This window comes from Ruegeria sp. CI1, from assembly GCF_056536925.1.
This window is the reverse complement of record NZ_JBQFQP010000001.1, coordinates 339042-395925: the sequence shown is the minus strand read 5'-3', so window position 1 is coordinate 395925 and position 56884 is coordinate 339042. Positions and strand designations below refer to the sequence as shown.

Here is a 56884-nt window from a genome sequence, read left to right as displayed (position 1 = left end):
TCTTCGGCGACCGCCGATTCGACCGCAGCGGCAATCTGGGCTTGTACGGCTTCCTGCTGCGCCTTCTTGGCGGCGTTTGCTGCTTCGGCCTCGGCGGCTTCCTTGGCTTCGATTCGTGCGAGGCTTGCCAAGTATTCTTCCGGAATCTCACGGATGAAATCCGGATTCGGCGTTTCGAGTTTTTCCAGATACTCTTCATCCGCGCGCTCGCGGGCGTCCGAGTGAGCGATACCCTTGTGACAGTCGATGCAGGTCTGACCCACTTTCATCGCGTTCAGGTGTTGTTGACGTGCGCGGGGACGCTGGAATTCGGGCATCATCGATTCGAAATCGTGACAGTTCCGGCATTCGCGCGAATCGCTGGACTTCATCCGCTCCCACTCGTTCATGGCCAGATGCACGCGCTTGGCCTCGAACTTCTCTCGGGTGTTGATGGTGCCGACCATCTTTCCGTAAAGCTCTTTTGAGGCCTTGATCTTGCGGATGATCTTGTGGGTCCAATCCTTGGGAACGTGGCAATCGGAGCAGACCGCGCCCACGCCCGAGCGGTTCACGTCATGGATCGTGCCCTGATATTCCTGATAGACGAAATTCTCCATCTCGTGGCACGAGATGCAAAAATCCTTGGTGTTTGTGGCTTCCATTGCGGTGTTGAAACCGCCCCAGAAGACGATACCGGCGACAAATGCACCGGCGATACCGGCCAAGGGCATTCCCCAAAGGAAATACCGGCGCCAGATCGGTTTTTTCTTTTCCGTGTCCGTGGGCTGGTTCATGTCCAGACTCCGTATTGGCTTTGTTGTCTGGCCTTGGGTGAGAGGCCGGTTGCTTTGGCTGTTTGGTCGCGGGCCTGTGTGACAGTTGGGTCACGCGTGCCCGGGAACGAGGAAGGGGCGGGCGATCTGCCCGCCCCTTCCATGGCAGTTCCTGTCACATCAGGTGACGTGGTTCGAACGGTTGTAGACGTTGAACTTGCCGGTCGGGGCAAACAGTCCATCGATCCGCCCGATCTCTTCCAGCGTTTCCGCGTCGAAGATCACGATCTGACCGTTCGGTTCTTTCGAGTCGGCCAGGTTCCATTTGGAGACCCAAACTTCGGTGCCGTCTTTGTTGAACTCGAAGTGAACCGCGGCGTTGCCTTCGTCCTCGGTGATCTGGATCGTTTTCACGATCTCACCGGTTGCCTTGTCAATGACCTGCACCGACTGCTGGATTTCAGGCTCGGGGTGTTTGGTCTGGTCAGCCCACACGTACTTGGAGTTAGGGTGGGTCCGGACAAACAGGCCGGGGCCGTCTGTTTCCACTTCGTAGCAGATCTTCCAAGCGTTGTCGGCATGGCCTTCCGGGTCGTTGCCCCAGACGGTCACGGTGCCGACGCCCAGGTGGGTCGTACCGGCCACCGGGCCGCAGTTCGGGTCTTCCCAGTTGGCGCCCGGGCCGGGGTGCGGCAGGGCTGCGGTGTCGATCATTGCTTCGAGCTTGTGCGTCTGGGTGTCAACGACAACCATTTTGTTCGACGCGTTCGCGGCGATCTGGAAGTACCGGCCTGTCGGGTCAAAGAACCCGTCGTGCAGGAATTTGGCCGAGTTGATCTTGTCGATCCGCAGGTTGTCGAGGTCGGAATAGTCCACTTGCCACAGTTGGCCCAGCTCTTTCACCGCGACGATCCAGGTCGGTTCGTTCGGGGTGGTGTAGATGGCAGCCACACGGCTTTCTTCGACGTATTCGCCATCGACGTTGGTGCCGCGGGTCGAGACGACTTTCAGCGGTTCCATGGTTTGAGCATCGACAATCGCGAAGTGCGGCGGCCAGTAGCCCCCACCGATGACGTACTTGCCGTCGCCGGACACGGCCACGTCACGTGCGTCGTAGGCAATCTTGACTTCCGAAACCAGCATCTTGTCCGGCGTCTGCCAGAGGTCGATCTTGGTCATCTTGCCGTCGCGGCCCATGGTGTACCAGAAGCGGCCAGGGTTTTCCGACTCTTCCAGCTTGTGGTGCTCGGAGGCCTTGAGCACGTGCACGGCATAGCCGGTCGGGATGTGCGCCAGTACTTCCTTGGTGTCGCCGTCAATCACGGCCACCTTGCCTACGTCACGTTCGATGACGACAAAGAAGTTTTCCCAATTGCGGCCATGCAAAGGCTCGGTCGGGTAGTCGGCTTCTTCGACATAGACCTTGCGGGTCTGTTTCATTTGCTCGAGGGACATCTCGGGCGGTTTCGGCGCGTCCATCATGATGTACGTCGCCATGTCCTTGATTTCCTGCTCGGTCATGATGTCCGAGAAGTTGTTCATCCCGCCTTCGGTACCCCAGGCGATGATTTTCTCAAGGCGTTCCTGCCCCAGCTTCAGGGTGCCACCTTCGGTGACAGTGCCGTCTGCGGCGGTCTTTTTCCAATGGGGTTCAAGGTTTTTACCGGTGGCACCTTTGCGCAGAACGCCGTGGCAGCCCGCGCATTGTTCGAAGTAAAGCTGCTTCGAGCTTTCGAAGGCTTCTTCGCTCAGGGTTGGCTCTTGTGCGAATGCTGGCGCGGCGACAGTGCCAAGCAGCATTGCCAGACCAGCCCCCAGGGCGCGTCCGGTTTTGTTGTAGCTGATTCCAAGTGACATGATCACTCTCCATATGCGTGGTGAGGCAGGTCGGAATGTGCGGCAAACGGGGGCGGTGCCGCCTTGACAAAAGTCAACGGAGTTCGCGGAAACGTGAATCCGTACGGGCGTCATCCCGCCGCAGGTCGACCTGAAATCCCGAATTCAATTGATTTTGGTTAAGTGTGACGCCTCATCTGCCCGCTAGTTGTTTTGCTGCGGGCATTTTGGACCCAAGTGTCGCAGATGGCCGTTTAAGAAAACAAATGAATTTGCGCCCAGCCCATTGCCAGGGCCGAAGGAGAACAGGAATGTCGTCGATCGTTGGTCGCGTCTTGGGTGAAGGGTTTCGCATCTTTTTTCTGGCAGCCGGTATCTATGGTGTTTTTACCGGGATAATCTGGACAATGTATCTGGCCGGCATAGCTGAAGGGCCGCTGCGGGATGGTGTGCCGGTCCTGTGGCATGCCCACGAGATGATCTTTGGCTATGCTACTGCAGCGATTGGCGGATTTTTCCTCACGGCGGTGCCGAACTGGACCAACACACCGGGCGCCCGGCGCGGGTTCATCACTCTGGCCGCTGGCCTGTGGCTGGGTGGGCGGCTGGCAGTCTGGTATTCGGGGATGATGCCCCCGGTTTGGGTGGCGGTTCTCGACCTGGCTTTTATCCCGGTTCTGGCGATAAAGATCCTGTCCCAGTTGGTGAAACGCCCAAAACCGCAGAACATCATGTTTCTGCTTTTTCTAACCTATCTCTGGATCGCTGATCTTTTGGTGCATCTTGAGTGGCTGGGAATTACACAGGACAGCGCACAGGCCGGGCTACGGGGTGGCTTGACCTCGATTTGCGCCCTGATCTCGGTTCTTGGGGGTCGCGTCACCCCCGCGTTCACCCGCAATGCGATGAAGCGTTCGGGTGTTGCTGAAAGCCACTGGCCCCGGAGCTTTCCGCTGGTCGAGCGCACGGCTCTGATCCTGGCGCTGGCCTTGCCGCCGCTGGTTATGTTGGGGACCCCGGCCTGGGGGCTGGGTCCGGTCGCCATCCTGTTCGGGCTGGTTCAGGCCCTGCGGCTGTCTCGCTGGGGTGGCATCTGGTGCCTGGGACAACCGATTCTGTGGTCCCTGCACCTGGGGCTGGCGATGCTGGCACTGGGCATGGTGCTTTGGGGGCTGTCAGCGCTGGGCATCGGACGCGAAATCGCCGGGTTGCATGTTCTGGGAATTGGTTGCGTGGGCGGCATGACACTGGCAGTCATGAGCCGTGCGTCGCTGGGGCATTCCGGGCGTGAACTGGTCGCGCCCTTCCCAATGATTCTGGCCTATGCGCTTATGGCCGTTGCGGCCTTGCTCAGGTGGGTCGGAGCGGAACTGGACGGTGCGTACCTTGTTGCCATGCTGGTGACCGGAGGGCTGTGGGTCACGGCTTTTGCGCTTTACATTGCGTCCATGTGGGCCGCATTGACCGGGCCGCGCTTTACAGCCACTTGAGCAGCCGGAACAGCAGGAAAATGGTGATGCCAAGAGCGATTGAGCCTCCGGCTAGCAGCCAGAATGCGGTCGGCGAGGCGGTGCCTGGCATCCCGGCAATGTTGACGCCGAAGAGACCCGTCAGAAAGCCGAGCGGCAGGAAAACCGCCGCGATGATCGACAGGGTATAACTGTTCCGTCCCAGCAGGCGTACCTGTTCCGAGGCAATCTGATCTTGGACCGCCGCCAATCTGTCGCGGGTTGCGTCCAGTTCTTCCAGAGTGCGCCGGGTGCGGTTGACTGCCTCGCGCAGGTTGATGATTTCGGAAGGGTCAAGCAGCCGCGCTTCGTTGCGCAAGAGCGCATCCAGCGCCTCGCGTTGCGGGTGCAGGAACCTGCGCATCTTGATGACGGTCAGGCGCAGGGCGCTGAGGCGGTCATGCAGATCCACGGTTCCTTCCAGGGCTTCTTCTTCCAATCCGTCGGTCTGGTCATCCAGTTCCAGGGAAACGATTTCGATTCGGTGGGACAGTCCGTGCAGAAGTTCGACCAGAAACGCACCAACCGAAGCCGGGCCCGTGCCAGCCGTGGCCTTGCGATGTATTTCGTCGGCCGCCCAGATCTTTCGGGTGCGTGCCGAGATCACGGCGTTGGGCGTGATCCACATCCGCAGTGACACCATGTCCTCGCGGCTGGAACCGGGGTTCAGGTTTACGCCGCGCAGGTTGAGGATCAGCCCATCTTGCAAAGCATCGCATCGTGGGCGCGTTTCGGATTGGGTTAATGCGGACGCAACCACCGCCGGAAGGTTTTCTTTGACCCACTGGCCTGTCGCCTCGTCAGCGAGATTGAGATGAAGCCACCGGTACGTTTTTTCACTGGGTGGCATGGGTAAGGGCCAGTCATCGACGACGACCTGTGCGCGTTCACCCGAAAAATCGAAGGCGCAGACTGGTTGCAGACGTTTATTTGGCATTCTCGCACCGAATTAAATTAGGCGAAGATTGGAACGAATGTGTCGGTCGGGTCCAGAAAAAACCGAATCCTCAGGCTGTCAGGTGCTCCAGCAGAATCGCAAGACCGAGACCGATCAGGATCAAGCCGCCAAAAACCTCGATGCTGCGCCCAAAGCGCTGACCCAGCAACCGGCCGGTCAGAGCGCCAGTGGTGCTCATCGTCATTGTTGCCAGACCGATGGCCAGAGCGATGATCACGATGTCCACGTCTATAAAGGCAAGCGACACACCGACAGCCATGGCGTCCACAGATGTGCCGATGGCCGTTGCAAGCAAGGCAAGTGGGGAGTGCAGCCTGGGTGCGCCGCCGTCGCCATCGCGCTGGCCCGCATGAATGATTGTTCGCATTCCGACCAGGCCGAGTAGCGCGAATGCAATCCAGTGATCGAACGCCTGCACGTACTGGCTGGCAACGACTCCGAGGGCCCAGCCGAGCAGCGGTGTGACCGTTTCAACAAGGCCAAACACCGCGCCTGTCCTCAGGGCGCTCGCAAGCGGCGCGCCCTGTCGCACCGCGCCGCGGCCGATGGAGGCGACGAAGGCGTCTATTGACATGGTCAAGGCCAGCAGGCCGATTGTGATCGGGGTCATGCGCGCATCCTCGTGGGCCGAACCGGGTGCCATTTGGAATCCGCCCGCAGAGTCCAATCACCACGGTCTTGCTGAGCCTGGGACAGTCCCGAGACCGGGCGTGCCACGCGGATATCCCGCGGGTGTGTTGACACGCCCCCGCACGCTTGCGGTTGCTACTCCCCGATGCCGTCGAGATAGGGATGCTTCGTGTTTTTGTCAATGATAACAGTATGATGTGATTTTGCGACGCAATTGCAGAAGTTGGGGCCCGCCGCCGGGGAGTGTCGACAATTTCGGAAATTCGCCAATACAGGCCGAAACATGCCTGGAAGTCTTGACTTTGGTTAAGGCGTCCCTATGCGCCAGCGGCCATTTTCCTTGCACCAGCAATGCGGCGCAAAGGAGAGCGCAATGCGCGAAGTCATGACAAAGAGCATGGCCCGCAATATCTTTTATGGCGGGTCCCTGTTCTTCATACTAATCTTTCTGGCCTTATCGGCCCACTCACACTTGTACATCATCGGGTCGGAAAACGCGGCCAAACTCGACGACAGTGTGGCCCGGGGCAAGCATGTTTGGGAAAAACATGCCTGCATCAACTGCCACTCGATTCTGGGCGAAGGTGCATATTTCGCCCCGGAAGTCGCCAATGTGATGACCCGTTGGGGCGTACTGGACGACCCCGAGGCGGCTTTTGAAACCCTGAAAGGGTGGATGGAGGCGCAGCCCACGGGCATCGAGGGCCGGCGTCAGATGCCTCAATTCAACCTCAGCGACGAAGATATCCGGGATCTCGCGAACTTCCTGATCTGGACGGACAATATCGACGCTCAGGGCTGGCCCCCGAATGACGCGGGCTAAGGAGGGAACGGAGAAATGAAATACGAATCCCAAAAAATCGCTCTGGTCTACTTTGCCGTAGCCATGGCGCTGTTTGCGATCCAGGTGCTGGGCGGTCTGCTCGCAGGCTGGATCTATGTTGCGCCCAACACGCTTTCCGAGCTGTTGCCGTTCAACATCGTGAGGATGCTGCACACCAACTCATTGATCGTGTGGTTGATCCTTGGCTTCTTCGGCGCCGCCTATTTCCTGATCCCGGAAGAGGCGGAGCGCGAAATACACTCGCCCAAGCTGGCCTATCTGCAGCTTCTGATCCTCGTGGTCGGTACGCTGGGCGTGGTTCTGACCTATGTCTTCAACCTGTTCGAAGGTAACTGGCTGCTGGGTAAAGAAGGCCGCGAGTTCCTTGAACAACCCAAATGGGTCAAGGCTGGTATCGTCGTTGCGGCACTGATCTTCCTCTACAACATCTCGATGACGGTGCTGAAGGGCAAGAAAACCGCAATCACCAACATCCTGCTTCTGGGCCTGTGGGGGCTGGCGCTGCTGTTCCTGTTCAGCTTCTACAACCCCTCGAACCTCAGCCTTGACAAGCAGTACTGGTGGTACGTGGTTCACCTGTGGGTTGAAGGCGTTTGGGAACTGATCATGGCCTCGATCCTGGCCTACCTGATGCTCAAGCTGACGGGCGTTGACCGTGAGATCGTCGAAAAATGGCTTTATGTCATCGTTGCTGCTGCCCTCTTCTCGGGCATCCTGGGCACCGGCCACCACTACTATTGGATCGGTACTCCCGGTTACTGGCAGTGGATCGGTTCGATCTTCTCGAGCCTTGAGGTGATCCCCTTCTTCGGCATGATGGCATTCGCCTTTGTCATGGTCTGGAAAGGCCGTCGTGACCACCCTAACAAGGCCGCGCTGTTGTGGTCGCTGGGCTGTGCCACGCTTGCCTTCTTTGGGGCCGGCATCTGGGGCTTCCTGCACACGCTGCACGGGGTGAACTATTACACCCACGGGACACAGATCACCGCAGCCCATGGTCACCTGGCCTTTTACGGTGCCTATGTGGCCTTGAACTGCGCGATCTTCAGCTATGCGATGCCGATCCTTCTGAACCGCGATCCGTATAACCAGGTACTGAACATGGCGTCGTTCTGGCTGATGACCAGCGGCATGGTATTCATGACTTTCGTGCTGACCTTTGCGGGAACTGTTCAAACGCACATGCAGCGTGTGGTAGGCGACTACTACATGGATGTGCAGGATCAGGTTGCCATCTTCTACTGGATGCGCTTCGGTGCAGGTCTGGTGGTTGTCATTGGCGCGTTGCTCTTCATCTACTCGATCTGGGTGCCGCGCAAGGAGCTGGTCGAACCTGGTCCGCTTGAGCGTGACCGCCTCGACAAGGACCCTGACCACGTGGCAGCGGAGTAATGAGGATGGACGGCTCCATGAAACTCGGAACGGGGGCGGCTGACGCCCCCTTCTACCTCTCGCAGGGTGATGAATGCGATATCTTCACCGCTGCATATAACAACAGTCTGCCGGTCCTGCTGAAAGGTCCGACAGGATGCGGCAAAACCAGGTTTGTGGCCCACATGGCCGCCAAACTTGGTCGTCCGCTTTATACCGTGGCCTGCCATGACGACCTGGCCGCCGCCGACCTGATCGGGCGCTACCTGTTGAAAGGTGGGGAAACCGTCTGGGTCGATGGGCCGCTTACCCGCGCGGTGCGCGAGGGTGCTATCTGCTATCTTGACGAGGTGGTCGAGGCGCGCAAGGACGTGACCGTGGTGCTGCACCCGCTGACCGACGACCGGCGCATCCTGCCGATCGACCGTACCGGTGAAGAGCTTGAGGCCGCGCCCGGTTTCATGTTGGTGGCATCCTACAACCCGGGCTACCAGAACATCTTGAAAACCCTGAAACCTTCCACCCGCCAACGATTCATTTCGGTTGAGTTCGACTTTCCGTCTCCGGAACTGGAGGCCAAAGTCGTGGCCGAAGAAAGTGGGTTGTCGCTGGAACGCTGCAAGCCGCTGATCCGGTTGGCGAACAAGCTGCGCGGTCTCAAGGGGCAGGACCTTGAGGAGGGGGTTTCCACCCGCCTTGTGGTTTATGCCGCGACGCTGATCGCGCAGGGCATGTCCACCGATCGCGCCATTCTGGCCGCCATGATCGAACCTCTGACCGATGACGAGGATATCAAACGCGGGCTCCTCGATCTTGTCACGGCCGTCTTTGGGTGAGGCCGACCGATGGTCAAGATCGACTTTGAGCCATGGGAACCCGAAGAAACCATCGGGAAACTGTGGCACACCCTCGCCAGCCGCCTTGATGCACCTGAGGTGCACGTTGGAGCCGCGGTCGACCTGTCGCAGGTCGCGGGGCGGCTGGCCGTTCTTTTCCGGGGGCTTGGCGGAAGTCCGGGTGTCGAGCTGCGCCCGGTTTCGCCCGAGCTTTCCCGCCACCGGCTAGGCTGGCGCCGTCGTCTGGCGACCGAGGCCGAGCTGTTGCCGCGCGCCTCGTTCGACGGCGAGGTCTTGCGCCTGCCGGACCGGCTGGCAATCTTTCCCTATCGTGAGGCCAACGGCGCACTTTACGTCTGGCTTGCTGCCGCTGCAGCCCATGCCGGAACCCGCATCGACGAAGAAGACCTGTTGCGTGCAGATTTGCGTGCCTTGCATGCCGCCAGGGATATGGTGACGGAAACTTTCGACAATGCACCGGGTCTGCGTCCGCTTTATGACGAGCTTTGCAAGGGGATGCTGCATCAGCGCGAGGTTCCGGACCTGCCGCCGGTTGAGGCCGCAGTTGAGGAACTGATCCGGAAAATGTTGGGGAATTCAGAGCCCTTGTCCTCCAAGGCTGAGCAGTTGTGGGCCGTCGATGCTGACCTCACCGCCCCGCGCGGGTATCAGCCCTTCCGCCCGGTCGCCTTGTGGCCCGAGTTGCGTGCGGTTGCCTTTTCCGAGCATCACGAGGCGGAAAGCCGCGACACCGATGGTCCTCCGGAAGAGTCGAGCGAGAAAACCCACCGGGCGCGCCGCCGTAAATCCGACCAGGCAGAGCGCAACGACAGCTTCATTCTGCACAAGTTCGAGGCGATTCTAAGCTGGGCCGAGTTCCTGAACCTCAACCGCCGCGTCGATGACGACGACCCGGACAATGCCAAGAAAGCAGCCGACGATCAGGACGAGATCGGTCTGGGGCAGATTTCCAAGGCACCGCCGACACGGTTGAAACTGCACCTCGACCTCGCGCCCGAAGACGTGGATCGCGAGCGATCGTCAGGCCGCATTCTTTATCCGGAGTGGGACGTGCGGTCGGGCCAGTACCTGCCGGATCACGTGAATGTCCTCACCTCGGATGCCGATATCCGCGAAGATGCCGCTGAGTTTGGCAAAGACCCCGCCACCGCCCGCCGCATCCGCGCCGTCAAGCGCCAGTTCGAGGCCCTGCGCCCGGGGCGCGTGATGACCCGTGGTCACCTGGATGGCGATCAACTGGATATCGAGGCCGCCGTACGGGCCCAGGTGGACCGTCTCGCCAATGGCGAAGCAACCGAACGGGTCTGGATGCAGTCGCGACCCGAGGCGCGCGATCTGGCGGTATCGATTGTTCTGGATGTCAGCCGCTCGACCGAAAGTGCAGTCGCGGGCCGTGCCGTCATCGATATCGAACGCGAGGCGCTGGCGGCGCTGGCGTGGGGTTTGAACGCATGCGGTGACGATTTCGCGATCCATGCCTTCAGCTCGCTCAAGCGTCACCGGGTGTATATCCAGCGCTGCAAGGGGTTTGACGAGCCGATGGGACCCGCAGTGGAACAGCGCATCGCCTCGCTGCGGCCCGGCCACTATACCCGTCTGGGTGCGGCGATCCGGCACTGTTCGGCCGATCTGGCCAGTCAGTCCCGCAAACGACGCCTGCTGCTGGTCATCACAGATGGCAAGCCCAACGATCTGGACCACTACGAGGGCCGCCACGGTATCGAAGACACCTGCATGGCGGTTCGAGAGGCACGCCGCGCCGGGCAGTCCGTCTTTGGTGTAACCATCGACAAGACAGGCAAAAGCTGGTTCCCACGCATGTTCGGGCAGGGCGGCTTTGCGGTCATCCCCGACCCGAACCGTCTGACTATGGCGTTGCCGCAGATCTATCGTCAATTGGTCGGCGCATGAGCGACGCCACCCTGATTGATGAGCTTCCTGGCGAGTTGCTCATGTGGGTGCTGATCATCAGCGAGTTGCTGGTCTTTGGCGCTGGACTCATCGCCTTCATGGGGGTGCGCCTGACTGATCCGGCGGGTTTTGCAGAGGCGCAGTCGCATCTTTACCGCACTGGCGCTGCGCTTAACACCGCGGTGCTGGTCACGTCAGGTTACCTGGCGGCAAAGGCGCTTGCGTGGCGCCGCGAGGGGCAACGCAAAGCCCCGCGCCTTGCGTTGATTTCGGCGGCCCTTCTGGGGGTCCTGTTCCTGATCATCAAGGGCGTGGAATATGCCGGAAAGGCGGCTGATGGCATCGGTTTCGACACCCACCCGTTCTTCATGTTCTACTATCTGCTGACGGGATTTCACGCCGCGCACGTTCTGGCCGGAACCGGCATCCTGCTGCTGGTCGCCTGGCGCGACGATCCTGCCAATATCGAGGCGGGATCGCAGTTCTGGCACATGGTCGACCTTGTATGGGTGCTGCTGTTTCCGGTGATCTATCTGTTGGGGTGACGAAAATGGTTTCTTCTCGTTCCGGAAACGGAGACACAGACCGCCTAACGGGCGCGTGGGTTGCTCTTCTGATGCTCAGCTTTGCCTCGGCGCTGCTGACCATTCTGCCCGTTTCGCCCAAGGTTGTCGGCGCGGGTATCTTGGTTCTGGCGCTCGCCAAATCACGCGTTATCCTCGCCCGTTATCTGGCGCTCGAAGAAAGCCCAAGCTGGCTGCGGGGGTTCACCATGGTCCTGACTGGGTTCACTGCCGTTGTCTTTGGCCTCTATCTGGTCTGACCGCCGCCCTTCAGCTTTGGAACGCTGTGGCCAGGTTTTCGGGCAGATCAAATTCGCCGAGGGCTCGAGACCGCGCTGCGACCGACATTTTGCGGGCAGTCTTTTCCACGATGCGTTGGATTTTTTCGGCGGAGTGCTTTTCGGCAAACGGGGAAAAATACCATTTGAGAAATACGAAACAGATCACATCCTCAAGCGCCTGAACTTCTTCGTCGCGCTTGATACCCTCTTTGCGCAGCATACGACCCGCTGTTTCGACTTCTTCGGCGTCATACCCGGCCTCGGCCATAAGCCGCATGACCACATCCGCATGATGCACGCCCTGCGCTTTGCGCCAGGCCAGATAACCGGCGCGACCTTCGGGATATTGTGTCCGAGCCAGCTTCCAGCGTTCCACATGCTGGCCGCGCGCGGCAATCTGCAGGATTTCGGAGGCGTCGGGGAACAACCGGTTCAGTTCCGAGCTCATCCTTTCACCATATAGCAGAGCTTCGGGACGACCCTCTTCCCTGTTTGGATCAGCTTCATTTGCAGCGTCGACCGCCGCAAGCACCTTGTTCATTCGCTCGCTCATCACCGGCTCCAGTTCTCGGCAGGATCGCTTTCGGCGTAATCGCGCAGCATTTCGATGTCAGCGATTTCGGCGTGGTTTCTTTTCACCGTCACTCCGGCGCTTTTCAGGCGGGAAAACGCGCGGCTCAGGCTTTCCGGTTTCATGCCCAGACGTCCGGCAATCAGCATCTTGTCGTACGGCAAGGTTACATCGCATGTGCCATTTGCTGTGTCACACAGGTTCAACAGGAACTCGGCAACCCGCTGCGCCCCGGTTTGCGCCTTGAGCTGTTCCAACTGAGCGACCAGTGAGTGCAGATGAGTGAATGTCGATGCCAGGATCGAGACGCAGATCTCGGGGTCTTCCTTCATCAGCGAGATGAAGACATGGCTGGGGATGTGCATCACTTCGGAGGTCGAAACCGCCTCGGCAGAGACCGGATACGGCATATTGCGCAGCGCCACGGCTTCGCCAAAGCTTTCACCGCGGGTAAAGACGCTTACCACGGCTTCGGCCCCTGTCGGAGCCATGCGAAAGAGCTTGACCCAGCCACTGATCACGACATGGATGGCCTGCGCTTTTTCTTCTTGCAGAAATATCGTCTCGCCCCGGTCATAGCTACGCCAGATGGCGTGGCTCAGCAGGGTGTCCACATGCTGATCCGGCAATGAGCGAACCAGCACGGATTGCCGTGCGATTGCCTTTTGTGCTTCGTGCGCCAAGCGCTTTTCCCCTCTCGTCCGTCGACAGGCTTTATGGGCCATTTTGTCCGTCCCCGACCAAGCTAATGCAAAGAGTCGTGTGGCGCACCTGCATTTTCGCGCGCTGTTAGTCAATGCCGTGCGGCCACTTGACAATTGTCATTTGGCGCGCTGGATCCTCGCCCTAGTCTGCGGGGAACCTCAGAATACCCGGGAGAAGCCAGTCATGGATTACGAGCGTTATTTCACCCAGAGCCTTGATTCGCTGAGGGACGAGGGGAACTATCGTGTCTTCATCGACCTCCAGCGCCGTTGCGGTGCCTTCCCGAATGCGCGGCAGACCGACGGGCCGGTTCAGCGCGATGTGCGGATCTGGTGTTCGAACGACTATCTGGGCATGGGGCAGCATCCGAAAGTGCTGACTGCGATGCACGATGCGCTCGACCGCTGCGGGGCCGGAGCCGGGGGGACGCGCAACATATCCGGCACCACGCATGACCATGTTCTTCTTGAGGACGAACTGGCCGATCTGCATGGAAAAGAGGCGGCGCTGCTATTTACCTCGGGCTATGTCTCGAACTGGGCGGCGCTGGGTACGTTGGCCTCGAAAATTCCCGGTCTGATCGTGTTCTCGGACGCGCTGAACCACGCCTCGATGATTGAGGGCATCCGTCATTCGCGGGCACAAAAGGTAATCTGGAAACATAACGATCTTGCGGATCTTGAGGCAAAGCTGGCCGCCGCCGATCCGGTGGCGCCCAAGATGATTGCCTTTGAATCGGTCTATTCCATGGATGGCGATATCGCGCCTATCAAGGAAATCTGCGACCTGGCAGATAAATATGGTGCCATGACATATCTGGACGAGGTGCACGCCGTAGGTCTCTATGGCCCGCGCGGTGGCGGTATTGCCGAGCGCGAAGGTCTGATGGACCGCCTGACGGTGATCGAAGGAACCCTAGGCAAGGCATTCGGTGTGGTTGGCGGATACATTGCCGCCTCTGCTGCGCTATGCGATTTCGTGCGCAGCTTTGCCAGCGGGTTCATCTTTACCACGGCTTTGCCACCTTCTGTTGCCGCTGGCGCAGCTGCTTCGATACGTCACCTGAAGCAATCGCCGGTTGAACGTGATGCGCAGAAGGCGCGCGTCGAACAGGTGCGAGCTCGTCTGGACGCTGAAGGTATCCCGCATCTGCCCAACCCCAGCCATATCATCCCGGTGATGGTGGGCGATCCGGTCAAATGCAAATTCATCTCGGACACGCTGCTGGAAGAGTTCGGCATCTATATCCAGCCCATCAACTATCCCACGGTTCCCAAGGGAACCGAACGTCTGCGTATCACGCCGTCTCCGGTGCACACGGATGAGGATATCGATCATCTGGTCGGAGCGCTGTCTAAACTCTGGCAACGGTGCCAGATCGCCAGAATGCCGATGGCGGCGCAATAGTACCGAATTTTGTCTCCCTGACACTCCGGCGGCTCTCTGAGCCGCCGTTTTTTAGGGGCGGATAGAATAGTCGGTTATTTGGTGGTGAGGCACCGTCGCGGATCGTCGGCAATGCGCTGTGATCAAGTGGCGTGGCGCGACTTGAATCGCTCGAAATCCGCCTCGCTCGCTTTAACACCCGTGAATACCTCGACATAGTCGGGCATGTTTGTAATCCGGGTTTCCCGGTTCTCTTCAATCCGCATCGAGATATAGCCGACCTGCGTGTACATCACGGTCAAAGCCCGGACTTCGGCCGCCGATTTCGCGTACCCGAATCGCAGGAACATCGCGACCAGCGCATTCTGCCGTGCCTTGTCGGCGGCGTTCAGGCGCGGTTCCAGCGCCGGGTCGTTGCGCGCCCAGTTGCGGATGGCCAGATCAAGCTTGGCGTCGAACAGCGTGTCGTCCAGCCAGCAGTCAAACAGGTTGAACATCGCTTCGACAATACTTTCGGCATAGGCTTCGGTTCGTGCGACCAGATTGCCGGTGTTTTTATCTTCCCAGTGGCGAATCATCGCTTCGAGCAGCGCGTCGCGATCCTTGAAATGCCAATAGAACCCTGAGCGCGCGACACCGAGATGCTTGGCCAACGGCATGACTTTGACGGCCTCGACACCGCTTTCCGTCAGCAACTCATAAGCCGCCGTCAGCCATGCGGCTTCTGTTCCACCATGTTTCAACTCTTCGATCATCTGAGTGCCGTATCAGGTCCGTGAGGGGTGCACAACAATCTTGACACATATGTCAAGATAAGCAACACACATGTCAATAGACGCAACCTTGTGCCAGGAATCGCCTTATGACAGCTGAGCCCGTAACCCGCTCTCGTCGTTCTCGCCGCAATTCAGGAAAACCCTCGCGTTCGGCTGAGCCGGGGCAAAACCTGCATCTGCGAGTGCCCTATATCACCCGTCGTATTCCCACCTATGATCTTGCCAGCGAGGAAAGCCTGGATCGGATCGAGGCGACGGCGGAACGCATCCTGGCCGAGATCGGCATCGAGGTGCGGGAGGATGCCGAAGCCGTGCGACTGTACCAGCAGGCCGGGGCAACTGTGACTGATGTGTCCGCCGAGGCGTGGAACGTGAGATTCGAGCCGGGAATGGTGCGGGAATTGCTGAGGTCGGCGCCTGCGCGTTTTACCCAATGCGCGCGCAACCCGGCCAATAATGTCGAGATCGGCGGCGATGCAATGGTATTCGCGCCGTCTTATGGTTCGCCCTTCGTGATGGATCTGGACAAGGGGCGGCGGTATGGCAGCATCGCCGATTTCGAGAACCTGGTGAAGTTGGCGCAATCCTCGCCCTGGCTGCACCATTCGGGTGGCACCATCTGCGAGCCGACCGATGTTCCGGTGAACAAACGGCACCTCGACATGGTCTATGCTCACATGCGGTATTCAGACCGGGCTTTTCTGGGGTCGATCACCGCGCCTGAACGCGCCGCCGACAGCATCGAGATGTGCCGCATTCTATTCGGGTCTGATTTCGTCGACCAAAATTGCGTGATCATGGGTAACTTCAATACAACCTCGCCGCTGGTTCTGGACGGGGTGACGACTGCGGGAATCCGAACCTATGCCGAGGCGGGGCAGGGTTCGATCCATCTGCCGTTTCTGCTGGGTGGTGCAGTGTCGCCGCTGACCATGGCCGGGGCAGTGGCGCAGTGTCTGGCGGAGTCGATGGCGTCGTGTGCGCTGACCCAGTTGGTGCGGCCGGGTTCGCCTGCCATTCTGGCCGGGTTCCTCTCGTCGATGTCGTTGCGGTCGGGGTCGCCCACATTTGGCACACCGGAACCCGCGCTTGGTTCCCTGATCATGGGACAGTTGGCTCGACGCCTGAACATGCCGCTGCGTTGTGCGGGCAACTTCTCGACCTCCAAGGCGCCTGACGGGCAAGCGATGCAGCAAGCTATGATGTCGATGATGTCGGCGGTACAGGGCGGGGCCAACTACATTCTGCACTCGGCCGGGTTTGTTGATGGCTTGCTGTCAATGTCCTACGAGAAGTTCGTGATGGACACCGATATGTGCGGCGCGCTTCATTCCTATCTGAGGGGTATCGACGTTAACGAGGATACGCTGGGCTTTGAGGCATTGGCGCAGAACGGACCCGGTGAACACCTGTTTGGAACCGATCACACCCTGCGCCACTACGAAACCGCCTATTGGGACAGTGGACTGAACGACGATCAGCCCTTCGAAACATGGGAAGAACAGGGCGGTGTGGATTACGCCCAACGCGCCAACAAGCGTTGGAAAGACCTGCTGAACGCCTATGAGGCGCCCGCCATGGATGAAGCAACCGATGAAGCTTTGAAGGATTTCGTCGCTCGAAAAAAAGCCGCAATGGCCGACGCCTGGTACTGAGGGAAAAGTCATGTCCAAAGACCCGCTGCTGCAGCCCTATCAGCTGAAACACCTGACCCTGCGCAACCGCATCATGACCACCAGTCATGAACCGGCCTATCCCGAGGACGGGATGCCGAAAGCCCGTTACGCCGCCTATCATGCGGAGCGCGCAAAGGCGGGCGTGGCGCTGGCGATGACGGCCGGCTCGGCGGCGGTCTCCAAGGACAGCCCGCCGGTGTTCAACAATATCCTCGCCTACAAGGATGAGGTGGTGCCGTGGATCAGGAATCTGACGGATGCCTGCCACGAACACGGATGCGCGGTAATGATCCAGCTGACCCATCTGGGCCGCCGTACCGGCTGGGCCAAGGGCGACTGGCTGCCGTCGGTCAGTTCGTCGAAACATCGCGAACCTGCGCACAGATCGTTCCCGAAGCTTGCCGAGGACTGGGACATCGAGCGCATTATCTCGGATTTTGCCGATGCCGCCGAACGGATGAAAGAAGGCGGTATGGACGGGATCGAATTGCAGGTCTATGGCCACCTGCTCGACCAGTTTTGGTCGCCGCTCACCAACGATCTGGAAGGTCCTTATGGCGGACAGACACTGGATAGCCGACTGAGGATGCCTCTCGACGTATTGCGCCACATCCGCAAACGGGTAGGCGACGACTTCATTGTCGGCCTGCGTTATACAGCCGACGAGGCAGAGGAGGGCGGCATTTCGCCAGAGGAAGGGCTGGAAATCTCCAAACGCCTTGCCGATAGCGGCATGGTCGATTTTCTCAACGTGATCCGGGGGCGTATTCATACTGACCCGGCGATGACCGATGTGATTCCGGTTCAGGGCATGAAGAATGCGCCGCATCTGGATTTCGCCGGTGAGGTAAGGAAGGCGACCGGCCTGCCAACGTTCCACGCCTCGAAAATCCCCGATGTGGCTACAGCGCGCCATGCCGTTGCCTCGGGCCTGCTGGACATGGTGGGCATGACGCGCGCGCATATGGCGGACCCGCACATCGTCAAAAAGATTGTCGAGGGGCGCGAAGACGATATCCGCCCGTGTGTGGGTGCAACCTATTGCCTTGACCGGATCTATCAGGCCGGTGAGGCGCTGTGCATGCACAATGCCGCCACGGGTCGCGAGCTGACCATGCCGCACGAAATATCACCCGCTGAAACACGCAAGAAAGTGGTGATCGTCGGGGCCGGTCCCGCAGGTTTGGAGGCCGCTCGTGTGGCCGCCGAACGGGGGCATGACGTCACCGTGTTCGAGGCGCAACCCGATCCGGGTGGCCAGGTGCGCCTGACGGCACAGAACCCGCGCCGGCGCGAGATGATCGGCATCATCGATTGGCGCATGGCCCAATGCGCCGCGCGCGACGTTGAATTCCGTTTCAACACCTGGGCCGAGTCCGAGGATATCACCGCGCTGAACCCGGATGTGGTAATCGTGGCGACCGGTGGTATTGCCAACACCGAGTTGTTTGAAAGCAAAAAGGAAAACGACCTTCTGGTCAGTGCCTGGGACATGATTTCGGGTGATGTGAAACCTGGCCAGAACGTGCTTGTCTATGACGAAAGTGGTGATCACCCCGGCCTTATGGCTGCCGAAGTTGCGGCAAGTGCGGGTGCGAAGGTTGAAGTCATGACGCCTGACCGCATGTTTGCGCCCGACATCATGGGGATGAACCTCGTGCCCTATATGCGTGCATTGCAGGACAAGGAAACGACCTTTACTGTCGCGCGCCGACTACTGGACGTTGAGCGTGACGGAAACCAGCTTAGGGCAGTGATTGGTACGGATTACAGCGGCTTCACGTCCGAAAAGACCTATGATCAGGTTGTGGTGAACTATGGCACCATGCCGCTTGCCGACCTTTACTTCGACCTCAAACCGCTGTCGTCGAACGAGGGGGCGGTCGATTACGATGCGCTGATCGCGGGTCTGCCGCAGGAAGTAACACGCAACCCTGAGGGCAACTTCAAACTGTTTCGAATCGGAGATGCCGTCAGTGCCCGCAATACGCATGCGGCAATCTTTGACGCTCTGCGGCTGGTGAAAGACATCTGATACGCATGTTCACAGGTTTGCCATGAGCCTCAAGCACGTCTTCACCCCGGTGCGCTTGCGCCACAAGACCTTGCACAATCGCATCGTCTTTGGCGCACACACGACCAATATGGCGCAGGATGGGGTGCCGGGTGACCAACACCTGGGCTATTATCTGGAGCGCGCCATTGGTGGGGCCGCGATGATCGTGGTAGAGCCGATGCCGGTTCATCCGGCGGCGGTTCTGACCCGCGGCAACTTCCGACATTGCAGCGACGATGTAATCCCGCACTTTGCCCGCCTGACCGAAGCTTGCAAGGCGCAGGGTGCGGTGATGATACAGCAACTGTATCACGTCGGTGCGCATGGGGATTGGGACAACAGTTGGCATGCCAACTGGTCACCTTCGGGCGGTCCCAGCTATCACGATAGTGACGGTAGTCACGAAATGACCGCCGACGAGATCGAGGAGACGATCGAAGGTTTCGTTCAGGCTGCTATCCGATGCCAGAGTGCTGGGTTCGACGGCGTCGAGGTTTGGGCGGCCTATCACTGTCTGCTTGATCAGTTCTGGACGCCATTTTCCAATAAGCGCACGGATGAATGGGGCGGTAGTTTGGAAAACCGAACCCGGTTTTCCCGCGATATCCTGCGCCGCATTCGCGCGGCTTGTGGCGAGGATTTCATTGTAGGCTTGGCGATCAACGACGATGCCGAAGTCGAAGTCTGCCTCAGTCGGGACGAGATGGTCGAGATCATAACTTTGCACGACGCCGAAGGTTTGATGGACTATGTGACTGTTGGTTCAGGAAGCTATTTTGATTTCTACAAGATCTTGCCCAGTTTCCAGTATCCGGAGGGTCTGGGAGTCGACCTGTCGATCCGCCTGAAAAAGGTGGTTCGGAATGCGCTGGTGACGGCTGAGGCCAATATCCGGACGCCTGAGAACGCCAACGCTCTACTAGGGGGTGGGCAGGCCGATCTTGTCTCGATCGTGCGCGGTCAGATCGCGGACCCGCATCTGGTCACCAAGGCCCGAGAGGATCGGATCGAGGATATTCGCGGCTGTCTGTCCTGCAATCAGCAATGCTGGGGACGGCGGGGGCGTGACTATTACATATCGTGCCTGATCAACCCTTCTGCAGGGCATGAGTATCTGTGGGGCGGCGATCGTTTCGCGAAAACCGACGACCCCAAGACCATTCTGGTGGTGGGGGCTGGCCCCGCCGGTCTGGAAACCGCTCGCGTAGCGGCGGAGCGAGGTCATAGGGTTTTACTGGCGGAGGCCTCCTCGGAACTGGGCGGTCAGTTCCGTCTTGCGGGATTGCAACCGCGCAGGGCGCAAATTGCGGATCTTATTGCGTGGTATGGTCGGCAACTGGACAAGTTGGGCGTTGATTTGCGGTTCAACACGGTTCTTGATGCGGATGACATTTCAGGCATCGGTGCGGATCAGGTGGTTCTGGCCACGGGGTCGCTGCCTGCGGAAACCGGGTTTCAAAAGGCGCTGCCGCATGTGGCCGCAATGCCCGGCGCCAGTGGTGCGAATGTCTGGTCGCCCGAGGACGTCATGGGGCGTGCCGCGAGGTTGGGCAAGCGGGTTGTTGTTCTGGATGAGGCCGGAAACTGGCGCGGGATCGGCACGGCTTGGCATTTGGCCGAGGCAGGGCACGACGTAACGATCGTGACACCAAGCCCGATGGTGGCGCGCGACCTGATCCGCTCGGCCACAGATTTGCCGGCGCGCCGGTCACTTGCCGCACTTGGCGTGCGGTTCGTCACTGAAAGCGCGATTTCCGAATGGACCGGTTCCGGTGCCAATGTGTTTTGCCTGCTGTCTGGGCGAGAAAGCAGGATCGAGGCAGACTCACTGGTTCTGGCCACGGGCAACATCGTCGACAGAACCCTGCACGATGACCTGCGTTCCAGGGGCATCCATCCTCGTTTGGTCGGTGACGTGTACGCGCCGCGCCTGGCTGCGGCTGCAATATATGAGGGACGGGTGACCGGATTGGCCCTTTAGCCGGATTGGCTTGTGCCGGCGTGCGGGAGGTGTTTAGGTTTTCCATACATCATCCCGGGTTTCGGAGAGCTTCTCATGGACAGACCTCGTGCCGACCTTGCCGCGTCGAACACGCCGCTTTATCGCCTGCCGCGGCTTTCCGGGCATCTTGGCATCGACCTGTGGATCAAGCGGGATGATCTGGCCGGGGCACCATTTGGTGGCAACAAGTCCCGGCAATTGGAATACTATCTGGGCGCGGCGCAGGCGGCGGATGCCGACACGATACTGATTACCGGTGCGGTCCAGTCGAATTTCGTTCGCACTGCGGCTGCAGCCGCCGCCTCGCTGGGTATGCAGACCGTCGTGCAGCTTGAAGAGCGTGTGAATGGCGTTGACGAGATCTATCGGACCTCTGGCAATGTCCTACTGCTGCGCGTTCTTGGGGCCGAAATCATGCACTACCCTGAAGGCGAGAACGAGGCGGGTGCCGATGCGGCCTTGCGTGCCCGGGCAGAAGAACTGCGCGAGGCGGGGCGTCATCCGTATGTCATTCCTCTCGCGGTGAACAACCCGCCGCTCGGCGCCTTGGGTTATGTCCGGGCCGGACAGGAGATTGTGGCGCAAGCTGGTGATTTCGACACTGTTGTCGTTTCTTCCGGCAGCGGGGCGACCCATACAGGGCTTTTGACCGGATTGCGTGGGGCGGGCGGACAGGCCACCGTCATCGGGAGTTGTGTGCGCCGGTCGCGCGAGTCGCAGAGCCTGCGCATAGCCGAGGTTCTTGACCGGTTGAGCGAGTTGACCGAGCACGCGTCTTCGGTGACGTCGCAGGATATCCGCATCTGGGACGGGGCGCTCGCACCCGGGTATGGGCAATTCGGACCAGCCGCCAAATCTGCAATGGAAATGATGGCGCGGCAGGAAGGTATTCTGCTTGACCCAGTCTATACGGCCAAGGCCTTTGCGGCCATCCCGGCCCTAACGGCGAGTGGAGAAATCGCGCAAGGAAGTCGGGTTCTGTTCGTGCACACGGGCGGTCTGGCTGCGTTGTTCGGTTATCAATCCGGCCTGGAAGCAGCATTCTGAGGGATTTCAGTCTCGTCTTCGATGGCGGAGATATCTGGGTGCGCGCCGATACTGTCCAGGAGTGCGACAACCTCGGCCTGCCAACCCTCCTTGATCTTTTTAGCAAGTTGCGAGAGCGGTCGATAAAGCGGGGTCAGGATCACGTATTCGTACCTGAAAATGTCGGGCATCGGGCGAAAGACGACCTCGCCTCGAGTCGTGTTGGTTTCTTGTTCGTTGACGACCGTCAGGGGGTCGACGATGGACAGGCAGCGCCCTGCGCTGATGAATTGCATCAAGGGGGCGAAAAATTGGCTGTCAAGAAGTATGTTCGGCGTGGCTCCGGCGTCGCGCAGAGCCTTGAGAGTTCGTTGGTGCATCACGTGATAGCTCTGCAATGTGCCCAGCGGAACACTGTCCAGATCCTGACAGGAAATCGTGTCGCGCTCAGCCAGAGGGTGGCAGCGGGGTAGCGCGCAAAAACAGTTTGCGGTGATAAGTTCCTGCTGAAATGTGCGGTCGTCGCCCGGGCCGAACGCAAGATCGGCAAAACCAAAGTCGAAAGCCTGCGTCGCTGCCAATTCGCGGATTTGCATTGAGGTCCGTGATGACAGGGACACGCGAATATCTGGCACATCGCCGATAGCGCGACTGATAAATCGTGGCAACAGGAACGCCGAAGGACCTGGCATCGACGCAATGTTCAAGGTTCCGCGTTCGCCTCTGACCAGACTTTTCATGGTTCCGGCCACTGTGGAAAGACGATCCAGAATATCGCTGGTTTCGGCAAGAAGATAGCGGGCCTCGGGTACCGGAACCAGTTGGCGACCCCGACGTTCGAACAGTTTCAAACCCAGCGAATCTTCCAAAGATCGAATCGCCAGGCTGACCGCAGGTTGGGTCCTGCCCAGTTTCTGTGCTGCCTCAGACAGAGATGACGAGTTCATGACAGCGCGAAACGCAGTGATTTGGGATAGATTCATCGTAAATCCATAAGGAAAACTTTGCCTAACCTAAAGTAATCAAATTTGCATTTATTTAAAAGTTCGATCATCGTTTCAGAATAAGGATCGTGACCTAACGTCCAATCACACCAAAGGGAGACAAAAATGGCATTCATCAGAAATCTTGGCGGAGCTGTTCTGGCAGCCACTCTGGCAACTGGCGCAGCTTATGCTCAAGACCCGACCTTCTTCCGCATTGGCACGGGCAGTGCAGGCGGCACCTATTTCCCCATTGGCGGCACCATCGCAAACGGCATATCGTCCCCTCCCGGCTCGCGCCCTTGTGAGGAAGGTGGCCAGTGCGGCGTGCCGGGCCTGATCGCCATCGCGCAATCGACCACCGCGTCCGTGTTCAACAATACCGCTGTCGAGAACGGCGAGCTTGAAGCTGGTCTGGCGGCTGCGGACGTCACGCGTTCGATGTATCTGGGCGAAGGCAAGTTCGAAGGCAAGCCGCATCCCAAGCTGCGTATCGTCGCGAACCTGTTCCCCGAAGACCTGCACCTGGTTCTGCCCAAGGGTACGTCGATCAGCAACCTTGGCGATCTGGCAGATAAACGCGTCGGCATCGCTCAGGCGGGATCGGGAACCCAAGTTGCAGTCCTGCAGATGCTCGAGGCCTGGGGCGTGACCCGCGACAACATGGAAGAGGCCGAACTGAACAACAGCCAGTCGGCCGAACGTCTGGCCGACGGTCAGCTTGACGGCTATTTCTATGCGGCCGGTTGGCCGGTTTCGGCGATGGTTCAGCTCGCCTCGACCAAAGGTATGGACCTGCACAGCTTCACCGACGAGGATCTGGCCAAGATCAACGAGATCATCCCAGCCTATATCCCGTCAAAGATTCCGGCCGGTGTCTATGAAGGTGTCGATTATGAAGTGAAAACCCCGGCGGTTTCGGCATTGCTGGTGGTTTCGTCCGACCTGTCCGACGAACTGGTCTATGGCATCACCAAGGCAATGTGGAACGACAACACCCGCAATTTGTTGGATAACGGCCACGCCAAGGGCAAGCAAATCACACTGGATACCGCGCTTGACGGGATCGCAAATCTGGGCGTCCCGCTGCACCCGGGTGCCGAGAAGTTCTACAAAGAAGCTGGCGTTCTGGAGTAACCCCTCTCTCCTCGGTTATTCCATGTCCTGGGCGGCGGGCGTAAGCTGCGCCGCCCAATCAATCCCACACCACACTTGATGCGAGAGGGCGGGCCATGAGCAACGCGCCAAACCACGAGTCTCCGGAACTGTCCGCCGAAGAGCTGGCCGCAATCGAAGAGAAATTCGACGAAGGTGCCGCGACACGCGAAGTTTCGGACCGGTTCGGAAAGTTCCTGCGTTATGTGGCCCTGATCTATGCCACGTACCACTATCTGACCGCAGGGTTTGGACTGCCGCCTGATTATTGGCACATGGGTTGGCACCTGTCGGGATTGTTTATCCTGATTTACGCGTTGTTCCCGCATATCAAGACCAAAACTTCGTTCGACCTGAAAACCGGTGCGTTCCATCTGGGCGGCGTGCCCTATCTGGATGTGATGCTGATGGTTTTGGGCGTGGCGGCCTCACTTTATCTGGGGTTCGCCTGGCATGGTATTCCCTTCCTTGGTGTAGAAGAAATGACCTTCAGGATGGGAAATCCGAACACCTATGACATGATATTCGGCTGCATCCTGATCGTTCTGGTTCTCGATATTGCGCGCCGGACGCTGGGTTGGATTCTGCCGCTGATCATCTGCTGTTTTATGGCCTATGCGCTGTTCGGTCCGATCTTTCCGGGCATCCTTCAGCATCCCGGCGTCAAATTTAAAACATTCGTCAGCTCGATGTACTTCCCGCAGGAAGGCATTTTTGGCGTCACGCTCTGGGTCGTCTCGACGATCGTTTTCCACTTTGTCCTGTTCGGTGTGATTGCGCAGCGCACCGGGTTGGGGCAGCTCTTCATTGACAATGCCACCATTCTGGCGGGCCGCTATACCGGTGGCCCGGCCAAGGTGTCGGTAGTGTCGTCCGCCTTTTTCGGTACGATTTCGGGTTCTTCGGTGGCGAACACCGTCTCGACCGGGGCGCTGACCATTCCGAACATGAAACGGCTTGGCTACCCAGGCCATTTCGCAGGCGGGGTCGAGGCGGCGGCGTCGGCGGGTGGGCAGATCACGCCACCGATCATGGGCGCTGCGGCCTTCATCATGGCTGAATTCCTGGAAGTGCCGTATACCACGATTGTCATTGCGGCGATCTTTCCGGCGCTGTTGCACTATACCGGCGTCTTCACAGTGGTGCATCTGATGGCGCGCCGCCTGAACCTGCAGGGTCTGTCCAAGGAAATGCTGCCGAAGCTTGGCGAAGTGTGGCGCGAAGGCTGGGCCAACATCGTTCCGCTGGTCGGGCTTTTGGTGGTTCTGTTCTCGGGATACACCCCCTATATGTCTGCGTTCTGCGGTATATCCCTGGCACTGATCGCTGGTATGGCCCGCTACAAAGAGCCGCTGACCCTGCCAATTCCCGCAGCGTTCATCGCCTTTGTACTGTGGAAATATGCCGGGGATGGTTTTGATCTGACGATGTCACTTATCCTCATTGCGGGATCGGTCATCGCCACATTCAACCCTCAGGGCCGCACGACCATCACGGAAATGGCGGATACGCTTGAAACCGGCGTGAAATACGCGCTGGCCGTGGGCGCGGCCTCGGCAGCTGTCGGCATCGTCATCGGTGTGATCAACACCACTGGCGTCGGGTTCCGGATCGGTTTCATGGTTACGCAGGCCGCAGCGAACCTGGGCGGTGATCTCAACAGCCTTCTGACTTTCGGCAGCTTCGAGTTGTTCGCAGTCGAGGATCTGACGCTTTTCATCAGCCTGATCTTCATCGCTGTTGCCTGTATCCTGATGGGGGCGGGGGTGCCGACCACGGCGCTTTACATCATGCTGGTTTCGGTGGCTCAGCCCGCGTTGGCACAGCTTGGCATCCCACCGATCGCGAGCCATATGTTCGTGTTGTACTATGGCGTAGTGGCTGAGATCACTCCGCCGGTTTGTACCTCGGCTTACGCGGCTGCGGCCATTGCCAACTCCAACCCGTTCCGGACCGGCTTGTCGGCTTTCTCGCTGGGATTGGGAAAGGTGGTGGCTCCAATGGCGTTCGTCTATGCGCCGGTGCTGCTGTTCGTCTCATCGACCGGCTTCAACTTCGTCGAGTTCAGCTATACGGCCACCAGTTGCATTGCGGGTGTCATCGCCCTGTCGACGGCAGTCGTGGGTTACTGGCTGGCACCGATGGGTGTGTTCTATCGGATCCTGATGGCAATCTCGGGTCTTGTTTTCATCGCTCCATCGCTGCAGGCCGATCTGGTGGCGCTTGCAATTGCCAGCCCGGCGATCCTAAGCCAGATCATCGCCCGACGGGCGCAAACTTCCGTGGCGTAACTCGATGGAAAAGGATGTCACCATTCTCGGTGCAGGTGTTGTTGGCATCTGCACCGCCCTCTCCCTCGCTGAGCGCGGCGTCGCGGTGCGACTGATTGACCGGGGCGATCCTGGGCAAGAGACCTCTTTTGGCAATGCCGGCGTCATCTCGCCATGGTCCATCATCCCGCAGGCTCTGCCGGGGACGTGGAAACAGATGCCCCATTTGCTGTTCGGCAAATACAGACCACTGGCCGTACGCACGACATTCTGGCCCAGGATGGCGCGTTGGGGTCTGGCGTTTTTGAGTAACGGAACCGAAGCCCGTGTGCAGCGGGCCGCCGATGCGATGGAGGTGCTGTGCGGCCCTTCGATCGACCTTTATCGTCGGCATCTGCAAGGCACCGGGGCAGAAGGTTTGGTGCGCGACAGTTGTTATATCCACGCCTTTCGCGAGGGCGACAAGGCTTCGCTGCGGTCTCTGGACTATCGCATTCGCCAAGAAAAGGGCGCGCGTCTTGAACTGGTGGGGGTGGATGAATTGCGCCGGATTGAGCCTGCTTTGTCGCACGATTTCAAGGCGGCCGTTCTGATCCACGATCAGGCCCGCGCCCTTTCACCGGGGCGTATTGGCGCGGCCCTGGCCGACAAGGCTCGTTCGCTTGGTGTCGAAATTGTCAAGGAGCAGGTCACCGGCCTGATGCGTACCGATCTGGGGTGGCGCATTTCCTGCAATGCGGGTGTTTATGAAGCCTCCCGAGTGGTGATCGCGATGGGGGCGTGGTCGCCCGAGATCCTGCGGCCTTTGGGTATCAACGTACCGCTGGTGGCCGAGCGTGGATATCACCTGGAGTTTTCTGCTCCGGGGATTGAGGTGAACAATTCGGTCATGGATACCGATGCCAAGATCGTGGCATCCAGCATGGAATGCGGTATGCGTATCGCTGGACAAGCCGAATTCGGCGATGTGAACGACCCACCAGATCCTCGCAAGCAACCCCGAATGCTGGCGCAGGCCAAGGCCGCCTTTCCGGATCTCGCGACCGATCGCCCGAGTTTCTGGATGGGTCGCCGCCCGACCTTTCCTGACAGCCTGCCAATGATCGGCGAATTTGATGATCAACCGGGCCTGTTTGCGGGCTTTGGTCATTCTCACTGGGGATTGATGATGGCACCGAAAACCGGGGAACTGCTGGCGGACATACTGTCGGGGCGCAGTAACAACATTGATTGCTCGGCCTATTCCACGGGCCGCTTTTCCCGCGGACTGATCCCAACAACGGACCTTTGACCATGACAGTCACAAACACCCCGATCGGCATACTTTGTCTCGATACACATTTCGCCAAACCACCCGGCCATATCCGGTGCAGTGAAAGCTTGCCATTCCCGACGGTCAAACGGATCGTGCGAGGCACAACCATCCGCGAGTTGCTGGAACGACCCAGTATCGAGTTCTTCTCACCCTTTCTGGACGCGGCAAGGGAACTGGAGGCTCAGGGATGCGCCGCCATCACCGGCAGCTGTGGATTCATGGCGTTGTTTCACCGCGAGTTGGCAGCACAGGTTTCGATACCCGTGTTTTCTTCCAGCCTGATCCAGATCCCGTTGATGCACCAGATGGCAGGGCAGCGTGGCAAGGTCGGTGTGATCACTGCCCGCAAATCGGCGCTGACACAGGCGCATATGGATGCAGTCGGGGCGGGAACGACGCCCGTCGCCATTGCGGGGATGGAAGAACAGCCGGAATTCCGGGACGTGATCCTTGATGACAATCGGCCGGAAATCGACCAAGAGGTACTGGCTCAGGAACTCGCCACTGTTGGCCGTCAACTGGTAGCAGACAATCCGGATGTCAATTCGATCGTTCTGGAATGTACCGACCTTCCGCCGTATGCGCACCGCCTGCAAGAAGTGTTGGGATTGCCTATAGCCGACCTGACGACATTGGCGACAATGGTCCACAACATCGTGACGCGCAGCCCATATGCGGGCCAGATCAGGTACGACTGAAAAGGGTTCGGCTTGAGCTGAATATGTTGATCTGGATGAAATTCTTCTGATTACTGTGCTCAGGTCGGGCCGGAAAACAGGAATTCATCATGCGGACCAGCGAATGCGCCACCCCCGCGACCACGCCGCGTACCCGCGCCAAGGCGCGACATATTCTTGATAACTACTATATCGGCCCGTCGCGTGATGGCGCTGTGCTTGAGATCTGGGGCTATTCCGATTGCTACACCTATCGTCCCGGCGAGCGGCTTGCACTGCGCGTTTCGACGACGGGCGATTCCTGGGATGTCGAGATCGGACGCGACGGCGCCCGCTACGCCCCTCTTTTTCATCGAACCGATCTGCCAGGCACACATCACCCTACGCCTGTCGACTGTTCCGTTGAAGGATGCGGTTGGCCAGTCGAGTTTGAGTTCGACATTCCGCAGGACTGGATGGAGGGTGGATATCTGGTTACCCTGCGCGCCCGCCGGGGTGCGGACATGGTCGAAGAGCATCACCTGTTTTTCTTGCGTAGGGCAACCGATCGCCCGGCAGCACCTTTCGTTCTGGTTTGCGCTACGGGGACATGGCTGGCCTACAATTGCTGGGGCGGATCGAACCACTATGAAGGTATCACCGGTCCAGACGGTAACGCGTTTTCCCCCGTTGTTTCGACGCAGCGCCCGTGGACGCGAGGGTTCTGCAAACTGCCCGAAGGCGCGCCGCGCGCTTTGCCGGAAAAACCACACGTGCCGGGAGGGATGGTTCGCTATCCGTACATGGAATGGGCCTATGCCTATGGGTACTCAAAGAAATATGCCTCTGCTGGTTGGGCCAGTTACGAACGCCACTTTGCCCGCTGGGCCGAAGCGCAGGGGTATGAGTTTGAAATCGTTACGCAGCACGATCTGGAAATGGACCCAGACCTTTTGAATGCGCATCGCTGCGCCGTGTTTGTAGGCCATGACGAGTACTGGAGCGCAAACATGCGCCGCGCAGTGGACCGGTTTGTCGAACGCGGCGGCAACGTCGCCCGGTTCGCGGGTAACTTCCTGTGGCAGACCCGGATCGAGGACGAAGGAAGAAGGCAGATCTGCTACAAATACACCGCGCGTGACTGCGACCCGGTTATGGGCACCGATCAAGAGGTTCTGGTGACCGGCGCGTGGGAGGCTGCGCCAGTGAAATGGCCCGGATCACAAACATTCGGGGCGAACGGGTTGATGGGGGTTTATGCGGGTCTGGGGCGGTGCGCAGGGCAGGGCAGCGGCGGGTTCACTACCTACCGACCTGGACACTGGGCGCTGGAGGGTACCCAACTTGGCTATGGCGACGTACTGGGGGCCGGATCGCGCATCTTTGGCTATGAGGTCGATGGGCTGGACTATCGGATGGAGGATGGGTTGCCATTTCCAACCGGTGCAGACGGCACCGATCAAAGCGTCGAGATCATCGCGATGGGTCTGGCTACGAATGTGGAACCGGAACATGGTGTATGGGGTGAGACGATTTACATCGGTTCCGACGATGCCGCGTTCAAAGCGCTTGCCATGTTTGGGGAGCTTAGTGACAAAACTCTGGACCGGGCAGTGCGCGGAAACGGGGTGATCGTGTATTGGGAACGCGGTCAGGGGGCGGTATTCAACGCCGCCACCTGCGAGTGGGTCATGGGCCTTGCGCGCCAAGACTGGCAGGTCGAATGCGTTACGCGCAACGTGCTTGACCGCTTTGGTACGCCCGCCGCCTAGCCTGAACGCCACCCTGCTTCACGCAGTGCGTGCCCGTAACTGGGTGCTGTGCGCATTCTGTGACCCAGTCCTTTGCCGAGCAGCAATTTGTGCAGTTTTGGCAAGTTGTAACAGGGCACATGCATGATCATGTGATGTTCCAGATGGTAGTTGACCCAATAGGGGGCCACCAGCAATCGCGCTACTGAACCGGCAAAGGTTGTGCGGACGTTTTGCAACGGGTTTTCTGATTTTTCGGTCGCTCCGTGTTCCGCGATGTTGCGGATGCGCAAGACGAACTGAAACCATGTGAGATAGGGTAGCAACCAGAAGGCAAGTCCCCACCACCACTGGCCCGCCAGCCCCATGACGAACATGATGCCCAGAAAAATTGGGAGGGATTTCCAAAGTTGGGCCGCATTGAAGCTTTGGGCGAAATCCGAGGCCGCCGCTTCGACTGCATCCTTGTCCCCCGCAAGTCGAAACGACATCACGATCTGGCCCCAAAGCTGTTTCAACCCCGTTCGCCCTGTCAGGTCGCGTGTGAACTTACGCCGCATCGAGGCATGTGAGGTCGGAAACTTTGAGGACAGGACCAGATCGGGGTCTTTTTCGGTTTGGGTAAAGCGATGATGGGTAAGGTGATAGTGACGATAAGCCTCAAGCTCCGCCAGAATAGGCCTGCCGCACAGCCACTCGCCGACCAATTCGTTCAAACGCTTGTTGCGGAACAAGGCATTGTGGGCTGCATCATGCATCAAAATCGCCAGCCCAAGTTGGCGCGATCCGATGACAACCACGGCAAGTAGGAAAGTCAGAGGGTTCGGCCAAAGTGCAAAAACAATCAGCGCCGCCGCGATTGTTCCCCAGCAATGAACCACCAGACACACGCCCATGCGATCTGAGCGTTGCGCCAGAGGACGAATCTCTTCGGTAGTCAGATAGGCCTTTCCGGGTGTCATCACGGCGCCTCCCGGTCGGAAACGTCTCAGATTCGGGCTGCGCCTGTCAATTTCGCCGCAGCGTCACTACTGCGTCGGCAGCCGCGTCATAGGCACTCGTTAACCATTGGTTTGCGACAACGTTCCCCGGAGCCACCCGGCCCGCGGAACCCTGCACAGACCCACACAAAAATCGTGGCCCCTGACGCGGCTGCAGCCATTACAGCCTCTGGTGTGTGCAAATCGTTTGCGACTGCCCCCACCAGTCCCACAAGGATTAACCCAACCCCCTCTAAGCCCAGAGCGTTCAGTAGCTTTCCGCCATGTGCTCTGATCTTCATCGGGTTTGCCCCCCTCATGTTGCCAATCTGGCTGAGGGTAGATTTGCCCGAAACCTGTGGTTGCGTAAGTGAACCAGATCACAATCGGTGGATTTTTTTAAAATTTCTTTCAGCGCCAGTCGAAAAAGCCTTGGCCAGCCTGGTCCAGAAGGCGACTTGCCATGGCACGACCCATCTCGCTGCCGTCTTCGACAGGTCCGGTGACATCATCAGCAATCGATTCAGAACCGTCTGGCCTGAGGACTTCGCCGCGCAGACGAAGATTGGCGCCCCGCAATTCAGCCAAACCGGCAATTGGTGTTTCGCACGAGCCGTCGAGCGCGGCCAGCAATGCGCGTTCAGCAGCCAGTCTTTGGCCGGTTTCTGCGTGGTGAATCGCCTCAAGCATCTCGGCGGCGCGGAGGTCATCTGCGCGTCGTTCGATCCCGATCGTACCCTGCGCGATGGCGGGCAGCATGTCATTGGGAGAAATTGCGGTCGCGGGAACATCGGTCATGTCCAGCCGCCGAATACCGGCCATGGCAAGAAATGTGCAGTCAGCAACGCCTTCGGCCAGTTTTTTCAACCGGGTCTGCACGTTGCCCCGAAATTCCACTACCTTCAGATCGGGGCGGCGATTCAGAAGCTGTGCCCGGCGGCGCAGTGACGAAGTTCCGACGACAGCTCCCTGGGGCAGATCGTGGATCGATGCGAGCGACGGAGAGATGAACGCGTCCCGCACGTCCTCGCGCGGCAGGAATGTATCGAGCACCAGACCGTGGGGTTGTTCGACCGGCATATCCTTGGTCGAGTGAACGGCGATGTCGATTGAGCCCTGCAACATAGCCTCTTCTATTTCCTTGGTGAACAGACCTTTGTTGCCAATCTCTTTCAGCGGACGGTCGGCGTCGATCATGGCACGGTTGTCGCCGGTGGTCTTGATGACCACGATCTCGAACGCGTCTTTGGGCAGGTCGAACGCCTCGCTCAGCCGATTGCGGGTTTCATGGGCTTGGGCCAGCGCCAGCGGCGAACCACGGGTGCCGATCTTCAGCGGCGAAGCGGGGGAGGGTAAGTTCGAAATCATGGGGTCAGCTTTAGTCGCGTCACATTGCCCTGACAATGGGGGCAGAGCTTGACAAATTGCCGCCGAAGGCGGACCCGTGACGGAAATCGGATTTTTGGGGGCGAGCATGGCCGAAACAAAAACATTGCTGCGGGCGCTGGCGGGCGAAGTTCAAAAGGTTCCGCCGATCTGGATGATGCGCCAGGCAGGGCGGTACCTGCCGGAATACCGCGCCACCCGGGAACAGGCAGGTGATTTCTTGCGGCTGTGCTATACACCCGATCTGGCGGCCGAGGTGACGTTGCAACCGATCCGCCGCTATGGGTTTGATGCGGCGATCCTGTTTGCCGATATTCTGCTGGTGCCGCAGGCGCTCGGGGCCGATCTGTGGTTCGTAACCGGCGAGGGGCCGCGATTGTCAACGATTCAAAGCCAGGCCGATTTCGATGTGTTGAAACCGGTTGAAGCTGTTCACGAGACTCTGAACCCGATTTATGAAACCGTTCGAATACTGTCGCGCGAATTGCCGTCGGAAACCACGCTGATTGGATTTGCGGGTGCACCATGGACTGTCGCCACTTATATGATCGCCGGTCGGGGTACGCCCGATCAAGGACCGGCGCATGCCTTGCGCGAGGGCAATCCAGCACTGTTTGACGCCTTGATCAAGCGGATCACAGCGGCCACGATCGAGTATCTGTCTGCCCAGATCGAAGCCGGTGCCGAGGTTGTCAAAATCTTTGATAGCTGGGCGGGATCGTTGAACGGAGAGGCGTTCGCCAAATACGCAGTCGAACCTTGTCGGGTGATCACGCAGGCCCTGAAGGCGCGCCACCCGGGTATTCCTGTCATCGGGTTTCCGCGAGAAGCCGGTGACGGGTATGTTGGCTTTGCCAAAACCACGGGCGTGGACTGTGTGGCTCTCGATAACTCGGTGACGCCGGAATGGGCCGCAGAGCACGTTCAGGTCGATGGATGCGTGCAAGGGAATCTGGCCTCGTCGCATATGGTGACCGGCGGGCAGGCGTTGATTGACGAGACTCGCCGAATCGTCGCGGCCTTTTCCAATGGCCCCCACATCTTCAATCTGGGCCACGGGATCACGCCGGATGCTGATCCGGAAAATGTTCAGATCATGATCGATACGGTGCGCGGGCGTTAGGGGCGAGGGGCCAACCCCTCGCGCTCCCCGGGGTATTTCAGACCAGAAAGAAGCACCAAGTCAGTTCCTGTCCAAAGCTGAGAGTTCGCCGAGGATTTCGTCCGTGTGTTCGCCGCGTAGCGGGCTGGGTAGCGGAGTCCAGTCGTGGTTTGAAAAACGGGGGGCGCAGGCGGCCTGTAAGATGCCGTTTTGGGTTACCCAGGTCTCGCGGGACGCGTTCATTTCGTGGCGAGCCGCCTCGGCGGGGCTGAGAACCGGAGCGACGCAGGCGTCTGTGCCCAGAAACAGCCCGGCCCAATGATCGCGCGGTTTTTCCAAGAAGATTTCGGCCAGTCGCGAGGTAAGGGTCGGCCACGCGGGTCTGTCAAATTGCTTGAGGAAATCTGGATCTTCTGCGAGGCCCATGCGTTCGAGGAAGAGTGTGTAAAACTTCGGTTCAAGGCATTGCACCGTCACATAACCGCCATCCGAACATGCATAGGTGCGGCTCCAGTGGGGGCCGTCAAGCAAGCTTTCCCCGCGTGTCTCGGACAGGTTTCCGGTTTGCGACAAACTCATGAGCAGGTTCATCATGTGGGCCGAGCCGTCATAAATTGCGGCGTCGACCACTGTTCCACACCCGTTGACGCGAGCATTGAGTAAACCCGCTAGCAGGCCGGTCACAAGGTACATCGCACCGCCTCCGATATCACCGAGAAGAGTTGCCGGTGTCTGCGGCGCATCGCCGGGGTTTGACCCGTACCAAAGCGCACCCGACAGAGAAATATAGTTCAGGTCGTGGCCCGCCTGTTGAGCCAAAGGACCGTCCTGCCCCCAACCGGTCATGCGTCCGTAGACGAGTTTGGGGTTTAGTGCATGACAAGCTTCGGGGCCTAGGCCCAGTTTTTCCATCACGCCGGGTCGGAAACCCTCGATCAGCGCATCGGCGGTGGCAATAAGGCGTTGCGCGGTTTCATTGTCTGTGGCGCTTTTGAGATCCAGCCCGATGGACCGCTTGCCCCGGTCGAGCAGCGAACGTTCCGGCATTCCAGGCGTGACCGGGCCGCCCTTGCGGTGCACGGTGACTACGTCTGCACCGAGATCGGCGAGCAGCATGGCTGCGAATGGGGCAGGACCGAGCCCTTCGAATTCGATGATGCGAATGCCGTTCAACATGCGATGCTCTCCGTTTGGCAACAAGGTTCAGGTGTGGCCGGGGGATTGCAAGGGGTTGTTCATGCGACGTGACGTCCTGACAGGCTGCTCTATGTGCAATTGTTGGCCTGTGCTTTTCTGGGCTCTGAGGAGGAGAGTGCCATGCCAGTTGTCGACTATGAAAAGGATGGACGTATCGCGCGAATTGCCCTGAATCGCCCAGAAGTATTGAACGCGATCAATGATGAATTGCCGGTGGAACTGGAGGCCGCAGTGTCGCAGGCAGACGCCGATCCGGAGGTGCACGTCATGATTTTGTCCGGACGGGGTCGCGCCTTTTGCTCGGGCTATGATCTGGCCTTTTATGCCGAAGGCAATGGTTCTGGAGAGGTGACGCAGCCAATGCCCTGGGACCCGATCAAGGATTATCGTTTTATGTGGCGCAACACACAGCATTTCATGTCGCTCTGGCGTGCTATGAAGCCAGTGATCTGCAAAGTGCATGGGTACGCGGTTGCAGGTGGGTCTGATATCGCGCTGTGTGCCGATCTGACCATCATGGCCGAAGATGCGCAGATCGGATACATGCCTGCGCGTGTCTGGGGCTGTCCTACGACTGCCATGTGGGTTTATCGCCTGGGGGTAGAGCGAGCCAAGCGGATGCTGTTCACCGGGGACAAGATTTCGGGTCGCGAAGCCGCCGACATGGGCCTCGTACTAAGGGCGGTTCCGGCAGATGAGTTGGATGACGCGGTCGAGGAACTGGCAGCCCGGATGGCGGCGGTTCCGATCAACCAACTGGCGATGCAGAAACTGGTGATAAACCAGGCCATCGAACAGACGGGACTGATGCAGACACAGCGGCTGGCGACGATTTTTGACGGTATTACCCGGCATTCACCCGAAGGCATAAACTTCAAGGCGCGCGCCGAAGATGTGGGTTGGAAACAGGCGGTGTCAGAGCGTGACGAAGGGACGTGGGACTGGACCGGGAATTTCGAACTTCCCAAGCGCAACAGGTAGCAGACTTGTTCTGAAAAGAATTCGAGACTAGCCTGAATTCTTGCAACATCTCATGCAAATTTCTGGGGGGAGCGGCATTGAGAGCCTGGTTGTTTTTTTTCGGCTGCGCCATCGCGATTGCGCTTGCCCTCATATATACGCGGCTTCACCCGCCTTCCTCATTCAAATTCGCTGCAGGCCCCGAAGGCGGGTCATATGAGAGTATCGCCAAGACCTATGCGGATCTTCTTGCCAAAGATGGCATTCGGCTTGAAATCTTGCGGACTGCCGGGTCTGTTGAAAACGCACGCCTGCTGTCGCAGGGAGCGGTGGATGCGGGTTTCCTGCAAGGTGGCATCCCGATCGAAGATGACAGGATCGAGGCGATTGGAGCCGTATTCTTTGAGCCAATGGTGTTCCTCGGGCGCGCTGATGCGATCATTCCGCGCAACCCTGCTGAATGGAAAGGTTTGCGTATAAACAGCGGTGCGTATGGATCAGGAACCGAGGCCGCCTTTCGTGACTTTGAAAGAGCGGTAGATTTATCGCGAGAAGACAACACGCACTTCGAAATCGGATATGCCGAGGCAATTGATGCTTTGATCAACGATGAAATTGATATTGCCGTGTTTGTCGCGCCGATTGATGCGCCCTATCTGAAGCGGGCTTATGAGCAATCCGAGTTAAGGTTCCTGCCAGTCGAACATGTCCAAGCCATTTCGCGCAGACTGGAATATGCCAGTGTCGTAACGGTTCCGACAGGAGGCATGTCTTTGGATCCTGTGCTTCCGCCCGGACCTCGTGAATTCATAGCTTTGGAAGCGCGGTTGGTTGTCGAGCCTGATTTGCATCCCGCCCTGATAAACCGCCTTACCACCGCCGCGATAGAAGTGCATCGAAAACGTGGGATCATAACCGACCCGGGCATGTTCCCGTCGATCGAAGGGACCGGATTGAAAGTCAACAACACCGCACGGCAATTGATACAGGAAGGCCCGTCTACATGGCACGATTGGTTGCCCTATTGGATAGCTGCTCAGGTCAATCGTGTGCTTCTGCTGTTCCTGCCATTCTTCTTCATTGTTGTTCCATTGTTGCGGATGCTGCCTCGCGCTTATGCTTATGTTCAGCGTTGGCGGGTTTGGCAGCACTATCCCGAGATAAGGCAGATCGAAGAAGAGTTGTCCGAGGAACCTGAATTGTCAAAACTTGAGGCGATGCAAACGCAGTTGGTCGATCTGGACAACCGCTTTGCTACGCTTCGGCTTCCAGCCGCCTACAGACAGGGACAATATGATGCCCGCCTGCATCTGGAACTCATTCAAAAACGGGTGAATGAGATGATTTTATTGCGACGGAAAGCTGCTGGCAAAAAGATTTGAAATCGTTTTGTCCCGAAAAACAGTTGATTTTTGTCCGTCATAAAACACAACTTCACCTCCGGAAGGGATCGACCGGGTAACCGACGCGTGCAAGATACAGGCCTTGCGGTGGGCAAACCGGACCGCAGGCAGCCCGGTCTACGGCCTTGAGAGCCAAATAGACGTCCTCGGGTGACCACGCGCCTGCTCCGACCCGTTCAAGTGTGCCCACAAAACTACGCACCTGGTTGTGGAGAAAGGAACGTGCTCGGACGTGGAAATGGATTTCCGGTCCGGAAAAGCCATCGACCGCTTCGACGCGAAACTCGTCCAGGGACTTGACGGGGCTGGCAGACTGACAAATCGAGGACCGGAACGTGGTGAAATCGTGCCGCCCGATCAACATGTCTGCGGCTGCCTGCATCGTTGATACGTCGAGTGGATGACCGATCCGCCAGACCTGCCCTTTGTCATGTGTGGCCGGAGCGCGTCGGATCAGAATACGAAATAGGTATTGCCGTTCGACCGCCGAAAAGCGCGCGTGCCAGTCGTCCGCGACTTGAGAGGCCTGAAGAATTGCGACTGGTTCCGGCTTGAGGTGATAATTCAGCGCTTCAGACAAACGGAAAGGGTCCCAGTCCTTTGCCAGATCGCAATGGGCGACCTGACCAAGGGCGTGAACGCCTGCGTCGGTGCGGCCGGCCGCAGCAATTGTGTGAGGGCCGGGTTCGAGCTTGGCCAGCGCGTCCTCGATTGCTCCCTGAACCGAGGGCAGCTCTTTTTGGCGCTGCCAACCGGCAAATGGGGCGCCGTGATATTCGACTTTCAATGCATAACGTGGCATGGCCGCGCTGGTAGCCCGGAGAGGCGGACAAGTCCAGTGGGGAGGTCTGCCGTTCTGTGTTGCACTGGTAACCCTGCACGGACGTGCCTATCTTGCGGCAAGTCGTGAGAGAGGCAGCGTATTGGTCATTTCGACTCTGGCAGACAATATCATGCGCGGTGTGGAAACCGTGGGCGACCGTGTGTCCGAAACCTTGTTCGAACCGGTGATCCGGCTGGGGGTGACGGGGCTGGCACGCTCGGGCAAGACGGTGTTCATTACCTCGCTTGTGGCCAACCTGCTGGATCGAGGGCGGATGCACGGGCTGACGGCAGAGCAGGAGGGCAGGATCGTTGCCGCATATCTGCAACCGCAACCCGATGACACGGTGCCGCGCTTTGACTATGAAACTCATCTAGGGGCGCTGACCGGGCCTGTACCTCGCTGGCCCGAAAGCACCCGCGCAGTGTCGGAATTGCGTTTGTCGCTACGCGTGCAGCCGGGTGGGTTGCTGTCAGGGTTCAAATCGCCACGCACCGTGCATCTGGACATCGTCGACTATCCTGGGGAGTGGCTGCTGGACCTGGGTTTGTTGGACAAAACCTATGCCGAGTGGTCTGGTGAGGTTTTGACAGGGGTCGCGGCACGACCACAGGCGCAAGCGTTTCTGGCGCAGTTAAAAAGCACCGATCCGGGAGCCACACTTGACGAACAGGTGGCGCAGGGTCTGGCAAAATCATTTACGGGATATCTCAACGCCGCACGGGAGGCTGGGTTTTACGACTGTACTCCGGGGCGGTTTTTGTTGCCCGGTGATTTGGCGGGCTCTCCGGTCCTGACATTCGCACCTCTCCCGGTGTCGAGTCCTTCGCGGCGGCGGACTTTGCATCGTGAGATGGAGCGGCGATACGAAGCTTACAAGTCACAAGTGGTCAAGCCGTTCTTTCGGGACCATTTCGCCCGTATCGACCGTCAGGTGGTTTTGGTCGATGTCTTGGGCGCAATCCACAAGGGCCCGAAAGCAGTCGAAGACATGCGCCGTGCGATGGCTGACATCCTGTCGGCCTTTCGGCCCGGTCGGAACGCCTGGCTGAGCGGGCTTTTGCTGGGTAAGCGGATCGAAAAGGTTCTTTTTGCCGCTACTAAAGCCGATCACCTGCACCATCTGCAGCACCAGCACCTGACCGCGATCATGGAGGCATTGACTCGCGAGGCCCGAAACCGCGCCCGGTTTGCCGGGGCCGAAACGTCGGCCCTGTCGATTGCTGCCTTGCGCGTGACCACCGAAGAGATGCGTCGCCACAATGGGCAAGACTTGCCCTGTGTTCGGGGTGCATTGCTGGAAACCGGCAAACAGGCGGCGTTCTATCCGGGGCGCTTGCCCGAAGATCCCGCGCAGTTGTTGGTGCCAGCACGCGATGGCGCAGAGGCATGGCTGGAGGGCGAATACGGCACCATGGCTTTTGCGCCGGCGCCTATTGACGGAAAGCCCGGTGTCGGCCCACCGCACATACGGCTGGACCGGGCAGCGCAATTCTTGATCGGAGGCAAGCTATGAACGCGATCCTTCGACCAGCGCGCAGTACGGATGCCGGTAAGACCGGCAAAATCCTGTACGGATTCGCGCGCGAGAATGATTGGATGCCCAAACTCCATTCGCTGGCGGAAACGATCGCGTTCTGCGGGGCCATGATCGATCGGGGTTGGGTGACTGTTGCCGAAGGCGAGGATGGAGTTGTCGGATTTCTTGCTCGGGACGGAGCAGAAATCTGCGCGCTCTATCTGAGTGAACCGGCCAGAGGACAGCGGGTCGGACAGAAGTTGCTGGAGGATGCAAAGGTACGGCGGGGTTACCTGGTCCTGAAGGCATTCGAGGCCAACGCCCGGGCACGACGATTTTACGAACGTAACGGATTTGTCGAGGCTGGGTATGGCGATGGCTCGGCCAACGATGAAAACCTGCCCGACATCACTTATGTCTGGGAAAAGAAAGGATATCCCGGATGACCAATGGTCCGGTTTTGATCGATCTTTCAGACGAAAAAACGCCCGTGCCAAATGTGGCGCAAGCGCCAGACGTACCAGACTTGCAGGTTCCAAAAGGCAAGGCAATGCAAACCGTCGCCCGTGTTGCTACACGCAAGCCTTCTGGACTGGCAAAATGGTTCTGGGGGCTTGCAGGGGCGTTGGTCGGGGCGGTGGTATCTGTCGCGGCTTGGGATTTCGTTTCATCGCTGGTGGCGCGTGCGCCGATGCTTGGATGGGCGGTGACGGCTCTGATTGGAGCCTTGGTTCTCGTTATGATGCTCATTGGTCTCAGGGAAGTTGCGGCGATCGGACGGCTTGCCAGTGTCGATAGCCTGAAACGGTCCGCCGACGTGGCTCTGGCTGAGGGTGATCTAGGGAAAGCGCGGGCGGTGATCGACAGACTGGCCGTTTTCTACAGCGGCCGCGAAGACACACGTTGGGGGCTGGAACGGCTGAACGAACGCAAAGGCGACATGTTTGACGCGTCAGCGTTGCTCGCGCTGGCCGAAGACGAGTTGCTGGCCCCGCTGGATGCGGCAGCCAGCCGTGAGGTCGAAGCCGCGGCACGGCAGGTTGCTACCGTCACTGCACTGGTTCCATTGGCTTTGGCCGACGTGGCGACTGCCTTGGGCGCATCGCTACGTATGATCCGCCGCATCGCTGAAATCTATGGTGGTCGGGCAGGGGTCTTGGGTAGTTGGCGGTTGACCCGTGCCGTTTTCGTGCACCTGGTTGCGACCGGGGCGGTTGCGGTGGGTGATGATCTGCTAGAGCCGGTTCTGGGTGGGTCTATCCTCAGCAAACTGTCCCGGCGATTTGGCGAGGGGCTGGTCAATGGCGCGCTCAGTGCCCGCGTTGGCGTGGCCGCAATGGAAGTGTGTCGCCCATTGCCGTTTTCCTTCCGGCACAAACCTTCGACACGGGCTATCGTCAAACGTGCTCTGACGGGGCTGTTTAAAAAGGGATGATCCCGGCACTTAGGTTGGTTTCCTTGCCTATGAGCGCCGCAAGGCAGCAAAGGCGAGCGCTCCACCAAACCCGATGAACATGAGACCCAAGGCTCCCGAAATCCACCGTTTTGCATTTCGGAATGCGGCGATGGCGGTCTCGGTCGAAAAGACCGTCGCGGTCACCGCGTGCAACGCCGCCGCAAGCAATCCGCAAAGTACGACGATACCGCCGAGAAACCAGTTAGGTGATGACGCTGGAATAACCGCGGTCATGATGGCACCGTAGAAAAGTGCGGCCTTTGGATTTGTTATGCTGACAATGAACCCGGTTCGAAATGATCGAGAAAGTCTGCGTGCTTGGATTTGAGGTGCTGTCTTCGAGCCGGTGTTTCCGAAGGCCGAGTTCAGCGACTTGACCCCCAGCCAGACCAGATAGGCGGCGCCTGCCAGTTTGAGAGCGACAACCGCCTTGGGGAACTGTTCGAACACAAGCGCTACGCCCAGAACTGCGGACAAGGCCCAAAGAAAGGCGGCGCTGGCCATGCCAAACCCGGTCATGACACCGTGTTTGCGACCGTGTGTCAGGGAGGCGCTCATGACCGCGAACATGTTTGGGCCGGGTGTAATCCACGCCAGAACGTTCACCATTAAGAAAGTTCCCAAGGAAATTGCGATTTCCATCGAGTCCACCAGTTTCGTTTCGGTCTATGTAAGTGATCCGACGTCGAACCGCCAAGAGAGGAGTCGCGGAAAGGCTTGATCTGACGCAAGGCCGCCGCCCGTCGCATCGTCCAAGATTAGAAACAAGCAGAGGGTAAACAATGCCGGATCACGGTCACAGCCACGAAGAAATCGCCGAACGGATAAGCGCTCCGCCCGGGCGTGGCGTGTTGCGAGATATCGTCTATGGCGGCATAGACGGTTCGGTGACGACATTCGCCATCGTCGCCGGTGTCGCGGGCGCGGGATTGTCGCCGTTCGTAATTGTGGCACTTGGCCTTGCCAATGTGCTCGCTGACGGATTCTCGATGGCGGCAGGCAATTATTCAGGCACAAAAGCCGAGTTGGACAACATCCGCCGCATCCGGGCGATCGAAGAGCGCCATATCGAACTTTACCCTGACGGCGAGCGCCGCGAAGTGCGCGCGATTTTGGCTCAGAAGGGCCTGTCAGGTCCGGTTTTGGAAGAAGCAACAGGCGCCGTAACTGCGGATCAGGAAAGCTGGATCAGCCTGATGCTGGAGGGCGAGTATGGGCTGGGAACTATCGATCCGCATCCCTTGAAGGCGGCCATCGCAACCTTCATGGCTTTTCTCGTCGCTGGAATGGTGCCGCTGTTGCCGTTCCTGTTCGGGCTGGATCACGCCTTTGCATTGTCGGCTTGGATGACGATGGGTGTATTCTTTACGATAGGCGCATTGAAGAGCCGCTGGTCGCTGGCCCCTTGGTGGCACTCGGGCGGTGAGACACTTCTCATCGGTGGAGTGGCCGCAGGGATCGCCTATTTCGTTGGAACCCTTTTTCAGACCTAGACACGATAGTTTGTCGCAGAAACGTGTCTGCCACTGGCGCGTGCACCTCGGGCAGGTAGAGTTGCCACTTCGATGCGTTGCCCAAGGATGCCATGACCATGCAGCATGCTGATACCAAGACGGTTTTGGTCCTGGGAGCAAACGGTTTCATTGGAACATCGGTGGTCCGTGCGCTGGTCCAGGGTGGATATGCTGTTCGCGGGATGGTCAGATCGGTGCGATTGGCTGATAAGGTCTTGTCCGGATGCAGCATCATTGATGGTGACTTGCGTCAAATGACGGAGCCTGAAAACTGGTCGCTTGCCCTGAATGATGTCGACATTGTCGTGAATTGCGCTGGCGCATTGCAGGACGGCGCTCAGGATGATCTTGCCGCGGTCCATCATCAGGCGGTTGCCGCACTTGGCAAAGTTTGTGTCAAGAGTGGGATAGCAATTGTACAAATATCCGCTATTGGGGCTGAAGCGACGTCCGACACCGCCTTCATGCGAACCAAGGCAGAAGGTGATGCCGCGTTGCGCCGTAGTGGTGCGCCGCTCTGGGTGCTGAAGCCGGGGCTGGTGATTGGGCAAACTGCTTATGGCGGTACGGGGCTGCTGCGGATGCTGGCCGCCGTGCCATTTTTCCAGCCATTGGCCCATCCCGCGACACCGGTGCAATCGGTGGGGATGGAGGATTTGTGCCGTGTGGTCCTTGAAGCCGTCTCTGGCGAGTTGCCTCATGGAGAGTATGAGCTGGTCGAAGATCAGGCGCAGTCGCTGGCAGAGCTCATACGGCAGACCCGTGAATGGCTGGGGTTTCGGCCTGCTTTGTTCTCTTTGAATGTTCCAATTGCAATTACACGGCTTGTCGGAAGGATCGCAGATGGGTTGGGGGTGTTGGGATGGAGGTCTCCGCTTCGAACCACGGCGCTTTTGGTCATGGAAACCGGAGTCGAGGGGAATGCCGCCACGTACCGGCAGGCCAGCGGGCGCCATTTGGTCGCTCTGCCAGAGATTTATGCCGGACTGGAATGCGCCCGGGAACACAGGCTTGCCGCGCGGATGTCATTGCTCATGCCGCTCGTCGTGGCGGTGCTCAGCTTGTTCTGGGTGTTGTCTGGGGTGTTCGGTCTAATCGGCTTGAACGAGGCAAGTGCGGTGCTCATCTCGGCGGACTGGTCACGCTGGATGGCAAAGGTCAGCGTGGTGTTCTGGTCGCTGGTTGATATCGGCTTGGGACTGGCGATCCTGTGGAGGTCCTGGGCTGCATGGGCCTGTCTTGTACAGGTTGCGGTTGCAGCGTTTTATCTGGTTGCGGCGTCCGTGGTGACCCCGGAATTATGGGTCGACCCATTGGGGCCACTGGTCAAGATATTGCCGGCCATGTTCCTTTCCCTTCTGGCCCACCAGCTTTTGGAGAGCAGATGACAGATCCCGATCTGATCCTGCGATGGCTGCACGTGATCGGTGCCTGTGTCCTTCTCGGAACCGGTGCCGGGATCGCGTTTTTCATGCTGATGGCACATCGCAGCGACGATCCGAAGATCATTGCCCATACCGCAGGGGTGGTGGTGCTGGCGGATCTTGTCTTTACCACGACGGCTGTCATTTTGCAGCCGGTCACCGGCATGCTGCTGGCTTGGCGTTTGGGATGGAGCTTGATCGAAGGTTGGCTACTGCTGGCCCTCGTATTGTACGTCGTGACCGGCGCGTTCTGGCTGCCCGTCGTTTGGATTCAGGTGCAATTGCGCGACATGGCACGCGGAGCGGTGGCTGAGCAGCAAACCCTTCCACAGAGGTATCACCGGTTATTCCGCACCTGGTTTGCATGTGGGTTTCCGGCCTTTCTAGCCGTTCTGGCAATTGTCTGGCTGATGCTGGCGCGGCCCGAGATTTCGGTACCGGTTTTTTGACACATGCCAATGTGGGCGTGCGGCAACGTTTGGATTTCGTCAGGTATTCCGCACTATGTGGCTGCAGCACTGGCGGATAGGCTTTCCGCAAAACACTTCGGAGGGTCGCCGTGGAATCGCTGCTTGTACTTGTTGCGTTGATCGTCTTGGCCATTCCGGTGACTATTGTCATTCTGTTGGTCGGTCTGTCGCGCCTGCGAAAGCGCGTGGAAGACCTTGAACAACAAATCGCGCAACTCAGTCGACCTTTCGAGCGCGTGAAGCCGCCTGAAAAGCGAACCGACCCAGTTGCTCAAGAAGCTTCGCGCGATGCCGAATCGGTGGAAAAGGAAAAAAATGTCAGCCCCGCGCCCTGGTCGCGTCCTGCGGTGACAGAACCAGATGCAACAGAAGCTGCCACCCTGACGCACCCCAAGTCCCCTGCTACACCGCCTCGTGCTGTGGTGTTCCGGCAGGACAAATTCGATGCGTTGGGCAAGTGGTTGCGTGAGAATTGGTTCTATGCGGTGTCTGCCCTTTCGCTGACCTTGGCGGGGATTTTTCTGGTTCAGTACGGCGTGGAGAACGGTTTGCTGCCGCCAGCGGCGCGAATCATCGCGGCCTTGGGGTTTGGCTCAGTTCTGATCATTTCGGGCGAGGTTGTGCGCCGCCGGTTTGGTGATGATGCGTCCTCAAGCACCGCATACCTGCCTTCGGTCTTTTCTGGGTCGGGGCTGGTCACGCTGTTTGGGGGCATTCTGGCCGCGCGCCAGCTTTATGACTTGATCGGACCCGAGGCTGCACTGTCCGCGATGGTGACCATCGCACTCATGGGACTTGTGCTGGGGTGGTTTCATGGGCCGCTGTTGGCGGCGGTGGGGTTGATAGGTGCTTTCGCCGCTCCGTTTTTGGTAGGCGGGTCGTCCGAGGATCCGTCGTGGCTTTACGTCTATTTCTTTGTCGTGACCGTTCTGGGATTGGGAATCGATACCGTCCGACGTTGGGCGTGGATTTCGGTTCTCGCGCTTGTCGGGGCCTATGCTTCTGCTTGGTTGGTTTCGCTTTCGTCGCCGTCAACCGACGCGGCGCTGATGGTCTATTCTACCTTGATTGCGCTGGCTGCCATCGTTGTTCCGGTCCGCCGTCTGACCCCGGATCATCCCGGCAGCATGGTTTTGGTGTCTGTACGTCGCAAAAAGGGCGATCCCTGGCCGGAATTCCCGACGCGGCTTGCCTTTGCCTCAGTGGTTGTCAGCACTGCATTCATCGCGTTGCGTTGGGGTGGATCAGAGACCGAGTTCTGGCTTGCCGTCTTGATACTATCTGGTTTGGCGGTGGCTTTGATCGTATGGGCGAGCGGTGCCCGCGCATTGCAGGACACGGTGCTGTTTCCAACAACCGGTCTGTTGTGGGTAGTTTGGGGCCAGGGATTTGATTTTGGCGCAGTTTACCGGCGGTTTTTCGAAACCTACACCGAAACACCCGAAGCGGATTTCCCATGGGTGGTTACCTTCTTGGTCGTGATCAGTGCACTGATTTCGGTTCTGTCGGCGTGGCGGTCATTCCGGGGTGGGCAAATGGCGGTCATCTGGGCCGGAGCGGCGGCGATTTTCGCTCCGACGATGGCGATCGTGTTGGAGGTTGCGTGGCAGCCGGCCGAGGTGATCGGGGCGTATCCATGGGCACTGCACGCGCTGGTCTTGGGCACCCTCATGGTAGTATTCGCCGAGCGTTTCGCTCGTCGAGACGGAGAGGACAGGATGCGCGCCGCGCTGGCCACGTTGTCCGCACTATCCTGCCTTACCTTTGCCTGTGTCATCGTGTTGAGTTCGGCTGCCTTGACGGTTGCATTGGCCGTCACTGTTGTTGCGGCGGCGGCGCTGGATCGCAAGTTCACCTTACAACCGATGAGTTGGTTCATCGCGGTCGGTGTCGTCACGCTTGGCTATCGGTTGGTTGTCGATCCCGGTCTGGACTGGTCGGACAGGGCGCCGCTGCCCGAGGTGGTGCTTGCGTATGGAGGCACCCTAGCTGCTTTGGTTCTATCCCTCTACTTGCTGCGACCGCTCTCGCGTCCGTTGGCCAGGCTGATGCTGGACAGTGCCGCGTGGTCGACGAGTGGTTTGTTTTTGTCGATCCTTCTTATGCGGTGGCTGGAACGCATCGCGGGCCGTGCGGATGAAAGCCATTGGGGGCTTGGTCTGCTATCGGTGATCTGGCTGGGTCTGGCCTTTGCACAGGTGCAAAGGTTGGAGCTTGGCGGTAGGCTTGCTATGATACGAACGGGCCTGGCAGCCGTATTCGGTATTCTTGGCGGTGTAGCTCTGGTAGCGGCATTGACCGATGGAAATCCACTGTTGGCCAGACATGCTATGCCGGTGATTGGCCCGCCAATCGCGAACACGCTGGCGGTTTCTTACCTGCTCCCGGCATTGGTCATCGGCTTTTCGGCCTGGCGGATCAAATCCATGCCTCCGTTGCTGCGGCGGACGTCCGGAGTTGCGGCGCTGGCGCTTGCGGCTTTGTGGCTGGGTTTGGCGATCCGGCACTTGTGGCAGGGCGCGGCGGGGATGTATCACGAAACCGGCGTGACCCAGCCCGAGCTATACACCTATACCATCACGTTGCTGGTGATAGGTGCAGTATTGTTCTATCAGTCGCTGGCGCGGAATTCCGCGATCATGCGCAAGGCGGGCCTGGCCGTGATCGGTCTGGCCATCGCCAAGGTTTTCCTGATCGACATTGCGGGACTTGGAGGCCTGATCCGAGTGTTTTCGTTGCTGGCGCTGGGTCTTGCCTTGGCCGGTCTTGCGTGGCTCAACCGCTGGGCCATACTGCGCCATTCGCCGCAGGCATCGGAACCTCTGGACCAATAGGCGGCACCGTCCTATAAGCCCGGGCATGTTTGACCGGCTGGCCATCATTATTCGAATTATTTCCCCGGCGCTCTGAGCAATCGAGACGCCGGGACAAGGTGTTTGAGACCTCGCACCGCACGATCGCCGTTATCCGCAAAAGACAAGCCGAAGGACGCCACCCATGTGCGCCGACACGACCACTGAAACACCTGACTACAAAGATACGCTTAACCTGCCCAGGACCGAATTCCCGATGCGCGCGGGCCTGCCCAAGCGCGAGCCTGAGTGGCTGGCCCGGTGGGAGCAGATCGGAGTTTATGACCGCCTGCGCGAAAAGCAGGGCCGCAAACCGTTCACACTGCATGACGGCCCTCCGTACGCGAACGGCCACTTGCATATCGGCCACGCGCTGAACAAGACGATCAAGGACATGATCGTGCGCTCCCATCAGATGATGGGCTTTGATGCGCGTTACGTACCCGGCTGGGACTGCCACGGCCTGCCGATCGAATGGAAGATCGAAGAACAGTACCGCAAGAAGGGCAAGAACAAGGACGAGGTGAACATCGTCGACTTCCGTCAGGAATGCCGCAAGTTCGCCGAAGGTTGGATCGACATCCAGCGTGAAGAGTTCAAGCGTCTGGGCATCACCGGCAACTGGCCTGATCCCTACATCACCATGGACTTCCATGCCGAGGCCGTGATTGCCGACGAATTCATGAAATTCCTGATGAACGGCACGCTGTATCAGGGCTCGAAACCCGTGATGTGGTCGCCCATCGAGAAGACAGCGCTGGCCGAGGCCGAGGTCGAGTATCACGACAAGGAAAGCTTTACAGTTTGGGTGAAGTTCAAGGTCGTGAACGCGGGTGATCTGAATGACGCGTTCGTGGTGATCTGGACAACGACCCCTTGGACCATGCCGTCGAACAAGGCTGTCGTATACGGCAAGGACATCTCGTATGGCCTCTACGAAGTCACCGGCGCGCCGGAGGAATGCTGGACTGCTGTTGGCGACAAGTTCCTGTTGGCAGATAATCTGGCCGCCGACGTGCTAGGCCGCGCCCGTCTGAACGACGACCAGTGGACACGCGTCCGCGATGTGACTGCCGATGAACTGGAAGATGTACAACTGACCCACCCGCTGGCCGGGGCCGAGGGCGGCAATGGCGAATGGGACGACCTCCGCGACTTCCGCGCCGCTGAGTTCGTGACCGATACCGAAGGCACCGGTTTCGTCCACTGTGCGCCGTCCCACGGTATGGAGGAATTTGAGCTATATCGTGATCTAGGTGAGCATCCACACGGTGGAACTTGGCTGGAGAAAGTCATCACCTATAACGTGATGGACGATGGCTCGTTCCGCGCGGATCTGCCGTTCTTTGGTGGAAAATACATCCTGTCCCGCAAGGGCGGTGAGGGTGATGCGAACAAGGCGGTCATAGACAAGCTGGTTGAGGTCGGCGGGTTGCTGGCACGTGGCAAGATCAAGCACAGCTATCCGCATTCGTGGCGCTCTAAGGCTCCGATCATCTATCGCAACACGCCGCAATGGTTTGCTTCGGTCGATCGCAAGCTCGATGACGGTATGGGCGAGATGGGCGACAGTATTCGTGAGCGCGCCCTGCGCTCGATTGACGAGCTGGTAAAGTGGACACCGCAGACCGGCCGCAATCGTCTGTATTCCATGATCGAAGCGCGCCCGGACTGGGTTCTGTCCCGGCAGCGTGCCTGGGGTGTGCCGTTGACTTGCTTCACTAAGAAGGGCGCCTTGCCGACTGACGCGGATTACCTGCTGCGCAACGAAGACCTCAACGCTCGCATCAAGGCGGCGTTTGAAAAGGATGGCGCGGATATCTGGTACACGGATGGGTTCAGGGAAAAGATCCTCAACGGCATCGCCAACCCTGACGATTACGATCAGGTCTTTGACGTGCTTGACGTTTGGTTCGACTCGGGCTCGACCCACGCCTTTGTTCTGCGCGACCGCGAAGATGGGACCGAGGACGGCATCGCCGACGTCTACATGGAAGGCACCGACCAGCACCGCGGTTGGTTCCATTCATCGATGTTGCAGGCCTGCGGTACCATAGGGCGCGCACCTTACCGCAACGTGGTGACGCATGGGTTTACGCTGGACGAGAAGGGCAACAAGATGTCCAAATCACTCGGTAACACCATCGTGCCCGATGAGGTCGTAAAACAGTATGGCGCGGATATCCTGCGCCTTTGGGTGGCTCAGACCGATTACACCGCAGACCAGCGGATTGGACCTGAAATCCTGAAAGGGGTGGCCGACAGTTATCGTCGTTTGCGCAACACGATGCGTTTCATCCTTGGATCGCTGGCGGATTTCACCGAAGCCGATCGCGTGGCAAACCCTTCAGAAATGCCACGACTTGAGCGTTGGGTTCTCAGCCGCTTGGCCGATCTGGATGCTCAGGTGCGCAAGGGTTATTCCGAGTTCGATTTTCAGGGTGTGTTCAGTGCCGTTTTCAACTTTGCCACCGTTGATCTGTCAGCCTTCTATTTCGACATCCGGAAGGACGCTTTGTATTGTGATGGCGACAGTCCGCGGCGCCGCGCCGCGCGTACGGTCTTGGACATCCTGTTCCATCGTTTGACGACGTGGCTCGCGCCAATTCTTGTGTTCACTATGGAGGAGGTCTGGCTGGAACGGTTCCCGGGCGAGAACAGCTCGGTTCATCTGGTCGATATTCCGGAAACTCCGGCCAACTGGAGAGACCAAGAAATCGAGGCGAACTTTGCCACCATTCGCCGCGTTCGCCGCGTGGTCACTGCAGCCCTTGAGATTCAGCGCCGGGACAAGGTAATCGGCTCCAGCCTCGAAGCTGGGCCTGTGGTGCACATCGAAGATGCGGATGTACGCGGTTTGATGGCTGAATTCGATATGGACGATCTGTGCATCACTTCGGGCCTTTCTGTGACCGGCGACCCGGCGCCTGCCGAAGCGTTCCGTCTGCCCGAAGTTTCGGGTGTCGGTGTCGTTTTCGAAAAAGCCGAAGGCGAGAAATGCCAGCGTTGCTGGAAAATTCTGCCAGACGTTGGCCGCCACACCCATGCGGGTGTTTGTGGCCGTTGTGATGACGCATTAGGATGAGCCAAACCTGAAGGGATCCCTTCGCCTGGGTGGCGAGGGGGTCTTGTTCATTCGAGAATGAAAAACTCGATTGTTGTGTCAAAGCCGGCGACCTCGCAAGATACGGGTTTGCCGGCTTCGACGGCCGATATGTCCATGAACTGTTTCGAACATATCGTTCTTGCATCCTGTCGCGAGGCCTCGTGCAGCATGCGCGAGCAAAGATTGATTGTCGGGCCGATGGCGGTGAAATCCAACCGGGTTTTGCTGCCGATATTGCCATAGAAAATGTCCCCGACATGCAGGGCCGCTCGAAACTCAGGGGCGGGGGTTGCAAGTCCATGGGCCATCGTTTTTCGCGCATGAGCAATGGCCTGCAATGCACCGTCCGCCGCCGCCTCTTGAGCGGTCAGGTCGTCCGGCGTGGGGAAAATCGCGAGAGCCCCGTCGCCCAGGAATTTGAGGATTTCGCCGTTGTTGCGGGTGACCGAATCGTCGATGACCGCAAAGAAATGGTTCAGGAGCTGAAGAACGTCCTCTGACCCCATACTATTTGAAAGCTGGGTATATCCCTTGATGTCTGCAAACAGAACCACGGCAGAGATAGTCTCACCCTCGCCGCGAACGATCTTGCCGCTCAGAACTTTCTGGCTGGTGGCCTCCCCCAAATAAGTTGCAAGGGTGATCTGTTTGTCCAGACGTTCAGTGAAAATTTCTTTCGTTCGCGCCAGGCATGACTGAACCCGCCGCAGTGCCATAAGTTGTTCATCCTTGAACCCGCCATGAGATTGGGTCGCAAACTCGACGCAGCCGCTTACGGTTCCATCGAAGTTGATAAGAGGAAGCACCAGAACGTCAGTGTATCCCGCATTTTGGTAGTTTCGTATGTAATCCTCGAATTTAGCCGACGCATTCGTGGAGTCTGCCAAGCGTAATCGTATGGAGCGTTGTGTGGTGATGCTGCCATCAATCGGGGTCTTTTTGAAATCAACCGTGTCAAAGTACTCGTGCAGAAAAGTTACTCGCCGAACTCCCCCCTTGCTGGTCCATCGGGTCTGCATGCCTCGGATGCGCGGATGAATGAACAGTCCGTTGATGATGAGCGCATCAAGCCCGATACCGGCCTCGTTTAAGCGGTGCGCGCATTCCTCGACTACGGTCTCGAAGCTTTTTGGTGGTTGTGCTCCAGAGATCAGCCAGTTGCACACCGAGTGAATTTTGGCCGTGTCCACCATGACTTTTGCCCCGCCCCGTTTAGCCACTCATCATGCTCGGAAAGCGACGATGAGGCAATCGGGCGATGAATTCGCCAGATTTAACAACGGAATCCCAGAGCAACACGCATATCGGTTGCAGACAGTCGCGCCTTCTGTAAGCTTCGCCGCATGCCAAAGATCTGCGTCGATACCAAATTTGGCCGTCTCTCGGTCGAGGAGCAGAATGGCGTCATCGTGCGCCTTCGGTGGGCGAATGAAGAGGAGGCTCCGGATTCCTCTCTATTGATGGAGGCCGCGGCTCAACTCCGTGCCTATGACGACGGAAAGCTGACCCGTTTCGACCTGCCGCTTCAAGTGAATGGATCAGAGTTCCAGAAGCGCGTCTGCGATGCAATGTTTTCGATCCCATTCGGTGAGACCAGAACCTATGGCGATATCGCCCAGGAAATGGGTCATCCGGCGCAAGCTGTGGGGCAGGCCTGCGGCGGCAATCCAATTCCGGTTATCATACCTTGTCACCGTGTTTTGTCGGCAACTGGGCTAGGAGGGTTTTCGGGGGCTGGCGGCGTCGAAACCAAGGTTGCGCTGCTGCGTCATGAGAGTGCCGCCGGTTTGCTGATCTGAATTTTGCAAAAGCTGTTGCATTCCGCCGGTTTGCAGCACACTTTTATTTGACGACCGGAACTCAAGGACCCATTCAATGACAGTCGCCCAAGATCGCGCCACCAAAAAGAAGGCAATTATCGATCGCCTCATGTCGCTGGAAGCAGAAGAACTCGCCACAGCCAAAGCACATCACGATGCGTTCATGAAGGAGTCTCAACTGGATGACCGGGAAGGGCACGACAAGGATGATATCGCGGCCTCGCGCGGAAACGCCGATTTGGCTGCAGCCTTTGACGCCCCGGTTCATGCGCATCACGCAAAGATTGACGTACTGGAAAACACCGATTTCGGATTGACGGATACCGTCGCGCCGGGTGCGGTCGTGAAATTCGACAACCGCAATTTCGTGGTGTCGGTTTCGACGACCCGTTTCGATGTCGAAGGCGAAACCTATATGGGCATCTCAACGCAGAGCCCGATATATCTGGCGATGGCCGGTCTTCAGGCGGGCGAGGTTTTTACTCACAATGGTCAGGAATACGAAGTCGAAGACGTCCTCTGAAACCACTTGACGCCTTGCCAAGGAATATCTTTGCGCACCTTAGTCGTGAAGCTCCACAGCATTTCTCTGAGGGATGATTTGCTGGGCGATTCCTGCGCCCAGCAAGTATAGGCTGGTTAGAACAAGCCCCCAATGTGCCCAGCTTTGCGGGTCGAAATCCACCCAGGCAGCCCAACCGGCGAAGAAGGTCCAGGCAAAGGCCATCGGTAATGACACGTTGCGCCACCGGGCAGTTCGCACCGGGTGAATGAATTTTAGCGGTAGAAACATCGCGATAGACAGTAGGGTTACCAAGGCCAGACTGACATAAAAATTCGGTTCCAGTGCAAAGATCACGATCACCACCATGTTCCAGCAGCCTGGGAAACCGGAGAAGGAATTATCCTTTGTCTTCATCCTTGTGTCCGCGAAGTACATCGCGCTGGCAAATGTGATCACTATGATGGCAAACCAGCCGGTCCACCCGTCCATAAGGCCGGACTGGAAAAGCGCAAAGGCGGGAATGAACACGTAGGTGAGGTAGTCGATGATAAGATCCAGCAATACACCGTCGAATTCCGGGGCGTACTTCTTGACGTGATAGTGGCGGGCAAGTGGTCCGTCCATGCCGTCCACGATGAACGACACCACCAGCCAAAGGTACATCAAACTCCATTTCTCTTGCGCTGCGGCCAGCATGGCCAGCATGGCAAAAACAGCTCCCGTCGCGGTCAGGAGGTGGACGAAAAGGGCTTTGAATCTGAGTGTCATAGTCCGGTTCATGAACCAAGAGGCCCAGATATGCAAAGTAAAAGTCAGAGCTGGCGGCTTTGTCTTCAACCCTGACTGTTTTCTGCTTCAGTTTGATATGCGAACCTCTTCCAACGGATAGGCCAAAGCATCCTGCGCTTCCCAACTCACATGGCAATCGTGACAGAAAGACTGTTTGAACTTCATCGGCTTGCCGTTCGGCTGAATCGCTGAATAGACCCAACCATCGGTCTCGGGCGCTTCGTCCGAGGCAACCTTAGTCATCACGAAAAGTGGTCCGACCTTGGCTTGCTTGTTTTTCTTGTCGATGGAAATGCTCTCTTTGGCCAGAACGGACCCAATCGGCATTTCAACGCCTTCTTCGGCGAAATTCAGGTATTCCTCGGCAGCGATCGGGTTGGCAAATGTCAACAACAACCGGTTGCCGTGTGGGCCGGCGACCGCAGGCCGGGTTCCGCTAACAGTCCAGTTGCGATAGTTCATCGCCAGCCGATCGCCTTCTTTTGCGTAGCTCTCCACCATCTTGTCTTTGATGCAGTCATAGATAGTTCCGATATCTGTTTCGGTTAATTCAAACGGGTCTTCAGTCGGAATCGCGCATTCCTGAGCCGATACTGCGGTGACGCCGAACGTGCAGGCGATTGCTGCGGTGACCGTGAAAAGATGTCTTGTCATGGCTGTTCTCCCTTCAGTCGTCGTGGTGACTATCAGGCTCGCACAAAACAGACTTACTTGTTCAGCACTTCCGTACACTTCAAAACACGAATCTGTGACAGAATGTGAGGACTTACGCTTTTGGGTGGGTGCGATTGTAGACTTCCATCAGACGCGCAGTGTCAACGGCAGTATAAGTCTGTGTTGTGGATAACGAGGCGTGTCCCAGCAATTCCTGGATGGCCCGCAAATCGCCTCCGGCGGCCAAGAGATGTGTCGCAAAACTGTGCCGAAGCGCATGCGGTGTGGCAGTTGCCGGAAGGCCAAGCTGCATTCTGGCCTTTGCCATCACCCCCTGGATTGTGCGAGGGTTCAATGCGCCGCCCCGGACGCCCCTGAACAGGGGCGCAGATGGTTCCTTGGGATAGGGGCAAAGGCGAACATAGGTGTCGATGGCGACACGGGCAGCTGGAATCACAGGTACAACACGTTCTTTCCCGCCTTTGCCGGTGATCCGAAGCGTATCCGGCAAGGGTGCGTCCATTCCCTTCAAAGACAAAGCTTCGGAGATCCTAAGGCCACAACCATAGAGCAAAGTGACAACCGCCACATCGCGGGCCGCTATCCAATCCTTTTCGGACTGCAGTTCGACAGTGTCGATAATGGCGCGAGCGGCGTCTTCAGCAAGCGGGCGGGGAAGCTTTTTGGTGAATTTGGGTGCGCGTGTGGATAGAACGGCGCTGGGTTCAAACCCTTCGCGCTCTGCCAGCCAGCGATAGAATGTCTTGACTGCAGACAGTTTGCGCGCAAGCGACCGGGCACCGACGCCTTCACTCCGTTGGTGCGCCATCCATGCACGCATGTCCGAGACTAATATCCTTGCGATGGGTGCCAGCCCTTCGGATTGCCCATGGTGCAATGTAATGAAGGACAGGAAATCAACCACATCTCCGCGATAGGCAATCAGGGTGTTTTCGGAATGTCCGGCCAGGGCTTTCTGGTTCTCCAGCCAGCGCTGAAGTGCGTCTCGGCAGGCTGGAGATATCAGGCTCACGACAACCAGTGGCGCATCGAGCGTTCGAATACGCTGGCAAAGAATGACAGGAGATCGGTGCCAAGCTGCGGAGTGAAATGGCGGGGATCGGTGGAACCCATCACGATCATACCAGGAAGACGTCCGGTTCCCAGATCAAGCTTGAGGCACGCTTCGGATTTCAGTCGCATGGTCTGATCTCCAAAGATCTTTTGTGCAGAAGATGTTATCGGACGCAGTGTTACCGGTCGGGTTGCGCGCCGCGCATTACCACCGAGATAGGTATCGACAAAACCCGGCTCGACTACTTTCAATGCGTCGCCAAGCCGCGAAAGAACCGGATCGGTTCCATCAAGAGTGGACTCGAGGACAAGTGTGACGATGTCTACCCGCAGGATGTCAGCTATGTCACCCCCAAGGGTCCCAAGGAACTCTTCGAAATCGGATGGTTCCAGCAGCCGAAGAATGGCGCGATGCACCAGATTGGTTCCTGCGAGGTTTTCATAAGCGGCAGCAATGACAGAGCGGTGCGTGTCTTCCAACCGGTCGAGGCGGGCTTCCAGACGCTCCATTGCTATGGACCGCAAGTCTATGATGTTCTCGCCCATGGCGCGTTCATTGGCCGCAACCAGTGCTTGCATCAGATCCTTGTCGTCCAGAACAACGTCGGGTTTCGCTAGGATCGCGGCGCGCAGATTGTCTTCGAGTTTCGCTTCTCTGCTCATGATTTGTCCGTGTTTTTGTGTTGATCCGGTTTATAGCACGGCCTTTCGGCTTTGCTTAGGAAAAATCGAGGCAAAACCGTGAAATCGAAATCGCCCTGTGGTTGAAATGCAGCCAAGGCGTGCTGCTTCCTGCTAAGTCGCGACCAAAAGAGGTTTCCGGTGGAAAGCTTGGGGGCATGTGAGGGCATGGTTGGCATGGCCGCGCACAAGACACGCTGCCAGACTCGATAGTCGCTTGCGCCGTGTAATCCGGTGTTAAGGGAATGTGTAAAAACCGGGGTTCCGCTTCACGAGCGGAAGTATCAAAGGATTTTCTGCCCAGTCTTAGCCCAGTCCGCCAAAAAGGTTTCAAGCCCTTTGTCGGTCAGCGGATGATCAGCCAACTTTTTGATCACGGCGGGCGGCGCGGTTATGACGTCGGCCCCGATCCGGGCGCTTTCAGTGACATGGTTCACGGTGCGGATCGAAGCGGCAAGGATCTCTGTCTCAAAGCCGTAGTTGTCATAGACGTGGCGGATGTCAGCAATCAGATCCATGCCATCAAGGTTGATGTCGTCAAGGCGACCGATGAAGGGTGAGATAAAGGTGGCACCCGCCTTTGCGGCGAGAATCGCCTGATTCACCGAGAAACACAGGGTGACGTTGACCATCTGCCCTTCGTCAGTCAGCGTTTTACAGGTTTTCAACCCGTCCCAGGTCAGCGGCACTTTGACTGCAATGTTCGGCGCGATGTTGGCCAGCTTGCGGCCTTCGGCAATCATGTCTTCTGCTTTTGTCGCAACAACTTCGGCCGACACCGGGCCATCAACGAGATCACAGATCTCCTGGGTTACTTCCAGAATGTCACGTCCCGATTTCAGGATCAGCGACGGGTTGGTGGTCACGCCGTCCACCATGCCCAGATCGTTCAGTTCCGCGATGGCATCGATCTCGGCGGTGTCTACAAAGAATTTCATGGGGCAGTCCTTTGATGGGTTGGCCTCTGTCGCGCTTGCCTTTACCTCAAAGGAACACCTGCCGAAACCCCTGTCGGAGAAAGGAAACACTTGAGGGCACCAGAATACTTTGGCCAAGGCGAGTTGGTGGCGGTTCTGACCACGCAGCCTCTTGATCGTACGCTGGACTACAAGGCGCCCGAAGGTGGCTGCTTTCCGGGTGCGTTCGTCGAAGTTCCATTGGGTCCGCGCAAGGTGCTGGGCGTGGTCTGGGGGGCGGGCAGAGGCGATTTCGATCGCTCCAAGATACGCTCGGTGATCCGGGTTCTGGATGTGGCGCCGATGCGCGAAGAGATGCGCCTGTTTCTGGCGCGCGCCGCAGATTACACACTGACGCCGATGCCCGCGAT

At 58.4% G+C, this 56884-nt stretch carries 50 protein-coding genes and 1 riboswitch (2 of these 51 only partly in view); of the genes, 31 read left to right on the top strand and 19 right to left on the bottom strand.

Annotation, left to right across the window (positions count from 1 at the left end; translation table 11 throughout):
• Both ACR0LZ_RS01860 and ACR0LZ_RS01855 read right to left on the bottom strand, forming a co-directional pair.
• Nucleotides 1-776: the start of a NapC/NirT family cytochrome c gene (locus ACR0LZ_RS01860; RefSeq protein WP_480748064.1), read on the bottom strand. The gene continues 1018 nt to the left of window position 1, outside the view; the window shows 776 of its 1794 coding nt (coding positions 1-776); the start codon lies at nt 774-776; its stop codon lies off the left edge, out of view.
• Nucleotides 777-935: 159 nt separating this feature from the next.
• Nucleotides 936-2612: a cytochrome D1 domain-containing protein gene (locus tag ACR0LZ_RS01855; protein WP_480748063.1), complete on the bottom strand. Its 1677-nt coding sequence runs from the start codon at nt 2610-2612 to the stop codon at nt 936-938.
• A gap of 290 nt (nt 2613-2902) precedes the next feature.
• Between ACR0LZ_RS01855 and ACR0LZ_RS01850 the strand changes: the two genes are divergently transcribed.
• Nucleotides 2903-4081 (top strand): NnrS family protein, encoded by a 1179-nt coding sequence (locus ACR0LZ_RS01850; RefSeq protein ID WP_480748062.1) that lies wholly within the window; start codon nt 2903-2905, stop codon nt 4079-4081.
• Here the strand turns inward: ACR0LZ_RS01850 and ACR0LZ_RS01845 are convergent.
• Nucleotides 4068-5036 carry a zinc transporter ZntB gene (locus ACR0LZ_RS01845; protein WP_480748061.1) on the bottom strand — a complete coding sequence of 323 codons (969 nt, stop codon included), beginning with the start codon at nt 5034-5036 and terminating at the stop codon, nt 4068-4070. The two genes, ACR0LZ_RS01850 and ACR0LZ_RS01845, sit on opposite strands and share 14 nt — an antisense overlap.
• Nucleotides 5037-5106: 70 nt before the next feature.
• The gene (locus ACR0LZ_RS01840; protein WP_480748060.1) at nt 5107-5667 is read right to left on the bottom strand and encodes a manganese efflux pump MntP; all 561 of its coding nucleotides are present in this window, start codon (nt 5665-5667) and stop codon (nt 5107-5109) included.
• A gap of 73 nt (nt 5668-5740) precedes the next feature.
• Nucleotides 5741-5843, bottom strand: a riboswitch (yybP-ykoY riboswitch).
• A 217-nt stretch (nt 5844-6060) separates the two neighbouring features.
• Here ACR0LZ_RS01840 and ACR0LZ_RS01835 point away from each other — a divergent pair.
• Genes ACR0LZ_RS01835 through ACR0LZ_RS01810 form a run of 6 tightly spaced genes read left to right on the top strand, consistent with a single transcriptional unit; the run spans nt 6061 to nt 11493 of the window.
• Complete coding sequence (locus ACR0LZ_RS01835; RefSeq protein WP_480748059.1) at nt 6061-6510, top strand: c-type cytochrome; 450 nt, start codon at nt 6061-6063, stop codon at nt 6508-6510.
• Between the two features lie 15 nt (nt 6511-6525).
• The gene (locus tag ACR0LZ_RS01830) at nt 6526-7923 is read left to right on the top strand and encodes a cbb3-type cytochrome c oxidase subunit I (RefSeq protein WP_480748058.1); all 1398 of its coding nucleotides are present in this window, start codon (nt 6526-6528) and stop codon (nt 7921-7923) included.
• A gap of 5 nt (nt 7924-7928) precedes the next feature.
• Complete coding sequence (locus ACR0LZ_RS01825; RefSeq protein WP_480748057.1) at nt 7929-8738, top strand: AAA family ATPase; 810 nt, start codon at nt 7929-7931, stop codon at nt 8736-8738.
• Between the two features lie 9 nt (nt 8739-8747).
• On the top strand, nt 8748-10670 hold the full coding sequence (locus ACR0LZ_RS01820) for a nitric oxide reductase activation protein NorD (protein WP_480748056.1): 1923 nt from the start codon (nt 8748-8750) through the stop codon (nt 10668-10670).
• Nucleotides 10667-11215 (top strand): cytochrome c oxidase subunit 3, encoded by a 549-nt coding sequence (locus tag ACR0LZ_RS01815; RefSeq protein WP_480748055.1) that lies wholly within the window; start codon nt 10667-10669, stop codon nt 11213-11215. The genes ACR0LZ_RS01820 and ACR0LZ_RS01815 overlap by 4 nt, the downstream gene beginning before the upstream one ends.
• A gap of 5 nt (nt 11216-11220) precedes the next feature.
• Nucleotides 11221-11493, top strand: coding sequence for a cytochrome C oxidase subunit IV family protein (locus ACR0LZ_RS01810; RefSeq protein ID WP_480748054.1), 273 nt, complete (start codon nt 11221-11223; stop codon nt 11491-11493).
• Nucleotides 11494-11503: 10 nt separating this feature from the next.
• Here ACR0LZ_RS01810 and ACR0LZ_RS01805 read toward each other — a convergent pair whose 3' ends face one another.
• Together ACR0LZ_RS01805 and ACR0LZ_RS01800 are read right to left on the bottom strand one after the other, a co-directional pair.
• Nucleotides 11504-12067: a DUF4202 domain-containing protein gene (locus ACR0LZ_RS01805; RefSeq protein ID WP_480748053.1), complete on the bottom strand. Its 564-nt coding sequence runs from the start codon at nt 12065-12067 to the stop codon at nt 11504-11506.
• A complete protein-coding gene (locus ACR0LZ_RS01800) occupies nt 12067-12768 on the bottom strand; it encodes a Crp/Fnr family transcriptional regulator (protein ID WP_480748052.1) in 702 nt (233 codons plus the stop codon). The genes ACR0LZ_RS01805 and ACR0LZ_RS01800 overlap by 1 nt, the downstream gene beginning before the upstream one ends.
• 205 nt (nt 12769-12973) lie before the next feature.
• Between ACR0LZ_RS01800 and hemA the strand changes: the two genes are divergently transcribed.
• Entirely contained in the window at nt 12974-14197 is a 1224-nt protein-coding gene (hemA, locus tag ACR0LZ_RS01795) for a 5-aminolevulinate synthase (protein ID WP_480748051.1), read from the top strand.
• A gap of 122 nt (nt 14198-14319) precedes the next feature.
• Here the strand turns inward: hemA and ACR0LZ_RS01790 are convergent, their stop codons facing one another.
• Nucleotides 14320-14931 carry a TetR/AcrR family transcriptional regulator gene (locus ACR0LZ_RS01790; RefSeq protein ID WP_480748050.1) on the bottom strand — a complete coding sequence of 204 codons (612 nt, stop codon included), beginning with the start codon at nt 14929-14931 and terminating at the stop codon, nt 14320-14322.
• Between the two features lie 107 nt (nt 14932-15038).
• Between ACR0LZ_RS01790 and ACR0LZ_RS01785 the strand changes: the two genes are divergently transcribed.
• From ACR0LZ_RS01785 to ACR0LZ_RS01770, 4 genes are all read left to right on the top strand, one after another.
• Nucleotides 15039-16607 (top strand): trimethylamine methyltransferase family protein, encoded by a 1569-nt coding sequence (locus ACR0LZ_RS01785; protein ID WP_480748049.1) that lies wholly within the window; start codon nt 15039-15041, stop codon nt 16605-16607.
• Nucleotides 16608-16617: 10 nt separating this feature from the next.
• Entirely contained in the window at nt 16618-18663 is a 2046-nt protein-coding gene (locus ACR0LZ_RS01780) for an FAD-dependent oxidoreductase (RefSeq protein ID WP_480748048.1), read from the top strand.
• Between the two features lie 22 nt (nt 18664-18685).
• Complete coding sequence (locus ACR0LZ_RS01775; protein WP_480748047.1) at nt 18686-20665, top strand: oxidoreductase; 1980 nt, start codon at nt 18686-18688, stop codon at nt 20663-20665.
• Nucleotides 20666-20740: 75 nt separating this feature from the next.
• A complete protein-coding gene (locus ACR0LZ_RS01770; RefSeq protein ID WP_480748046.1) occupies nt 20741-21733 on the top strand; it encodes a D-cysteine desulfhydrase family protein in 993 nt (330 codons plus the stop codon).
• Here the strand turns inward: ACR0LZ_RS01770 and ACR0LZ_RS01765 are convergent.
• Nucleotides 21706-22695, bottom strand: coding sequence for a LysR family transcriptional regulator (locus ACR0LZ_RS01765; protein ID WP_480748045.1), 990 nt, complete (start codon nt 22693-22695; stop codon nt 21706-21708). The two genes, ACR0LZ_RS01770 and ACR0LZ_RS01765, sit on opposite strands and share 28 nt — an antisense overlap.
• 126 nt (nt 22696-22821) lie before the next feature.
• Between ACR0LZ_RS01765 and ACR0LZ_RS01760 the strand changes: the two genes are divergently transcribed.
• The 5 genes from ACR0LZ_RS01760 to ACR0LZ_RS01740 all read left to right on the top strand — a co-directional run bounded on the left by ACR0LZ_RS01760 (nt 22822) and on the right by ACR0LZ_RS01740 (nt 29863).
• The gene (locus tag ACR0LZ_RS01760) at nt 22822-23832 is read left to right on the top strand and encodes a TAXI family TRAP transporter solute-binding subunit (RefSeq protein ID WP_480748044.1); all 1011 of its coding nucleotides are present in this window, start codon (nt 22822-22824) and stop codon (nt 23830-23832) included.
• 95 nt (nt 23833-23927) lie between these two features.
• Complete coding sequence (locus ACR0LZ_RS01755; RefSeq protein WP_480748043.1) at nt 23928-26141, top strand: TRAP transporter permease; 2214 nt, start codon at nt 23928-23930, stop codon at nt 26139-26141.
• Nucleotides 26142-26145: 4 nt separating this feature from the next.
• Nucleotides 26146-27411, top strand: coding sequence for an NAD(P)/FAD-dependent oxidoreductase (locus tag ACR0LZ_RS01750; protein ID WP_480748042.1), 1266 nt, complete (start codon nt 26146-26148; stop codon nt 27409-27411).
• A gap of 2 nt (nt 27412-27413) precedes the next feature.
• A complete protein-coding gene (locus ACR0LZ_RS01745; protein ID WP_480748041.1) occupies nt 27414-28133 on the top strand; it encodes an aspartate/glutamate racemase family protein in 720 nt (239 codons plus the stop codon).
• An 89-nt stretch (nt 28134-28222) separates the two neighbouring features.
• Nucleotides 28223-29863 (top strand): N,N-dimethylformamidase beta subunit family domain-containing protein, encoded by a 1641-nt coding sequence (locus ACR0LZ_RS01740; protein ID WP_480748040.1) that lies wholly within the window; start codon nt 28223-28225, stop codon nt 29861-29863.
• Here the strand turns inward: ACR0LZ_RS01740 and ACR0LZ_RS01735 are convergent.
• Together ACR0LZ_RS01735 and hemC are read right to left on the bottom strand one after the other, a co-directional pair.
• On the bottom strand, nt 29860-30804 hold the full coding sequence (locus ACR0LZ_RS01735) for a fatty acid desaturase family protein (protein WP_480748039.1): 945 nt from the start codon (nt 30802-30804) through the stop codon (nt 29860-29862). The genes ACR0LZ_RS01740 and ACR0LZ_RS01735 overlap by 4 nt on opposite strands.
• Nucleotides 30805-31233: 429 nt before the next feature.
• Entirely contained in the window at nt 31234-32190 is a 957-nt protein-coding gene (gene hemC / locus ACR0LZ_RS01730; protein ID WP_480748038.1) for a hydroxymethylbilane synthase, read from the bottom strand.
• 106 nt (nt 32191-32296) lie between these two features.
• On the opposite strand from hemC, the gene hemE reads away from it, so the two are divergent.
• Entirely contained in the window at nt 32297-33331 is a 1035-nt protein-coding gene (hemE, locus tag ACR0LZ_RS01725) for a uroporphyrinogen decarboxylase (protein ID WP_480748037.1), read from the top strand.
• Nucleotides 33332-33391: 60 nt separating this feature from the next.
• Here hemE and ACR0LZ_RS01720 read toward each other — a convergent pair whose 3' ends face one another.
• On the bottom strand, nt 33392-34486 hold the full coding sequence (locus ACR0LZ_RS01720) for a CaiB/BaiF CoA transferase family protein (protein ID WP_480748036.1): 1095 nt from the start codon (nt 34484-34486) through the stop codon (nt 33392-33394).
• Nucleotides 34487-34627: 141 nt separating this feature from the next.
• Here ACR0LZ_RS01720 and ACR0LZ_RS01715 point away from each other — a divergent pair, with 141 nt between their 5' ends.
• Nucleotides 34628-35488: a crotonase/enoyl-CoA hydratase family protein gene (locus ACR0LZ_RS01715; protein WP_480748035.1), complete on the top strand. Its 861-nt coding sequence runs from the start codon at nt 34628-34630 to the stop codon at nt 35486-35488.
• A gap of 89 nt (nt 35489-35577) precedes the next feature.
• The gene (locus tag ACR0LZ_RS01710) at nt 35578-36849 is read left to right on the top strand and encodes a TAXI family TRAP transporter solute-binding subunit (protein WP_480748034.1); all 1272 of its coding nucleotides are present in this window, start codon (nt 35578-35580) and stop codon (nt 36847-36849) included.
• Between the two features lie 52 nt (nt 36850-36901).
• Here ACR0LZ_RS01710 and truA read toward each other — a convergent pair whose 3' ends face one another.
• Nucleotides 36902-37672, bottom strand: a complete 771-nt coding sequence (gene truA / locus ACR0LZ_RS01705; RefSeq protein ID WP_480748033.1) for a tRNA pseudouridine(38-40) synthase TruA — start codon at nt 37670-37672, stop codon at nt 36902-36904.
• 121 nt (nt 37673-37793) lie between these two features.
• Between truA and ACR0LZ_RS01700 the strand changes: the two genes are divergently transcribed.
• From ACR0LZ_RS01700 to ACR0LZ_RS01690, 3 genes are read left to right on the top strand one after another with little or no spacing between them, the layout of a single operon-like run.
• The gene (locus ACR0LZ_RS01700; RefSeq protein ID WP_480748090.1) at nt 37794-39209 is read left to right on the top strand and encodes a YcjX family GTP-binding protein; all 1416 of its coding nucleotides are present in this window, start codon (nt 37794-37796) and stop codon (nt 39207-39209) included.
• Nucleotides 39206-39658 (top strand): N-acetyltransferase family protein, encoded by a 453-nt coding sequence (locus tag ACR0LZ_RS01695; RefSeq protein WP_480748032.1) that lies wholly within the window; start codon nt 39206-39208, stop codon nt 39656-39658. Before ACR0LZ_RS01700 ends, ACR0LZ_RS01695 begins: the two co-directional genes overlap by 4 nt.
• Nucleotides 39655-40647, top strand: coding sequence for a YcjF family protein (locus tag ACR0LZ_RS01690; RefSeq protein ID WP_480748031.1), 993 nt, complete (start codon nt 39655-39657; stop codon nt 40645-40647). The genes ACR0LZ_RS01695 and ACR0LZ_RS01690 overlap by 4 nt, the downstream gene beginning before the upstream one ends.
• Nucleotides 40648-40674: 27 nt before the next feature.
• On the opposite strand, the gene ACR0LZ_RS01685 is transcribed toward ACR0LZ_RS01690, so the two are convergent.
• A complete protein-coding gene (locus ACR0LZ_RS01685) occupies nt 40675-41277 on the bottom strand; it encodes a LysE family translocator (RefSeq protein ID WP_480748030.1) in 603 nt (200 codons plus the stop codon).
• A 173-nt stretch (nt 41278-41450) separates the two neighbouring features.
• On the opposite strand from ACR0LZ_RS01685, the gene ACR0LZ_RS01680 reads away from it, so the two are divergent.
• The 5 genes from ACR0LZ_RS01680 to ileS all read left to right on the top strand — a co-directional run bounded on the left by ACR0LZ_RS01680 (nt 41451) and on the right by ileS (nt 50013).
• Entirely contained in the window at nt 41451-42161 is a 711-nt protein-coding gene (locus tag ACR0LZ_RS01680; protein ID WP_480748029.1) for a VIT1/CCC1 transporter family protein, read from the top strand.
• Nucleotides 42162-42259: 98 nt separating this feature from the next.
• Entirely contained in the window at nt 42260-43570 is a 1311-nt protein-coding gene (locus ACR0LZ_RS01675) for an SDR family oxidoreductase (RefSeq protein WP_480748028.1), read from the top strand.
• On the top strand, nt 43567-44055 hold the full coding sequence (locus tag ACR0LZ_RS01670) for a DUF2269 family protein (protein ID WP_480748027.1): 489 nt from the start codon (nt 43567-43569) through the stop codon (nt 44053-44055). The genes ACR0LZ_RS01675 and ACR0LZ_RS01670 overlap by 4 nt, the downstream gene beginning before the upstream one ends.
• 110 nt (nt 44056-44165) lie before the next feature.
• Nucleotides 44166-46910, top strand: coding sequence for a DUF2339 domain-containing protein (locus ACR0LZ_RS01665; RefSeq protein WP_480748026.1), 2745 nt, complete (start codon nt 44166-44168; stop codon nt 46908-46910).
• Nucleotides 46911-47073: 163 nt separating this feature from the next.
• Nucleotides 47074-50013, top strand: a complete 2940-nt coding sequence (gene ileS, locus ACR0LZ_RS01660; protein WP_480748025.1) for an isoleucine--tRNA ligase — start codon at nt 47074-47076, stop codon at nt 50011-50013.
• Nucleotides 50014-50060: 47 nt separating this feature from the next.
• On the opposite strand, the gene ACR0LZ_RS01655 is transcribed toward ileS, so the two are convergent.
• Nucleotides 50061-51227, bottom strand: coding sequence for an adenylate/guanylate cyclase domain-containing protein (locus tag ACR0LZ_RS01655; protein ID WP_480748024.1), 1167 nt, complete (start codon nt 51225-51227; stop codon nt 50061-50063).
• Nucleotides 51228-51377: 150 nt separating this feature from the next.
• Here ACR0LZ_RS01655 and ACR0LZ_RS01650 point away from each other — a divergent pair, with 150 nt between their 5' ends.
• Together ACR0LZ_RS01650 and ACR0LZ_RS01645 are read left to right on the top strand one after the other, a co-directional pair.
• Complete coding sequence (locus ACR0LZ_RS01650; RefSeq protein ID WP_480748023.1) at nt 51378-51833, top strand: methylated-DNA--[protein]-cysteine S-methyltransferase; 456 nt, start codon at nt 51378-51380, stop codon at nt 51831-51833.
• A gap of 76 nt (nt 51834-51909) precedes the next feature.
• A complete protein-coding gene (locus tag ACR0LZ_RS01645) occupies nt 51910-52377 on the top strand; it encodes a hypothetical protein (RefSeq protein WP_480748022.1) in 468 nt (155 codons plus the stop codon).
• A gap of 39 nt (nt 52378-52416) precedes the next feature.
• Here the strand turns inward: ACR0LZ_RS01645 and ACR0LZ_RS01640 are convergent, their stop codons facing one another.
• From ACR0LZ_RS01640 to fsa, 5 genes are all read right to left on the bottom strand, one after another.
• Entirely contained in the window at nt 52417-53127 is a 711-nt protein-coding gene (locus ACR0LZ_RS01640; RefSeq protein ID WP_480748021.1) for a CDP-alcohol phosphatidyltransferase family protein, read from the bottom strand.
• A gap of 87 nt (nt 53128-53214) precedes the next feature.
• Nucleotides 53215-53802, bottom strand: coding sequence for a cytochrome P460 family protein (locus ACR0LZ_RS01635; RefSeq protein ID WP_480748020.1), 588 nt, complete (start codon nt 53800-53802; stop codon nt 53215-53217).
• A 112-nt stretch (nt 53803-53914) separates the two neighbouring features.
• Nucleotides 53915-54835, bottom strand: a complete 921-nt coding sequence (locus ACR0LZ_RS01630) for a tyrosine recombinase XerC (RefSeq protein ID WP_480748019.1) — start codon at nt 54833-54835, stop codon at nt 53915-53917.
• Nucleotides 54832-55539, bottom strand: a complete 708-nt coding sequence (locus ACR0LZ_RS01625) for a DUF484 family protein (RefSeq protein WP_480748018.1) — start codon at nt 55537-55539, stop codon at nt 54832-54834. The genes ACR0LZ_RS01630 and ACR0LZ_RS01625 overlap by 4 nt, the downstream gene beginning before the upstream one ends.
• A gap of 302 nt (nt 55540-55841) precedes the next feature.
• Nucleotides 55842-56495: a fructose-6-phosphate aldolase gene (gene fsa, locus ACR0LZ_RS01620; protein WP_480748017.1), complete on the bottom strand. Its 654-nt coding sequence runs from the start codon at nt 56493-56495 to the stop codon at nt 55842-55844.
• Between the two features lie 90 nt (nt 56496-56585).
• Here fsa and ACR0LZ_RS01615 point away from each other — a divergent pair, with 90 nt between their 5' ends.
• Nucleotides 56586-56884: the start of a primosomal protein N' gene (locus ACR0LZ_RS01615; RefSeq protein ID WP_480748016.1), read on the top strand. The gene runs 1897 nt beyond the window's last position; 299 of the gene's 2196 nt are visible here — the first part of the coding sequence; the start codon lies at nt 56586-56588; the stop codon falls past the right edge of the window.

What these genes read in the sequence shown, in the direction of transcription:
- ACR0LZ_RS01810 (WP_480748054.1), top strand. Translation starts at nt 11,221, where the DNA reads ATGGTTTCTTCTCGTTCCGGAAACGGAGACACAGACCGCCTAACGGGC.
- ACR0LZ_RS01830 (WP_480748058.1), top strand. Translation starts at nt 6,526, where the DNA reads ATGAAATACGAATCCCAAAAAATCGCTCTGGTCTACTTTGCCGTAGCC.
- ACR0LZ_RS01815 (WP_480748055.1), top strand. Translation starts at nt 10,667, where the DNA reads ATGAGCGACGCCACCCTGATTGATGAGCTTCCTGGCGAGTTGCTCATG.
- ACR0LZ_RS01765 (WP_480748045.1), bottom strand. Translation starts at nt 22,695, where the DNA reads ATGAATCTATCCCAAATCACTGCGTTTCGCGCTGTCATGAACTCGTCA.
- ACR0LZ_RS01775 (WP_480748047.1), top strand. Translation starts at nt 18,686, where the DNA reads ATGAGCCTCAAGCACGTCTTCACCCCGGTGCGCTTGCGCCACAAGACC.
- fsa (WP_480748017.1), bottom strand. Translation starts at nt 56,495, where the DNA reads ATGAAATTCTTTGTAGACACCGCCGAGATCGATGCCATCGCGGAACTG.
- ACR0LZ_RS01675 (WP_480748028.1), top strand. Translation starts at nt 42,260, where the DNA reads ATGCAGCATGCTGATACCAAGACGGTTTTGGTCCTGGGAGCAAACGGT.
- ACR0LZ_RS01715 (WP_480748035.1), top strand. Translation starts at nt 34,628, where the DNA reads ATGCCAGTTGTCGACTATGAAAAGGATGGACGTATCGCGCGAATTGCC.
- hemC (WP_480748038.1), bottom strand. Translation starts at nt 32,190, where the DNA reads ATGATTTCGAACTTACCCTCCCCCGCTTCGCCGCTGAAGATCGGCACC.
- truA (WP_480748033.1), bottom strand. Translation starts at nt 37,672, where the DNA reads ATGCCACGTTATGCATTGAAAGTCGAATATCACGGCGCCCCATTTGCC.
- ACR0LZ_RS01845 (WP_480748061.1), bottom strand. Translation starts at nt 5,036, where the DNA reads ATGCCAAATAAACGTCTGCAACCAGTCTGCGCCTTCGATTTTTCGGGT.
- ACR0LZ_RS01805 (WP_480748053.1), bottom strand. Translation starts at nt 12,067, where the DNA reads ATGAGCGAGCGAATGAACAAGGTGCTTGCGGCGGTCGACGCTGCAAAT.
- ileS (WP_480748025.1), top strand. Translation starts at nt 47,074, where the DNA reads ATGTGCGCCGACACGACCACTGAAACACCTGACTACAAAGATACGCTT.
- ACR0LZ_RS01835 (WP_480748059.1), top strand. Translation starts at nt 6,061, where the DNA reads ATGCGCGAAGTCATGACAAAGAGCATGGCCCGCAATATCTTTTATGGC.
- ACR0LZ_RS01720 (WP_480748036.1), bottom strand. Translation starts at nt 34,486, where the DNA reads ATGTTGAACGGCATTCGCATCATCGAATTCGAAGGGCTCGGTCCTGCC.
- ACR0LZ_RS01760 (WP_480748044.1), top strand. Translation starts at nt 22,822, where the DNA reads ATGGCATTCATCAGAAATCTTGGCGGAGCTGTTCTGGCAGCCACTCTG.
- ACR0LZ_RS01780 (WP_480748048.1), top strand. Translation starts at nt 16,618, where the DNA reads ATGTCCAAAGACCCGCTGCTGCAGCCCTATCAGCTGAAACACCTGACC.
- ACR0LZ_RS01625 (WP_480748018.1), bottom strand. Translation starts at nt 55,539, where the DNA reads ATGAGCAGAGAAGCGAAACTCGAAGACAATCTGCGCGCCGCGATCCTA.
- ACR0LZ_RS01635 (WP_480748020.1), bottom strand. Translation starts at nt 53,802, where the DNA reads ATGACAAGACATCTTTTCACGGTCACCGCAGCAATCGCCTGCACGTTC.
- ACR0LZ_RS01770 (WP_480748046.1), top strand. Translation starts at nt 20,741, where the DNA reads ATGGACAGACCTCGTGCCGACCTTGCCGCGTCGAACACGCCGCTTTAT.
- ACR0LZ_RS01740 (WP_480748040.1), top strand. Translation starts at nt 28,223, where the DNA reads ATGCGGACCAGCGAATGCGCCACCCCCGCGACCACGCCGCGTACCCGC.
- ACR0LZ_RS01820 (WP_480748056.1), top strand. Translation starts at nt 8,748, where the DNA reads ATGGTCAAGATCGACTTTGAGCCATGGGAACCCGAAGAAACCATCGGG.
- hemE (WP_480748037.1), top strand. Translation starts at nt 32,297, where the DNA reads ATGGCCGAAACAAAAACATTGCTGCGGGCGCTGGCGGGCGAAGTTCAA.
- ACR0LZ_RS01750 (WP_480748042.1), top strand. Translation starts at nt 26,146, where the DNA reads ATGGAAAAGGATGTCACCATTCTCGGTGCAGGTGTTGTTGGCATCTGC.
- ACR0LZ_RS01790 (WP_480748050.1), bottom strand. Translation starts at nt 14,931, where the DNA reads ATGATCGAAGAGTTGAAACATGGTGGAACAGAAGCCGCATGGCTGACG.
- ACR0LZ_RS01850 (WP_480748062.1), top strand. Translation starts at nt 2,903, where the DNA reads ATGTCGTCGATCGTTGGTCGCGTCTTGGGTGAAGGGTTTCGCATCTTT.
- hemA (WP_480748051.1), top strand. Translation starts at nt 12,974, where the DNA reads ATGGATTACGAGCGTTATTTCACCCAGAGCCTTGATTCGCTGAGGGAC.
- ACR0LZ_RS01755 (WP_480748043.1), top strand. Translation starts at nt 23,928, where the DNA reads ATGAGCAACGCGCCAAACCACGAGTCTCCGGAACTGTCCGCCGAAGAG.
- ACR0LZ_RS01680 (WP_480748029.1), top strand. Translation starts at nt 41,451, where the DNA reads ATGCCGGATCACGGTCACAGCCACGAAGAAATCGCCGAACGGATAAGC.
- ACR0LZ_RS01670 (WP_480748027.1), top strand. Translation starts at nt 43,567, where the DNA reads ATGACAGATCCCGATCTGATCCTGCGATGGCTGCACGTGATCGGTGCC.
- ACR0LZ_RS01825 (WP_480748057.1), top strand. Translation starts at nt 7,929, where the DNA reads ATGGACGGCTCCATGAAACTCGGAACGGGGGCGGCTGACGCCCCCTTC.
- ACR0LZ_RS01655 (WP_480748024.1), bottom strand. Translation starts at nt 51,227, where the DNA reads ATGGTGGACACGGCCAAAATTCACTCGGTGTGCAACTGGCTGATCTCT.
- ACR0LZ_RS01840 (WP_480748060.1), bottom strand. Translation starts at nt 5,667, where the DNA reads ATGACCCCGATCACAATCGGCCTGCTGGCCTTGACCATGTCAATAGAC.
- ACR0LZ_RS01695 (WP_480748032.1), top strand. Translation starts at nt 39,206, where the DNA reads ATGAACGCGATCCTTCGACCAGCGCGCAGTACGGATGCCGGTAAGACC.
- ACR0LZ_RS01650 (WP_480748023.1), top strand. Translation starts at nt 51,378, where the DNA reads ATGCCAAAGATCTGCGTCGATACCAAATTTGGCCGTCTCTCGGTCGAG.
- ACR0LZ_RS01640 (WP_480748021.1), bottom strand. Translation starts at nt 53,127, where the DNA reads ATGACACTCAGATTCAAAGCCCTTTTCGTCCACCTCCTGACCGCGACG.
- ACR0LZ_RS01855 (WP_480748063.1), bottom strand. Translation starts at nt 2,612, where the DNA reads ATGTCACTTGGAATCAGCTACAACAAAACCGGACGCGCCCTGGGGGCT.
- ACR0LZ_RS01685 (WP_480748030.1), bottom strand. Translation starts at nt 41,277, where the DNA reads ATGGTGAACGTTCTGGCGTGGATTACACCCGGCCCAAACATGTTCGCG.
- ACR0LZ_RS01735 (WP_480748039.1), bottom strand. Translation starts at nt 30,804, where the DNA reads ATGACACCCGGAAAGGCCTATCTGACTACCGAAGAGATTCGTCCTCTG.
- ACR0LZ_RS01745 (WP_480748041.1), top strand. Translation starts at nt 27,414, where the DNA reads ATGACAGTCACAAACACCCCGATCGGCATACTTTGTCTCGATACACAT.
- ACR0LZ_RS01645 (WP_480748022.1), top strand. Translation starts at nt 51,910, where the DNA reads ATGACAGTCGCCCAAGATCGCGCCACCAAAAAGAAGGCAATTATCGAT.
- ACR0LZ_RS01690 (WP_480748031.1), top strand. Translation starts at nt 39,655, where the DNA reads ATGACCAATGGTCCGGTTTTGATCGATCTTTCAGACGAAAAAACGCCC.
- ACR0LZ_RS01785 (WP_480748049.1), top strand. Translation starts at nt 15,039, where the DNA reads ATGACAGCTGAGCCCGTAACCCGCTCTCGTCGTTCTCGCCGCAATTCA.